The sequence below is a fragment of the Kitasatospora sp. NPDC093806 genome, from assembly GCF_040683335.1.
In the GTDB taxonomy this organism is placed as follows: domain Bacteria; phylum Actinomycetota; class Actinomycetes; order Streptomycetales; family Streptomycetaceae; genus Kitasatospora.
Genome location: NZ_JBFBDO010000067.1, coordinates 1 through 47,253, shown reverse-complemented (window position 1 = coordinate 47,253; position 47,253 = coordinate 1). Strand labels below are relative to the sequence as shown.

Annotated in this window: 42 protein-coding genes and 5 pseudogenes; 31 read left to right on the top strand and 16 right to left on the bottom strand. The window is 75.0% G+C overall.

What is annotated here, in order from left to right; genetic code table 11:
• Nucleotides 1-123: 123 nt before the first annotated feature.
• Together AB0N76_RS26575 and AB0N76_RS26570 are read left to right on the top strand one after the other, a co-directional pair.
• Nucleotides 124-798 carry a PAS domain-containing protein gene (locus AB0N76_RS26575; protein ID WP_363561076.1) on the top strand — a complete coding sequence of 225 codons (675 nt, stop codon included), beginning with the start codon at nucleotides 124-126 and terminating at the stop codon, nucleotides 796-798.
• A gap of 8 nt (nucleotides 799-806) precedes the next feature.
• Nucleotides 807-1,955: a pyridoxal phosphate-dependent aminotransferase gene (locus AB0N76_RS26570; RefSeq protein ID WP_363561074.1), complete on the top strand. Its 1,149-nt coding sequence runs from the start codon at nucleotides 807-809 to the stop codon at nucleotides 1,953-1,955.
• A 148-nt stretch (nucleotides 1,956-2,103) separates the two neighbouring features.
• Here AB0N76_RS26570 and AB0N76_RS26565 read toward each other — a convergent pair whose 3' ends face one another.
• Complete coding sequence (locus AB0N76_RS26565; protein WP_363561072.1) at nucleotides 2,104-2,340, bottom strand: hypothetical protein; 237 nt, start codon at nucleotides 2,338-2,340, stop codon at nucleotides 2,104-2,106.
• A 495-nt stretch (nucleotides 2,341-2,835) separates the two neighbouring features.
• Here AB0N76_RS26565 and AB0N76_RS26560 point away from each other — a divergent pair, with 495 nt between their 5' ends.
• The 3 genes from AB0N76_RS26560 (at nucleotide 2,836) to AB0N76_RS26550 (ending at nucleotide 6,593) form a co-directional block, all read left to right on the top strand.
• Nucleotides 2,836-3,678, top strand: a complete 843-nt coding sequence (locus AB0N76_RS26560) for a serine/threonine protein kinase (RefSeq protein WP_363561070.1) — start codon at nucleotides 2,836-2,838, stop codon at nucleotides 3,676-3,678.
• A 6-nt stretch (nucleotides 3,679-3,684) separates the two neighbouring features.
• Nucleotides 3,685-5,412 (top strand): protein kinase, encoded by a 1,728-nt coding sequence (locus AB0N76_RS26555; protein ID WP_363561068.1) that lies wholly within the window; start codon nucleotides 3,685-3,687, stop codon nucleotides 5,410-5,412.
• Nucleotides 5,413-5,492: 80 nt separating this feature from the next.
• A complete protein-coding gene (locus AB0N76_RS26550; RefSeq protein WP_363561066.1) occupies nucleotides 5,493-6,593 on the top strand; it encodes an ionic transporter y4hA in 1,101 nt (366 codons plus the stop codon).
• 142 nt (nucleotides 6,594-6,735) lie between these two features.
• Here the strand turns inward: AB0N76_RS26550 and AB0N76_RS26545 are convergent, their stop codons facing one another.
• Nucleotides 6,736-7,899, bottom strand: a complete 1,164-nt coding sequence (locus AB0N76_RS26545) for an LPXTG cell wall anchor domain-containing protein (RefSeq protein WP_363561064.1) — start codon at nucleotides 7,897-7,899, stop codon at nucleotides 6,736-6,738.
• 348 nt (nucleotides 7,900-8,247) lie between these two features.
• On the opposite strand from AB0N76_RS26545, the gene AB0N76_RS26540 reads away from it, so the two are divergent.
• Complete coding sequence (locus tag AB0N76_RS26540) at nucleotides 8,248-9,660, top strand: geranylgeranyl reductase family protein (protein ID WP_363561062.1); 1,413 nt, start codon at nucleotides 8,248-8,250, stop codon at nucleotides 9,658-9,660.
• Between the two features lie 46 nt (nucleotides 9,661-9,706).
• Here AB0N76_RS26540 and AB0N76_RS26535 read toward each other — a convergent pair whose 3' ends face one another.
• Nucleotides 9,707-10,129: a hypothetical protein gene (locus AB0N76_RS26535; RefSeq protein WP_363561060.1), complete on the bottom strand. Its 423-nt coding sequence runs from the start codon at nucleotides 10,127-10,129 to the stop codon at nucleotides 9,707-9,709.
• A gap of 394 nt (nucleotides 10,130-10,523) precedes the next feature.
• On the opposite strand from AB0N76_RS26535, the gene AB0N76_RS26530 reads away from it, so the two are divergent.
• Nucleotides 10,524-11,234 carry a TNT domain-containing protein gene (locus AB0N76_RS26530; protein WP_363561058.1) on the top strand — a complete coding sequence of 237 codons (711 nt, stop codon included), beginning with the start codon at nucleotides 10,524-10,526 and terminating at the stop codon, nucleotides 11,232-11,234.
• A 61-nt stretch (nucleotides 11,235-11,295) separates the two neighbouring features.
• On the opposite strand, the gene AB0N76_RS26525 is transcribed toward AB0N76_RS26530, so the two are convergent.
• Complete coding sequence (locus tag AB0N76_RS26525) at nucleotides 11,296-11,826, bottom strand: GNAT family N-acetyltransferase (protein ID WP_363561056.1); 531 nt, start codon at nucleotides 11,824-11,826, stop codon at nucleotides 11,296-11,298.
• A gap of 98 nt (nucleotides 11,827-11,924) precedes the next feature.
• On the opposite strand from AB0N76_RS26525, the gene AB0N76_RS26520 reads away from it, so the two are divergent.
• The 5 genes and pseudogenes from AB0N76_RS26520 to AB0N76_RS26500 form a co-directional block, all read left to right on the top strand.
• A complete protein-coding gene (locus AB0N76_RS26520) occupies nucleotides 11,925-12,581 on the top strand; it encodes a GNAT family protein (RefSeq protein ID WP_363561054.1) in 657 nt (218 codons plus the stop codon).
• Nucleotides 12,582-12,700: 119 nt separating this feature from the next.
• Nucleotides 12,701-13,153, top strand: a complete 453-nt coding sequence (locus tag AB0N76_RS26515; protein WP_363561052.1) for a hypothetical protein — start codon at nucleotides 12,701-12,703, stop codon at nucleotides 13,151-13,153.
• Nucleotides 13,154-13,220: 67 nt separating this feature from the next.
• Nucleotides 13,221-13,778, top strand: coding sequence for a hypothetical protein (locus tag AB0N76_RS26510; RefSeq protein ID WP_363561050.1), 558 nt, complete (start codon nucleotides 13,221-13,223; stop codon nucleotides 13,776-13,778).
• Nucleotides 13,778-14,152: a PRC-barrel domain containing protein gene (locus AB0N76_RS26505; protein WP_363561048.1), complete on the top strand. Its 375-nt coding sequence runs from the start codon at nucleotides 13,778-13,780 to the stop codon at nucleotides 14,150-14,152. The genes AB0N76_RS26510 and AB0N76_RS26505 overlap by 1 nt, the downstream gene beginning before the upstream one ends.
• 5 nt (nucleotides 14,153-14,157) lie before the next feature.
• Nucleotides 14,158-14,715 (top strand): annotated as a pseudogene (locus AB0N76_RS26500) (type 1 glutamine amidotransferase domain-containing protein); the annotation flags it as partial.
• Between the two features lie 177 nt (nucleotides 14,716-14,892).
• Here AB0N76_RS26500 and AB0N76_RS26495 read toward each other — a convergent pair.
• From AB0N76_RS26495 to AB0N76_RS26465, 7 genes and pseudogenes are all read right to left on the bottom strand, one after another.
• Entirely contained in the window at nucleotides 14,893-15,744 is an 852-nt protein-coding gene (locus AB0N76_RS26495) for a DNA ligase (protein ID WP_363561080.1), read from the bottom strand.
• Between the two features lie 126 nt (nucleotides 15,745-15,870).
• Nucleotides 15,871-16,749: pseudogene (gene ligD, locus AB0N76_RS26490) on the bottom strand (non-homologous end-joining DNA ligase); the annotation flags it as partial.
• A 102-nt stretch (nucleotides 16,750-16,851) separates the two neighbouring features.
• Nucleotides 16,852-17,496, bottom strand: coding sequence for a TetR family transcriptional regulator (locus tag AB0N76_RS26485; RefSeq protein WP_363561046.1), 645 nt, complete (start codon nucleotides 17,494-17,496; stop codon nucleotides 16,852-16,854).
• 608 nt (nucleotides 17,497-18,104) lie between these two features.
• A complete protein-coding gene (locus AB0N76_RS26480; RefSeq protein WP_363561044.1) occupies nucleotides 18,105-19,265 on the bottom strand; it encodes a saccharopine dehydrogenase in 1,161 nt (386 codons plus the stop codon).
• Between the two features lie 23 nt (nucleotides 19,266-19,288).
• The gene (locus AB0N76_RS26475) at nucleotides 19,289-19,705 is read right to left on the bottom strand and encodes an MmcQ/YjbR family DNA-binding protein (protein WP_363561042.1); all 417 of its coding nucleotides are present in this window, start codon (nucleotides 19,703-19,705) and stop codon (nucleotides 19,289-19,291) included.
• Nucleotides 19,706-19,708: 3 nt separating this feature from the next.
• Entirely contained in the window at nucleotides 19,709-20,161 is a 453-nt protein-coding gene (locus AB0N76_RS26470) for a VOC family protein (RefSeq protein ID WP_363561040.1), read from the bottom strand.
• 64 nt (nucleotides 20,162-20,225) lie between these two features.
• Complete coding sequence (locus AB0N76_RS26465; protein ID WP_363561038.1) at nucleotides 20,226-21,155, bottom strand: helix-turn-helix domain-containing protein; 930 nt, start codon at nucleotides 21,153-21,155, stop codon at nucleotides 20,226-20,228.
• A gap of 116 nt (nucleotides 21,156-21,271) precedes the next feature.
• On the opposite strand from AB0N76_RS26465, the gene AB0N76_RS26460 reads away from it, so the two are divergent.
• From AB0N76_RS26460 to AB0N76_RS26450, 3 genes are all read left to right on the top strand, one after another.
• The gene (locus tag AB0N76_RS26460) at nucleotides 21,272-21,706 is read left to right on the top strand and encodes a CBS domain-containing protein (protein ID WP_363561036.1); all 435 of its coding nucleotides are present in this window, start codon (nucleotides 21,272-21,274) and stop codon (nucleotides 21,704-21,706) included.
• 282 nt (nucleotides 21,707-21,988) lie between these two features.
• Nucleotides 21,989-23,224: a sensor histidine kinase gene (locus AB0N76_RS26455; protein WP_363561034.1), complete on the top strand. Its 1,236-nt coding sequence runs from the start codon at nucleotides 21,989-21,991 to the stop codon at nucleotides 23,222-23,224.
• A complete protein-coding gene (locus AB0N76_RS26450; protein ID WP_363561032.1) occupies nucleotides 23,221-23,907 on the top strand; it encodes a response regulator transcription factor in 687 nt (228 codons plus the stop codon). The genes AB0N76_RS26455 and AB0N76_RS26450 overlap by 4 nt, the downstream gene beginning before the upstream one ends.
• 96 nt (nucleotides 23,908-24,003) lie before the next feature.
• Here the strand turns inward: AB0N76_RS26450 and AB0N76_RS26445 are convergent.
• The 3 genes and pseudogenes from AB0N76_RS26445 to AB0N76_RS26435 form a co-directional block, all read right to left on the bottom strand.
• Nucleotides 24,004-24,423 (bottom strand): annotated as a pseudogene (locus AB0N76_RS26445) (NPCBM/NEW2 domain-containing protein); the annotation flags it as partial.
• Between the two features lie 33 nt (nucleotides 24,424-24,456).
• Nucleotides 24,457-26,130: pseudogene (locus tag AB0N76_RS26440) on the bottom strand (NPCBM/NEW2 domain-containing protein); the annotation flags it as partial.
• 101 nt (nucleotides 26,131-26,231) lie between these two features.
• A complete protein-coding gene (locus AB0N76_RS26435) occupies nucleotides 26,232-28,352 on the bottom strand; it encodes a hypothetical protein (RefSeq protein ID WP_363561030.1) in 2,121 nt (706 codons plus the stop codon).
• A 276-nt stretch (nucleotides 28,353-28,628) separates the two neighbouring features.
• Here AB0N76_RS26435 and AB0N76_RS26430 point away from each other — a divergent pair, with 276 nt between their 5' ends.
• Genes AB0N76_RS26430 through AB0N76_RS26420 form a run of 3 tightly spaced genes read left to right on the top strand, consistent with a single transcriptional unit; the run spans nucleotide 28,629 to nucleotide 32,348 of the window.
• Nucleotides 28,629-29,672, top strand: a complete 1,044-nt coding sequence (locus AB0N76_RS26430; RefSeq protein WP_363561028.1) for a substrate-binding domain-containing protein — start codon at nucleotides 28,629-28,631, stop codon at nucleotides 29,670-29,672.
• The gene (locus tag AB0N76_RS26425; RefSeq protein ID WP_363561026.1) at nucleotides 29,665-31,269 is read left to right on the top strand and encodes a sugar ABC transporter ATP-binding protein; all 1,605 of its coding nucleotides are present in this window, start codon (nucleotides 29,665-29,667) and stop codon (nucleotides 31,267-31,269) included. The genes AB0N76_RS26430 and AB0N76_RS26425 overlap by 8 nt, the downstream gene beginning before the upstream one ends.
• Nucleotides 31,266-32,348, top strand: coding sequence for an ABC transporter permease (locus tag AB0N76_RS26420; protein ID WP_363561024.1), 1,083 nt, complete (start codon nucleotides 31,266-31,268; stop codon nucleotides 32,346-32,348). The genes AB0N76_RS26425 and AB0N76_RS26420 overlap by 4 nt, the downstream gene beginning before the upstream one ends.
• A 27-nt stretch (nucleotides 32,349-32,375) precedes the next feature.
• On the opposite strand, the gene AB0N76_RS26415 is transcribed toward AB0N76_RS26420, so the two are convergent.
• Nucleotides 32,376-33,146 carry a DeoR/GlpR family DNA-binding transcription regulator gene (locus AB0N76_RS26415; protein WP_363561078.1) on the bottom strand — a complete coding sequence of 257 codons (771 nt, stop codon included), beginning with the start codon at nucleotides 33,144-33,146 and terminating at the stop codon, nucleotides 32,376-32,378.
• A gap of 136 nt (nucleotides 33,147-33,282) precedes the next feature.
• On the opposite strand from AB0N76_RS26415, the gene AB0N76_RS26410 reads away from it, so the two are divergent.
• A complete protein-coding gene (locus AB0N76_RS26410; RefSeq protein WP_363561022.1) occupies nucleotides 33,283-33,882 on the top strand; it encodes a pyridoxamine 5'-phosphate oxidase family protein in 600 nt (199 codons plus the stop codon).
• 27 nt (nucleotides 33,883-33,909) lie between these two features.
• Here the strand turns inward: AB0N76_RS26410 and AB0N76_RS26405 are convergent, their stop codons facing one another.
• Nucleotides 33,910-34,542, bottom strand: coding sequence for a DinB family protein (locus AB0N76_RS26405; RefSeq protein ID WP_363561020.1), 633 nt, complete (start codon nucleotides 34,540-34,542; stop codon nucleotides 33,910-33,912).
• A 263-nt stretch (nucleotides 34,543-34,805) separates the two neighbouring features.
• On the opposite strand from AB0N76_RS26405, the gene AB0N76_RS26400 reads away from it, so the two are divergent.
• The 12 genes and pseudogenes from AB0N76_RS26400 to AB0N76_RS26345 form a co-directional block, all read left to right on the top strand.
• Nucleotides 34,806-35,330, top strand: coding sequence for a universal stress protein (locus AB0N76_RS26400; RefSeq protein WP_363561018.1), 525 nt, complete (start codon nucleotides 34,806-34,808; stop codon nucleotides 35,328-35,330).
• Nucleotides 35,331-35,486: 156 nt separating this feature from the next.
• Nucleotides 35,487-35,774: a hypothetical protein gene (locus AB0N76_RS26395; protein WP_363561016.1), complete on the top strand. Its 288-nt coding sequence runs from the start codon at nucleotides 35,487-35,489 to the stop codon at nucleotides 35,772-35,774.
• Nucleotides 35,775-35,924: 150 nt separating this feature from the next.
• Nucleotides 35,925-37,436, top strand: coding sequence for a PLP-dependent aminotransferase family protein (locus AB0N76_RS26390; RefSeq protein WP_363561014.1), 1,512 nt, complete (start codon nucleotides 35,925-35,927; stop codon nucleotides 37,434-37,436).
• Between the two features lie 218 nt (nucleotides 37,437-37,654).
• The gene (locus AB0N76_RS26385; RefSeq protein WP_363561012.1) at nucleotides 37,655-38,164 is read left to right on the top strand and encodes a hypothetical protein; all 510 of its coding nucleotides are present in this window, start codon (nucleotides 37,655-37,657) and stop codon (nucleotides 38,162-38,164) included.
• A 188-nt stretch (nucleotides 38,165-38,352) separates the two neighbouring features.
• The gene (locus AB0N76_RS26380) at nucleotides 38,353-38,514 is read left to right on the top strand and encodes a hypothetical protein (RefSeq protein WP_363561010.1); all 162 of its coding nucleotides are present in this window, start codon (nucleotides 38,353-38,355) and stop codon (nucleotides 38,512-38,514) included.
• An 80-nt stretch (nucleotides 38,515-38,594) separates the two neighbouring features.
• The gene (locus AB0N76_RS26375; protein ID WP_363561008.1) at nucleotides 38,595-39,860 is read left to right on the top strand and encodes a cytochrome P450; all 1,266 of its coding nucleotides are present in this window, start codon (nucleotides 38,595-38,597) and stop codon (nucleotides 39,858-39,860) included.
• A gap of 54 nt (nucleotides 39,861-39,914) precedes the next feature.
• Complete coding sequence (locus AB0N76_RS26370) at nucleotides 39,915-40,880, top strand: terpene synthase family protein (protein ID WP_363561006.1); 966 nt, start codon at nucleotides 39,915-39,917, stop codon at nucleotides 40,878-40,880.
• A 284-nt stretch (nucleotides 40,881-41,164) separates the two neighbouring features.
• A complete protein-coding gene (locus AB0N76_RS26365; protein ID WP_363561004.1) occupies nucleotides 41,165-41,989 on the top strand; it encodes a DUF1963 domain-containing protein in 825 nt (274 codons plus the stop codon).
• A gap of 265 nt (nucleotides 41,990-42,254) precedes the next feature.
• The gene (locus tag AB0N76_RS26360) at nucleotides 42,255-43,145 is read left to right on the top strand and encodes a hypothetical protein (protein ID WP_363561002.1); all 891 of its coding nucleotides are present in this window, start codon (nucleotides 42,255-42,257) and stop codon (nucleotides 43,143-43,145) included.
• A gap of 72 nt (nucleotides 43,146-43,217) precedes the next feature.
• Complete coding sequence (locus tag AB0N76_RS26355; RefSeq protein WP_363561000.1) at nucleotides 43,218-44,585, top strand: lysine 2,3-aminomutase; 1,368 nt, start codon at nucleotides 43,218-43,220, stop codon at nucleotides 44,583-44,585.
• A 434-nt stretch (nucleotides 44,586-45,019) separates the two neighbouring features.
• Nucleotides 45,020-46,432 (top strand): family 2B encapsulin nanocompartment shell protein, encoded by a 1,413-nt coding sequence (locus AB0N76_RS26350; RefSeq protein WP_363560998.1) that lies wholly within the window; start codon nucleotides 45,020-45,022, stop codon nucleotides 46,430-46,432.
• Between the two features lie 572 nt (nucleotides 46,433-47,004).
• A pseudogene (locus tag AB0N76_RS26345) lies at nucleotides 47,005-47,253 on the top strand (hypothetical protein); the annotation flags it as partial.

Genomic DNA, 47,253 nt, shown 5'->3' with positions numbered 1-47,253 from the left:
CGGGCCCCGCCCAGTCCGCCCCGGCACTGATGGGGCGGGCCCGTCGGCTTGTCGCTGCGGCGGCCGCTTCCCCTCCCGCGCCATCACTGGACGAAACGTCCAGCCTGGACGTACAGTCCAGACATGCCCACCGAGAACCCCGACCCGCGCGTCCGCACCTGGGCCTCCGTCTGCCAGGCGGTCGCCCTGCTGCTCGGGCCCTACGCCGAAGTGGTGCTGCACGACGCCGCCCGCGACCGGGTGCTCGCCATCTGGAACCCGATGGGCGGACGCGGCCCCGGCGACCCGTCCCTGCTCGGCGAACTCGACGGGCTCGACCAGGCCGCCCCCGACGTCTACGGCCCCTACCCGAAGCTGCTGCCCGACGGCCGCCGGCTCTCCTCGGTCAGCGCGGTGCTCCGCGACGAGGACGGCCGACCCGCCGCCGTGCTGTGCGTCAACCTCGACCGGGGCCCGCTCGAACACGCCGCCGCCCTGCTCACCGCCTTCGCCGCCCCCACCGCGCCGCGCCCCGAACCGCTCTTCGAGCAGGACTGGACCGAGCGGATGAACGAGGTCGTCGGCGGCTACGTCCGCGCCCACGGCCGACCGCCGGAACGGCTCGGCCGCGAGGACCGGCTCGCCGTGCTCCGCGAACTCGACCGGGCCGGAGTGCTCGCCGTCCGCCGCGCGATCCCCGCCGTGGCCACCGCGCTCAAGGTGTCGCGGTCCACCGTCTACACCCTGCTCGCCGAACTCCGCGACACCCCCGCGGACCCGCGCGACACCGGCCCCCTGGAACGCAGCACCGAGGAATGAGACCAGACATGACCCGACTCCCCGACTTCCGGCTGGAAACCCACTTCTCCCGCTGGGAGTTCACCGCTCGCCACCACCTCACCGCCTCCGACGCCCAGACCATGCCGATGTCCGAACTCCTCGCCCTGGCGGGCCCCGAGGACCGGCACGCCTGGGACACCCTCGCCCTCGGCTACACCGAGACCTACGGCGACCCGGCCCTGCGCGAGGCGATCGCCGGCATGTACGAGCGGGCCGGCGCCGAGGACGTGATCTGCTTCGGCGGCGCCCAGGAGGCGCTCAACCTCGCCATGCAGGTCCTGCTCGGACCGGCGGACCACGCCGTCGTCCTCACCCCCAACTACCAGTCCGCCGAGACCATCCCGCTCTCCCTCTGCGAGGTCACCGGCGTCGCCCTCGACCCCGACCGGGACTGGGCGCTCGACCTCGACGAACTCACCGCCGCGCTGCGCCCCAACACCCGCGTGGTCTCCGTCAACTTCCCCAACAACCCCACCGGCAAGGTGATCGACGCCGCCGACTTCGTCCGGCTCACCGAACTCTGCGACGAGCGCGGCATCCACCTGTTCAGCGACGAGGTCTACCGCGGCCTGGAGCGCGACCCGGCCCGCGCTCTCCCGCAGGCCGTTGACCTCTCCGAGCGCGCCCTCTCGCTCAACGTCACCTCCAAGTCGCTCGGCCTGCCCGGCCTGCGGATCGGCTGGATCGCCTGCCGCGACCGCGAGTTGCGCACCCGCCTGGAGCGCGCCAAGCACTACACCACGATCTGCAACTCCGCCCCCAGCGAGATCCTCGCCCGGATCGCGATCAACGCCCGCGAGCCGATCCTGGCCCGCAACCGGGCGATCATCGCGGCCAACCTGCCGCTGTTCGAGGACTTCTTCGCCGAGTTCGACGACCTCTTCGACTGGCGCGCCCCGGACGGCGGCTGCGTCGCCTACCCGCGCTACCTCGGCCCGGACGGCGTCGAGGCCCTCTGCGCCGACCTGATCGAGGAGGCCGGCGTCCTCCTGATGCCCGCCTCCGTCTTCCACTCCGACCTGACCCCGACCCCCACCGACCGCTTCCGCATCGGCCTCGGCCGCCACGACCCGGCCCCCGCCCTCGACACCTTCGCCTCCTGGCTGTACACCCGCCGGGGAGACACCGGGCGATAGGGGCCCGGGCACGGGAGGGCCGGCCGCCTGAGGTGGGAGGTGGCGGCCGGCCTGCAGTGTGGGGGGTGGGTGGCCCCGGTGCGTCAATCTGGCGTGGGTGCCGGTGCTGTCGCGTCCGTCGGTGGACGGTGCGTCAGCGGATGGTGCGTCAGAACGGGCCGGTGCAGGTGGTCACGCGCTGGGCGGCGTCCAGGGCGGGGCCGGCGGTCGCGCAGACCATCTTGAGGTCGCCGGTGACCACGCGGGGCGTCACGGCCTTGGCGGACCCGTTGGCGATGGTGGTCGCGGAGGCGGCCGTGATCCACGGGCTGCCCCAGGCACGCTGGGTGCGGACCTCGACCTGGACCACCGTCAACTGCGCGGGGTCGGCCGATACCTGGGCCACGCCCACGACGCCCCCGCCGTCCCTCTCCTGCCACACACACGGGTGGTTCAGCACGGCCGTACACGCGGTACCGCCGACTTCCTGGCCGGTCGTCGCGGCCGAGGCCGGGAGAACCGTAGCCGCCGTGATGCCTGCCGCCGCCAGCATCAGAGCTGCGATCCGAGCGCGCATGATGTCAACCTCCTTGGAATGAAAGGGAATCTCACTCTGTGGGATGAGTCTTGCACAGATCGCACAGATGCCCTATGTGTGCTGCATCACACCCAAGGTGACCGTTCAACTACATGCTGCAATCCTGCCAGTGACCTCACGGTTACCGTCAGGTGGCAGTTCGGCGACGACCGAGTGCCGCGTCCGCCGACCGGTTTCCGGCCGCGCGACCGGCGTCGGTGGCCAACTCGCCGTCACCGAGGCGGCGTTCACTCGTACGAGTGGCGCACCGGCGCCAGACCGTTCGGACGGCTACCATCGAGCCGACCAACGGAGGTGACCTGGATGACCACGGTCATCGTGCAGTTGCCCGACCCCCGCCCGCCGGTCCCGTCCGACCGCCGGTTCGCCCGGCTGTCACGGCCGCCCCGGACCGCCCCGCCGCCCCGTCCGGCGCTCCTGCACCTCGGCCCCGGCGACACCGTCGAGTTCGGGCGCGGCGAGCCCGGCCGGCCGCTCGCCGTGCCGATCGCCGACCCGGGCGTGTCGCGTCGGGCCGGCGAGATCGCCGCCGCCGAGGACTACTGGCGGCTCTCCAACTTCAGTACCACCGCGACCTACGTCGTGGAGAACCTCGAAGGTGCCGGCGAGCACGTCAAGGTGGCGCCCGGGCGGCTCGGCGCGCCGGTCCCGTTCGAGTTCTCCCGGGTGCTGCTGCCGGCCCTCGGCGAACCGGTCGCGTTCAAGGTCTTCGCGCCCCAACACGCCTATCTGACAGGCGAGTCGGACGGGATCGGCGGTGAAACGTCGCGGCCGCAGCCGGGCGGCGAGCGGACGGTCAGCCCGTTCGCCCTCGACCCGACCGCCAAGTACTTCCTGGTGCTGCTCGCGCTATGCGAGCCCCGGCTGCGCTCGCCGTCCGCCGCCGCCGTGCCCGGCGCCACCGAGGTGGTGTCCCGGCTGCGCGCGCTGCCGTCCTGCCGGGACCTCACCCGCTCGGCGGTCAACTACCACATCGACTACCTGGTGGGCAGCAAACTCCGGCTGCGCGAGGGGCCGGAGGCGGACGCGGCCCCGGGGGAGGGCGGCGTCGCGGGCGGCAAGCGGGAGGAACTCGTCGCGCTGGCGCTGCGGTTCGACCTCGTGCGGGAGGAGCACCTGGCGCTGCTCCCGCCCCGGCGCGGCTGACCGGCGGTGGCGGCGCGCGCGGCGGGGCCGACCCGGGGCGAACCGGCGGGCACCGAACAGGTGTTCGAGGTGCCGCCCGGCTACCTGGTGGCCGGCTACCGGATCGGCGCGCCGATCGGCGCCGGCGGCTGGGGCAGTGTCTACGCCGCCCGTCGGGTCGCACCGGAGTCGGTGGAGGGGAGTCCGGAGGGTGGGGGCGGTCCCGAACTCGCCGAGGCCGCGGTCAAGTTCCTCCATCCCGCCCGGCTCAGCCCGGGTCAGCGCCGCACCATGCTGCAGATCGCCCACCGCGAGATGCGGTTCAGCCGCCGCGCCGACCATCCCCACCTGATCCGCACCCTCACCGTCGTCACCCTCGCCGACCCCGCCCACCCCGGATTGGACGGCGCGGTCGCCCTGGTGATGGAACGCGCCGCCCGCAGCCTCCAGGACGTCCTCGCCGCCGCCCGGCCCCCGACCCCCGTCCCGGACGCCGGACGGATCCTCGCCGAGGTCGGCGCCGGGCTGCTCCACATGCACACCGCCGGCTGGGTGCACGGCGACCTCAAGCCTGGCAACGTCCTGCTGATGCCCGACGGCACCGCGAAGCTCGCGGACTTCGGCCTGACCGCCGAACTGGAGGGGACGCACGCGTACGCCCCGCCGCTCGGCTCGCCGGACCACGTCCCGCCCGAGTGGTGGTCGCAGCGGACCGGCGCGCGCGGCGTCGCGCTCCGCCCGAGCGCCGACCTGTGGGCCTTCGGCGTCCTCGCGCACCAGTTGCTCACCGGCGGACTGCACCCCTTCCTCGGCGCCACCGCCCGCGCCCGCTCGCTCGCCGCGCTCGCCTACGCGCGCGGCAGCGCTCCGCTCCGGCTGGACGCCGCGCTGCCGGACCGGTGGCGGCCGCTGGTCACCGCCTGCCTGGCGGCGGAGCGGCGGCGGCGTGCGGAGCTGGATCTCGCGGCGCTGCTGGCGGCGGCGGTCGGTGACGGTGGTGGTGTCGACGATGGTGGTGGTGTCGACGATGGTGGTGTCGCGGATGGTGGTGATGTCGACGGTGGTGGTGACGGCGGGCTCGGCCCGGGCTCCTCGCGGACGCGGGGGAACGCGGTCCGCCGCCGGCGGTCCGCCGTCGTCGCGCTGCTCGCCACCGGCGCGGCGGTGTTCGCCCTGAGCGGCGCTCCCGAACCCGCCGCCCCGGACGCGGGCGGGGCGCACCCGGCCGCGTCCGGCGGACGGCCCGCCGGTGCGGCGCCGCCACGCGGCGCGAACCCGTCCGGCGCGAGCCTGCCCGGTGCCATCCCGTCCGGTGCCGACGTGCCCGCCGCGCTGCGCGGTCCGATCGAGGACGCCGCCCGCCGCTGTCCCGAGCCCGAGATCACCCCGGTGCTGCTGGCGGCGATGCTCAAGGCGGAGTCCGGCTTCGACCCGGCCGCCGCCCGTCCCGAGACCGGGGAGTACGGGGTGGCGATGTGGACGCCCGCCGTCTTCAACGCCTGGGCACAGGACGGCGACCACGACGGCGTCAAGAACTACCTGGACCCGGCGGACGCCATCGCCTCGATGGGCAACTACGTCTGCTGGCTCGCCCAGCGGTTCAAACAACGCGGCCTCACCACCGGCCTGCCCGCCCTGGTGACGGCCGGCTACCGGACCAGCGACAAGACCGTCGCGGACGCCCGCGGTGTCCCCGATCGGGTGAAACCGCACGTCGCACGGGTGCTCGGTTACCTCGCCGAGTACGGCGGCTGAGCCATGAGGTCGGCCACATCCGCCGGCTTCCCGGCGCCGTCGCCGCGGAACCGGACGCTCCGGATGCGATGCTCGGCGACATGTTCCCCAAGCTCCGATCAGCCGCCACGCAGTGGACCACGGTCGTTCCGCTGCTGGCCCTCCTCGTCCTCGCCCTGACCTGGCACCGCGACCTGCCCGGCTGGGTGGTGGGGGTGGTGTCCTGCTTCCTGGCGGGCGCCGTGCTCGCCGCCGTGCACCACGCCGAGGTGGTCGCCCACCGGGTGGGGGAGCCCTTCGGGTCCCTGGTGCTCGCGGTCGCGGTGACCGTCATCGAGGTGGCGCTGATCGTGACCCTGATGGCGGACGGCGGCGACAAGTCGGCGACCCTCGCCCGGGACACCGTGTTCGCCGCGGTGATGATCACCTGCAACGGCATCCTCGGCCTGTCCATCCTGGCGGCGGCGTTCCGGCACCGGGTGGCGGTCTTCAACGCGGAGGGGACCGGTGCGGCGCTGGCCACCATCGGCACCCTCGCCACGCTGAGCCTCGTCCTGCCGACCTTCACCACCAGCTCGCCCGGCCCGCAGTTCGCGCCCGCCCAGCTGGCCTTCGCGGCCGCGGCCTCGATCGTGCTGTACGGACTGTTCGTCGCCACCCTGACGGTCCGGCACCGGGACTACTTCCTGCCGGTCAGCTCCGAGGGCAAGGTGCTCGACGACGAGGACCACGCCGACCCGCCGACCGTCCGGCAGATGGTGACCAGCCTGGTGCTGCTCGGAGTGGCGCTGATCTCGGTGGTCGGCCTGGCGAAGGGCGTCTCGCCGACCATCGAGTCGGCGGTCTACTCGGCCGGGCTGCCCTCCTCGGTGGTCGGCGTGGTGATCGCCCTGCTGGTGCTGCTGCCGGAGACCATCGCCGCCCTGCGCGCGGCCCGCCGCAACCGGGTGCAGACCAGCCTCAACCTGGCGCTCGGTTCGGCGCTCGCGAGCATCGGCCTCACCATCCCGGCGGTCGCGATCGCCTCGCACTGGCTCGCCGGGCCGCTGGTGCTCGGCCTCGACCCCTCGCACCTGGTGCTGCTCGCGCTGACCCTGGTGGTCGGCACCCTGACGGTCATCCCGCGCCGGGCGACGCCGCTGCAGGGCGCGGTGCACCTGGCGATCCTGGCGGCGTACGTGGTGCTCGCGATCAACCCCTGAGCGGCCCCCGGAGGCGGGGACGCCGAGGGGGTGCGGGGGTGAGGGGGGAACGCCGGACGGGCCGGCGACCGGAAGCGGTCGCCGGCCCGTCGCGCGTCCGGGCCCGGGGTGCGGGCCCGGACACGCCGGGTCGGCCCTCGGCTCAGGAGGAGCGGCGGGTGCGGCGGGTGTAGACCACCGCGCCGGCGCCGCCGAGCAGCAGCACCGTACCGGCACCGGCCATCAGCAGGGTGCCGTCGCTACCGGTGGAGGCGAGGTCCTGGCCGGTCTGGGTGGCGCCGGGGATCGGGGTGGGGACGCTGATCTTGGCCGGCAGGATCAGCGGGTTCTCCGGGTTGACGACGGTGCCGGGCGGCGGGGTCTGCACCGGGACGGTCGCCGTCGGCTTGCTGACCGGGCCGGTCGCGGTCGGCTCGGGCTCCTCGGTGCCGGGCGCGACGGTGGCCGACGGGCTCGCCGAGCCGGTGGCGGAGGGGGTGACCGAGGGGCTCGCGGACGGGCTCTTCGACGGGGACACCGACGGCGAGCCCGACGGGGTCACGCTCGGTGACGCGCTGGGCGAGGTGCTCGGCGAGGTGCTGGGCGAGCCGGTGGCGGTCGGGGTGGCGCTCGGCGTCGCGCTGGACGTCGCGGAGGGCGTCGCGCTCGGCGTGCCGGTGGGGCTGCCGGTCGGGCTCGGGGTCGCGGTCTGGGACGGCGTCTGGGACGGCGTCTGCGAGGGAGTGGCCGACGGGGTGACGGTCGGGGTGCCGCTCGGGGTCGTCGACGGAGTGACGGTCGGGGTCGCCGAGGGGGTGCCGGTGGGCGTGGTGGTGGGCGTGGCCGGAACGGACTTGGTCGGCGTGGGCTTGCCGCCGCACTCGACCTTGAACACCTTGTGCTTCGGGTTGTTGAGCTTGGGCTCGGCCGGCAGCTTGCCGTTGTCGAGCTCCACCGAGGCCCAGTACAGCTTGTAGTGGCCGTCCGGCAGGTTGATGTCCGTGGTCCGGACGTGGCCCTTGCCGTCCACCGGGAGGTCCCCGTAGGCGACCGCGTTCTCGCCCTTGTCGTGCACCTCGGAGATCAGCCAGACGATGTCCTGGCCCGGGTCGAAGCCGAAGGAGTCCAGGTAGAAGGTGCAGACCTTGGGCTCGTTGCGCCGGAGCTCCTCGCCCGTCGCCGAGTCGTGGATCTTGACGGTGCCGTTGTTCCCCTTCGGCGGCTGGCCGCCGCCGGCGGTGGCCTCGGCGGTCGGGGCGGCCAGCAGCAGGGCGGCGACGGCGGGGACGGCGACGAGGGATCGTGCCGCGGTGGAGCGGATGCGCATGCGTTGTCCAACGGGAATCGGCGGTCCGGGTGGAACCGCGCGGCAGGTGGGAGAGCCCCCGGTCGGCCGGAGCGGTCGAACGAGAGGGCTCAAACTCCCCCACCGTTTCCGGCCATGCAAGGGGGGTTTGGCCGATTTGCGAGGGTGCACGGCTGATTGTCCGACTAATCCACCGCAACGATCCGGTCACCCGGATGTGAGGGACCCGTGCACCGAACCGTCCGCACACGGCGGCCGGGTCGCCGGGCGTCCGCGTGTCGGGGCGCGGCGCGGTGGCCCCGGTCCCTATCGTCTGAGTCCGCCGAATCCGCTGAGTCCGCCGCCGAACCGACACCGTGGGAGCGCCGCATGCCCGGCCCAGCACAGCAGCCGTCCACCCGCCCCGCCCGCCCGGACGCCACCGCGGCGGGGACGACCGGGCCGACGGAGCCCGGGCAGCCCGCGGAGCCGGGCGAGCTGACGGCCCCGGCGGAGGTCCCGGCGGGCGACGTGGACAGCGCCGACGTCATCGTGGTCGGCGCGGGCCCGGCCGGTTCCACCGCGGCCTGCCACCTGGCCCGCGCCGGGCTGGACGTCCTGCTGCTGGAGAAGTCGGCGTTCCCGCGCGAGAAGGTCTGCGGCGACGGCCTGACCCCGCGCGCCGTCCGGGAGTTGATCGACCTGGGCATCGACGTCTCCGAATCGGCCGGCTGGCTGCACAACCGCGGCCTGCGCCTGGTCGCGGGCGGCCGGCGGGTGGAACTGGACTGGCCGGAACTGTCCGCCTTCCCCGGCTTCGGCCTGGTCCGCCGCCGGGCCGACTTCGACGAGCTGCTCGCCCGCCGGGCCGCCTCGCTCGGCGCCCGGCTGGTCGAACGGGCCAACGTGGCGGGCCCGTTGCTCGACGAGCGGACCGGCCGGATCACCGGCGTCACCGCCCGGCTCGGCGAGGAGCGGCGCCCCGTCAGCTACCACGCGCCGCTGGTGGTCGCCGCCGACGGCAACTCCACCCGGCTCTCCCTCGCGATGAAGCGCTACCGCCGCACCGACCGGGCGATGGGCGTCGCCTACCGCACCTACATCACCACCCCGCGCCACGAGGACCGCTACCTGGAGGCCTGGCTCGACCTGCGCGACCCCGCCGACCCGGCGCGCCGCCTGCTGCCCGGCTACGGCTGGGTCTTCGGGATGGGCGACGGCACCGCCAACGTCGGCCTCGGCGTGCTGGACACCGCCGCCGTCGGCCGCGAGATCGACTGGCGGGAACTGCTCCGCCGCTGGTGCGCCGACCTCCCGCCCGACTACGGCTACACCCCGGCGGCCGTCACCGAACCCGTCCGCGGCTCCGCCCTCCCGATGGGCCTCAACCGCCAACCGCACTACGCCGACGGCCTGTTGCTGATCGGCGACGCGGGTGGCACGGTCAGCCCGGCCACCGGTGAGGGCATCGCCTACGCGATGGAGTCCGGCCGGTACGCCGCCGAGGCGGTGGTCCAGGCGCTGGCCCGGCGGACCGACCGCGGCCGCGAACTCGCCCTGCGCGCCTACCCGCAGGCACTGCGCGCCGCCTATGACGGCTACTTCGCGCTCGGCCGGCTGGCGGCGGCGGCGATGGCCCGCCCCCGGCTGGTCGGCGCGGCCGGGGCGGCCGGAATCGGCAGCCCGGCCCTGCTGCGGGCGACCTTCCGGCTGATGGTCAACCTGACCGAGCCCAACTCCCGGGACGCGCTGGACCGTTTGCTGCACCTGCTCGGCCGGCTGGCGCCGAGCAGCCGGGGCTGAGTGCGGCGGTCCGCCGACAAGGAACGGCAGGCTGAGTGGCCGGGGTTCAGCGGTGCCGGCCGCGATCCCCGGCCGTCTGTTCCTGGCTGAACCACTCGCGCCCGTCCGCGGAGAGGAACACCCAGAGGACGAACGAGGCGAGCGCGATGCCGGGGAGCGGGAAGGCGACGCCGGTGAGCACCAGCCCGGCGCAGGGGAGGGCGAAGAGCGCCTCGATGCTGATCACGGTCGTCCAGGTCCAGCCGGCCCCGCGCGGGGCGAGCCCGGCGCAGGTGCCGAGCAGCAGGCCCACCAGCACGGACGCCATCGAGAGGAAGCGCACGACCGCCCCCGCGTCACCCTGCTGGCGGTTGAACGCCGCGAGCATCATCAGCCCCGACAGCCCGCTGAACACGGCGTGGAGCCAGACGCACCCGACCGCCCACCTGACCGAGGCCGGCATCCGCGGTGCCGCCGACTGGTCCGTCATCGCTGACCACCCCCGGGTCGCCGAGCGGCCGTGACCGGTGGCCGGGCCGTACCGGCGAGGATCGGTGCGGCCCGGCGGACTGTCAAGGGAACGCCTGCGCTGCGGAGCGGCTCGGTCACGGTCCGCCCCTGGTTGTGGTGTCCGGGCGGACCGGAGGTTGGGGGCGTGACCTTCCATTCTGCGCGCCCCCGGCGGCCGGTGGGCGCGGGTTGGCCGAATCCGGGGGATTCGACACTCCGACGGGGTCGAACTGTTGACGCGGGGTCAGTTGATCCGCTTGCCTAGGTCGCGGCCCGGACACGGAGGGTGACGGATCATGCTCCGTTGCCGGGCCGCGGCTTCACGCCGCGTCGCACCCCTTCCCGACTTCACACGACTTCACGACGGAGACATCGTGCGCCCTCGCCTTCGCGTCCGCCTTCGCCTGCTCGTCGCACCGCTCGCCGCGGTCGTCGCCCTGCTCGCCCCGAGCGCCCCGGCGCTCGCCGCCGACACGGCTGCCGCGGGGACGACCGCGGGCACTGCCGCTGCGGGGACGACCGCCACCCCGGCGAACGAGTGCTCCACGGAGGACTACCACAACGACCCGCGCCTCGGCCCCGCCGACCTGCCGCGGACCGGCCCGGTCGGCCGCGAGCTGATCGGCTACCAGCGCACCGGCGGCCTCCCCGAGGACAAGTTCCTCGCGACCTACTACAGCCCCACCGCCAACAACGGCAACCCGGGCTGGATCTACCCGCCTGCCAACGGCTACGTCACCCTGCCCGACGGCACCCCGGTCGAGTTCGAGATCACCCTCTACCCGAACCAGAAGATCGACCGCTACGGCAGCGAGTACGGCTCCTTCCTCGCCCCCGAGGGCCTGCCGTACGCCAACCGCTCCATCCCGCCGCAGAGCCTCGACAGCAACCCGGCCGCCGCCTGCAACTACCACGACTACCAGGTGGTCAAGCCGTTCAAGGTGCACGCCGGCCCGATCGCCCCCTGGTTCGGCCAGCCCGGCTACGGCCTGCAGTACCAGCTCGACGCCGCGCTGGTCCCGAACGGCCCGGCCCGGCTGAACGTGCTCTGGCTCGTCGACAACGGCTACCTGGCCCGGATCTGACCCCTGCCGGGCCCGGCGCTCTCGATGCGACGGCGGCGTCCCCGGTCACCGGTCGTCCCGGTCACCAGACGTCGCCGTCGCGCCAGTCGCAGGCCAGCCGCCCGTCCTGGTCCAGCGGGACCGCCCCGGGCAGCACGAAGACCTCGCCCTCCTCCTCCGGCGTCGGCACCGGACCGCGCGGGCCGAGCGCGACCAGCGGTCCGCGCCACCGCTGCCAGCCGCGCGCCGCGTAGAACTCCGCCGCCTGGTCCGCCGCGCACAGCGCCCCCAGCTCGTACCCGCCCCGGATCACCCGCTCCAGCGCCGCCATCAGGGCCGCGCCGTGGCCGCGCCCGCGCCGGTCCGCCCGTACGACGACGTTCTCGACGTAACCGGTACGCAGCGCCCGCCCGGCGTGCAGCAGCCGCCGCTGGACCACCGAGGCGTGGCCGATCAGTACGCCGTCCTCCCGGAGCAGCGCGTGCACGCCGCCGAGGCCGTGCTCCCAGTCCTCCTCGGTCAGGTCGACGAACTCCTCGACCAGCAGGGCCCGGGCCGCCTCCCGGGTCACGTCGTCCAACTCCGCGGTGTGGGCGGTGAACAGCTCGATCATGCCCCGATCGTGGCACGCCCGGACGGCCGTGCCGAGCGGGTTTCCCCGGGCCGGTAAATCCTTTGACCGGTCCCGGCCGCCGGGGATAGGAAGATCGAATGAGCACCGTGCAGTCCACCGCCCCCACCCTTGCGCCCGCGCCCGCCCCCACCCCGGAGCCCGCCGACCCGCGCACCTTCGTGCCGGCCACGATCGACCTGGGCGACCTCGTGCTGCGGCCCTGGGAGCGTGGGCTGGAGGTCCGCGGCGGCGCCGTGCCGGGCCTGATCGCGGTCGCCGCCGACCCGGACATCGCCCTCTGGAACCCGCTGCGCGCCGCCGACCCGGCCCAGGCCGAGGCGTGCATCGACCGCTGGGCCGCCGGCTGGCAGGCCGGCACCTCCGCCGATTTCGCCATCCTCGGCGCGGCCGAGGCCGAACTGCTCGGCACCGTCGCACTGCTCTGGGTCGACCGGGCCGACGGACTCGCCATGGTCGGCTACCGGTTGCTGCCCGCCGCCCGCGGCCGCGGTGTCGTCACCCGGGCCGTCCACGCGATCACCCGCTGGGGCTTCGCCACCGCCGGCGTCCGCCGGCTCGAACTCGCCCACGCCGTCGGGAACGAGGCCTCCTGCCGGGTCGCCGACCGCTGCGGCTTCCCCGCCGAGGGCACCCTGCGCGAGTCCTACCGCTTCGGCGACGGCCGGTACCACGACGAACACCTGCACGCCCGTCTCGCCGGCGACCCGGAGCCGGGGCCGACACGGACCGGGTGACCGGGTGACCGGGCGCGGGGCGCCTCTGCCCGCCGTCCCGCGCGCCGGGCGGGGGCGGGGGTGCGGGCCTAACCTGGAAGGGCGCGCCGGTGCGTGGGACGGAACGGGAACGGTGGGCCATGACGGTCATCTCGGCGGCACTCTTCGGAACCGATTGGCGCCATGCGTCACCCGGTTCCGCCGACCTGCTGCGCGAGTGCGCCGCCCGCGGCTGGACGGTCGTGCTGGCCGCCCCGGGTCCGGCCGGGACCCCCGCGCTGACGGTGACCGCCCCCGGCCCCGATCCGCTCCGGGCCGCGCTCGACCTGGTCGGCGGAGCACCGTCGCACGCGGTGTTCGTCGCCGGGAGCGTGCCCGAGGTCCGGGCGGCGCGGCGGGCCGGGATGGCCTGCGTCGCCGTCCTGGGCGCCGGAGCCGCACCCTCCGACCTGCGTGCGGCGGGCGCGGCCGAGGTGCACCGCGACGCCGCCGCCCTGTTGCGTGTGCTGGACGACAGCCTGCTCGCCCGCCCCCGGGCGTTCGGCGACCACCGTCCGCCGGCCCTCGCGGCCCCCGCCGGCCGGAGCGATTAGCGCACACCCCACCGGGCAGCCGCCCGGACCAGAGGATGTCGTCACCGGAGTGCCGGAGGTGACCGAGATGGACGGACCCGCGTTGAGCGGACGGGAGCGGCGGCTCCTGGCCGAGATCGAGTGCGATCTGCGCCGGGACACCCGCCTCGACCGGCGGTTGAGCACGATGGGCGCCAGCCGGTCCAGCCGGGTCGGGGACGCGCTGCGCGGCCTCGGCCGACGGGTGCCGACGGCGGTGCTGATGACCGCGCTGGCGATGTCCGCGCTCTGCCTCAGCGTCGCGGTGCGCAGGCCCACCGCGACCGTCCTGGTCGCCGTGACGGCGGTCTGGGTCGGCAGCGTCGGCCTGGCGGCCGGGCTCTCGGCCCTGCTGCACCGCCGCCGCCGGGCCCGGGTGGACGCGGACGGTGCGCCGGACGGTGGGCGGGGCGGTCACCGCGAGCGCCGCCGACACCGCGAGCGTCACGAGCCGCGGGAGCTGCGGGAACAGCGGCAACAGCGGGAACGTCACGAGCCTCGGGACCACCGCGAACACCGCGAGCACCGTCAACCCCGCGACGACCGTGAGGACCGCGGACCGGGCGAGCGCCGGGAGCGCCGCCCGTGGGACCACCCGGAGGCGTGATGACCACCGACCTGTGGGAGTACCGTCCGAGCTCCCACCACACCGCCGACCAGGCGCTGGCCGGCTACGAGGTCGAGGCGACCGACGGGCCGCTCGGCCGCGTCGAGCAGGACGCCGGTGACCACCTGCTGGTCGACACCCGGCCCTGGGTGCCCGGTGCCCCGGTCCTGGTCCCGGTCGGCCTGGTCGCCCGGATCGACCACCTGGAGCGGGTGGTCCACCTCGACTGCCCCCGGGCCCGGGTCGGATCCGCCCCGCCGCCCTCCGTCGTCGACCACGGTCCCTCGGACGCCGCCCGGACGCCGGCTGCCCGGACACCGGCTGCACGGCCACCGGCCGGCCCCGGCCAGGCCGCGCGCGACCGGACGGGGTGAACCGGATGGCGCTGACCGCGCTCACCGGCCGGACGGTCGCCTTCCTGGTCGCGCCCGAGGGCGTCGAACAGGCCGAACTGACCTCCCCCTGGCAGGCCGTCGCCGAGGCGGGCGGCACACCCCGGCTGGTCTCCACCCGGCCGGGCCACGTCCAGGCGTTCCGGCACCTGGACCGGGCGGACACCTTCCCCGTCGACGACGTGGTGGGCGAGGCGGACCCGGCCGCCTACGACGCGCTGGTGCTGCCGGGCGGCGTCGCCAACCCCGACCGCCTGCGGCTGGACCGGGCCGCCGTCGCGTTCGTCCACGAGTTGTCCGCCGCCGGCCGCCCGGTCGCGGTGATCTGCCACGGCGCGTGGACGCTGATCGAGGCGGACGCGGTGCGCGGACGCACGCTCACCTCCTGGCCGAGCCTCCGCACCGACCTGGTCAACGCGGGCGCCTACTGGGTCGACGAGCCGGTGCACGTCTGCCGGGACGGCCCCGGGGTGCTGGTCTCCAGCCGCAAGCCGGCCGACCTCCCGCTGTTCGAGGAGTCCCTGGTGACGGAGTTCGCGCACGCGGGCCCGGCCAGGGCGGCCAAGGGCCGGCACCCGCCGTGGCCGCTCGCCCACGAGCCCGAACCCTCCCGCCACACCTCCACCGGGCACACCGGGCACACTCCCTGAGGCCGCCGCGCCTTCGGAGCGGCGCGCGGTCCCGGGTGCGTGCTCCTGCCCCCGTCGCCGGTCGGTCGCCGCTCAATCGCCGCGCAGCCGGACGAAGGTCGCCGCCGGGGGACGCCCGGTCACCGTCACCTCGGCCCGTAGGACGGCGGTCACCGGCCGGACCGCGCCGTACTGCGGATCGCGCACCGGTGAGCCCAGCCGGCCGGCCGCCGCCTCCGCCACCTGCCGGGACTGCGGCGGCGACAGCGGCGGCGTGGAGAGCAGCACCTGCCCGTCGTCCAGTTCCAGGACCAGCGCCCGGGGCCGGGACGGCGGCCCGGTCACGGCGCGCACCGTCGCGTCCACGGTGTCGCCGAGCCGGTACTTCACCCACACCCGGCCGGCGCCCCGCGCCCGGTAGGCCGAGCCCGCCGCCTTGCAGACCAGCCCCTCCACCCCGGTATCGGCGAGCCGTTCCATCCAGGTCAGCGCCTCCGTCCGGTCGGTGGTCGCCAGCACCGGCTGGATCGGCGGCGGGACGTCGGCGAGCGCGGCCAGCAGCAGCCGCCGCCGGTCGGCCAGCGGCAGCGGCCGGACGTCCCGCCCCGGCAGCGCCAGGACATCGAAGGCGATCAGCCCGAGCACCACGTCCTCGGCGGCCCGCGACTGCCGGGTCCGCAGCAGTTCCTCGAAGGCGAACCGCCCGCCGCGCCAGGCGACCAGCTCCCCGTCCAGCACCAGCCCGGCCGGCAGCCGGGAGACGGCGGCGGCGATCGACGGGAAGTCGGCCGCGAGGTCCCGCCCGGACCGGGACTGGAGGAACGGCGGACGCTCCCCGCGCGCGAAGGCGACGCAGCGGAAGCCGTCCAGCTTCAGCTCGTACTGCACCCCGGCGCCGCCCAGTCCGTCGGGTGGCGGGACGGCCGGCACGGCGGCCGGCCGCATCACCTCCAGCGGGGGTTCCAGGACGACCGGCTGGTCGTCGTGCGCGGAGCCGGGCGGGCCTCGGTGGACGGCTGGCCCCTGGCGGACTGGCGGCCCTTGGCGGACGGCCGGTCCTCGGCCGACGGCGGGCAGGGGGCGGGCGCGTCCCGGGTCGAGGAGCGGCGCGAACAGGTCACCGTGCGCGGCGACCCGGTCCGCCACCTCGGCGATCGTGAACACCAGCTCCGCCGCCGACCCGGCCCGCGCCAACTCCTCCCAGGACAGCGGGGTCGACACCGTCGGCCGCTCCTGCGCCCGCACCGTGTACGGGGCGGCGGTGGTCTTCTTCGCCGCGTTCTGCGACCAGTCCACCAGCACCCGGCCGGTCCGGCGGGCCTTCGCCATGGTGTGCACGACCAGGTCCGGGTGGGCCGCCTCCAGCTCGGCCGCCAGCTCCTTCGCGTAGCCGGAGGCCCGGGCGCTCGGCGTCGGCTCCAGCGGCACCAGCAGGTGCAGGCCCTTGCCGCCGGAGGTCTTCACCCAGGTCTCCAGCCCGTCCGCCGCCAGCCGTTCGCGCAGCAGCCCGGCCACCGTCCGACAGGTGAGGACGGTCGCGCCGGCCCCCGGGTCGAGGTCCAGCACCAGCCGGTCCGCCAGCCCCGGCTCGGCGGCGTGCCACTGCGGCACGTGCAACTCCAGGCAGCCCAGGTTGGCCGCCCAGAGCAGCGCGGCGCCGTCGTCCAGCACCACCTGGCGCAGGTCGCCGCCGGTGCTCGGCACCTCGACCGTGCGGACCCAGTCGGGCGTCCCGGCGGGCGGGTTCTTGGCGATGAACACCTCGCCCGCCACCCCGTCCGGGCAGCGCAGGAACGATACCGGGCGGTCGCGCAGGTGCGGCAGCAGTACGGCGTGGACGGCGGCGTAGTAGCGCAGGACCTCGCCCTTGAGGGTGCCGGTCTGCGGGAAGTACACCTTGTCCAGGTGCGAGAGCGCGAGCGTGCGCCCGTCCACCACCATCTGCGGCATCGCCGCCTCCGGGGCCGGGGAGTGGGGCTGGGGCTCGGGGCCCGTGTGGTCAGTCTGCCCGGACCGGCGGGACGGCGCGAGCGTACCGCCGCCGCGCCGGCCTCACGGGCCCAGCAGAGCCAGCGCCGCCCGGACCAGCTCGGCGTCCGTGCCCGGCTCGCGCTCGCCCGCCACACCGGACCGGAACAGCGAGGCACCCTCGATCAGCATCACGAACACCCCGGCCCGGGCCCGCCGCACCGCCTCCGGCAGCTCGGGCCGGGTCCGCGCCAGGAAGGCGGTGAGCTGGTCGCGGTAGTCGTCGTAGAACCGCCGCACGGCACCCGCCACCGCCGGGTCCCGCGCCGCGAGCGCCCACACCTCGGCGAACAGCCGCATCAGCCGGGCGTCCTCCTGCTCGGCGAGCAGCGCGGTGACCACCTCCGCTGCATTGCCGCCGGAGGCGTCGTTGGGGGCGAGTGGCGCTGCGACCGCGGCGACCGGGCTGCCCTCGGGCGTGTCGCCGGACGCGCGACCGGTCACGGCACCGGTCATGCCACCGGACGTGTCGCCGGGGGCGAGCAGCGGTGCCAGCCGCTCCGCCGACCGCTGCAGCACCCGCTCCAGCACGGCCGCCACCAGGTCGGCGTGGGTGGGGAAGTAGTACTGGAGGTGTCCCAGCCGCACCCCGGCCGCCGCCGCGACGGCCCGCATCGTCAACTCCGCCCCGCCCGGGGTGACCAGCACCTCCTCCGCCGCGTCCAGCAACGCCGCCCGCCGTTCCGCCCCCTTGCGCCCGCGCGGCCCCGGGCCGCCCGGTGAGTCCGTGCCCGCCTGCCGGGTCTTGCTCGTGACGGCTCGCGTCGTCCGCTCCCTTCCGCCCGGGGTGACCGGTACCTCCTCTGCGGCGCTAGCGGCCTCTGCCCGCTGTTCTGCCTCCTTTTGCCCGGGTGGCCCCTGGTCGGCGGCTGCGGGGCCGACCGGTGAGTCCGCGCCCGCCTGCCGGGCCTCGGCCGAGGTGGGGCGGCCGTCGTCGGCCGGTTCGGTGTGTGCGGGGTTCGGTGCCGGTGCCGTGGTTCGGCCGGTCGGCTTTCGCGCGGCCGACCGCCGGGACTCGCCCGCGTGCCGGCCGGTACTGCCGGTCGGCCTGGTCGCGCCGGCGTCCTCCGAGTGCGGCTGCTGCGCGCTGACTGACGGGCTCCCCGTCGGCCGGTCCCGGGTGGTGCCGGGGTCGGTGGTCGCCGCGGTGGGACCGGTCGGGTGACCGAGGTGCCGGTGGGCGCCGGTGCCGTCCGCGCCGTGGGTCGTCCGGTGCGGCTGGCCGGTGGTGTCGGTATTCGGGGACGGCGTGAGGGCGGGGCGCTCCGGTGGGGTGCTCATGCGGCAGCATCCAAGCGGTGGGCGGGGCGGATGTCGACCGTGACGCCGAGGGCGGCCAGGTCGGGGACGACCCGGTCGGGCCGGGGCGTCTGTTCGGGGAAGGCGACGCCGGTCGGCGGCTGCGCGCCGTCGGTGCCGAGGGCGCGGCGGAGGGCGAGCAGACCGCCCACCGCGGTGAGGTGGGCCTGGCCGGCGCGGTCCTCGACCAGGGCGCTGAGGGTGTGGCCGGTGTGCGAGACGTCCACGCGCAGCAGCGCCGTGCCGCCCTCGCCCGGCGAGTAGAGGAGGGCACGCCGGGCCGACTGCCAGCGGTCGCCGCGGCCCCAGCGGAAGAAGCCGGTGTGCTTCGCGGCGAGCAGCGCCCGGGTGCCGAGCGCGGAGCTGAAGCCGATCCGGGTGGTGGCGGTGGTGGCGCCGAGGGTGAGCGGCAGGGTGAACTGCTCGGGCGTGTCGATGCAGGCGGCCCGGGTGGGGTGGTCGCCGACGGGGACGGTGCGCGCGTCGCTGAGCGGGGTGACCGCACGGCGGCGGCCGTCCCGGATCATCTCGTAGTCCAGGCCGAGCCGGTCCATGAACTCGACGGAGTCGGCGCCGGCCCGGTCGGTGAGGTCCCAGCGGATGGCGGTCTCGACCCGGTCCGCCCCGCCGAGCCGGTCGGCCAGGGCGGCGGCGACCAGGCTGACGGTGCCGCCCATCCAGGCGGAGGAGAGCAGCACCGGCGTGCGGGGGCGCAGCAGCGCGGACACGGTGGCCGCCCGCTGGAGCCGGGCGGTCCAGCGGGTGACGTCCACGTACGGGACCGCGCCGTGGACGGCTGCGCGCAGCATCCGGTCGTCGGGGTCGTTGACCACGCTCACGACGGCTCGGACGGCGGCGGCGAAGGGGGTCGGGTCGGCGAGGTCCCAGCGGCGGACGGTGGCGTGCGGGGCGCCGCCGAGCTCCTCGACCAGGGCGGCTCCCCGGTGTTCGGACCGGCCGGTGAGCAGGACGGGGTGGTCGGGCGCGACCAGGCGGGCCAGTTCGGCGCCGACCGTGCCGTAGCCGCCGACCAGCAGGACCGGGCCGTCCGGGTCATGGGTGAGGGCGTCGAGTACGGCCGGGGCGTCGGGTACGGGCGTGTCGAGTGCGGGCGGGTTCTCCGGGGTGCTCAGGCGCATGCGATAAAAATAGGTCAAGTGACCTAAAGATCTTGTGAGGATGGCCGGCCGCCGGTCACCAGGGCGTGCGCGTCGGCGACCAGGTCCTCGATCCGGTCCCAGTCGAGCGGCGGCAGGTCGAGGCGGACGCCGACCCAGCCCCGGTGGCCGACGTACGGGGGCCGGAAGAAACGGTCCGGCTCCCGGTCGACCAGGAACTCCTGGGCACCGGCCGCCGCCGGGCACCAGAACGCCAGGCGGTCGTCGTGGTGGTGGTCGGCGAGCATCACGAAGACCCGCGCCCGGCGGCCGGTGCCCGCGAACCAGGTCGGTTCGCCGTGGCTGACCCGCTCCGCGACCTCCGGCAGTGCCAGGCAGACGGCCCGCAGCCGCTCGACGACCGCCGCCTCGCCGTCCGGCTCGTCCGGCTCGTCCGGCTTGTCCGGCGCACCGGTCCGCACCGCTCAGCCCGCCGTCGGACGGGGCGCGCCCGGGTAGGTGCCGAAGTACCAGTGGTTGCCCTCCGGGTCGGCGGCGGCGAAGTCGCGCGAGCCGTAGTCGGTGTCGAACGGGGCGGTGGTGATCCGGGCCCCGGCGGCGACGGCCCGCGCGTGCAGGGCGTCCGGGTCGGCGGTGACCACGTACGCGGAGAAGGTCCCGGGGCCGCCCGGCCAGGGCTCGCCGCCCTCGGGCGTCGGTCGGTCGGATCCCAGCATCACCCCGCCACCCTCCGGCCAGGCCAGTTCGGCGTGCGCGACGAACTCGCCCTCGCCGTACGCGACGACCTCCTCGAAGCCGAACGCGTCCGCCAGGAAGCGGATCAGCGCCCGGGCGTCGCGGGCCCGCAGGCTGGGCCAGACCTGGGGAGCGGGTGCTGCGGTGGGGGTGCCGGGGGCGGCGGTGGTCTCGGCGTCCATGGTGGGTGCCTCCTCGGAGTCGTGGCGGTGGCGGCCGGCCGGGGACACGGTCACCGGCCGGCCGTCATGCCCTCCACTCTGCTGCCGGCTCGGCGCCCTCGCCTTGGACGTTTCGGAACTTCACCGCCTGTGGCCCCTCCTCCGCCAGCCAGCGACTGGGCGCGCACCCGGCCAGCGCGCGGAACTCGCGGGCCAGGTGGGCCTGGTCGAAGTAGCCGCAGCGCGCCGCGAGCTCCGCCAGCCGGAGCGGCGGGCCGGGCACGGCCAGCAGCCGGCGGGCCCGGTCGAACCGGATCACCCGGGCGGCGGCCTTCGGGGCGAGGCCGGTCTCCCGGCGGAACCGGTCCTGGAGGTAGCGCTCGCTCCACCCCGTCTCCCGGGCGAGCGCCGCCACCGGCAGTGCTCCGCCGCTGCGCCGCAGCAGCCGCCAGGCCTGGACGACCTCCGGCGGCACCGCGCCGGACGGGCGGGCGAGCCGCAGCAGCGCGCCGTCCAGCGCGGCGAAGCGCTCCGGCCAGTCGCGTGCCTCCTGCACCGCCTCCTGGAGCCGGGCGGCCACCGCGCCGAGCACGGCCTCGGCGGGTACGTCCAGCCCGGCCAGTTCCCCGGCCGGCAGCCCGAACAGGGCCCGCGCCGCCAAGGGGTGGACGGCGAGCTGGATGCCGGACTGCCGGCCGTCGTGGCTGATCAGCGCCGGTGCGGTGTGCAGGCCGCCGAGCAGGGTGCCGTACCGGCCGGGCGGTTGCGCCGGGTCGGGGTGGCCGGCCATGGTGAGCGGCTCGTCCAGGGTGAGGATGAAGGTCAGGTAGGGGGACGGCAGGCCGCGGTGCAGGGCGGGCGGCAGACCGCGCTGGCGGTAGCCCGAGTACCAGGCCACGTAGGGGCGCAGGGCCGTCGCGGGCCGGACCCGGACCGCCTCGTCGACCGGATCGAGGGTGGCCGCCGCCGCCCCCGCCGCCGTCGCCGCCGTTCCCGCCGTGAACTCCTCCGTCACGCCCCCAGTATCGGCCCGCCCGTGCCCCGGTGGGCTCGCGGTCCGTCGGTGCGGTGCTTATGGTGATCGCACCGGACTATCCGGTGCTCGGGGGGAGACCCTGAGGAGGAGTCCCCGTGACTACTGCCCGAGACATCATGCACACCGGCGCCCAGTGCATCCGCGCCGACCAGACCCTCGCCGAAGCCGCCAGGATGATGCGGGACATGAACGTCGGCGCCCTCCCGATCTGCGGCGACGACCAGAAGTTGAAGGGCATCATCACCGACCGCGACATCATCGTGCGATGTATCGCGGAGGGGCGGGACCCGGCCACCACGCGGGCGATCGAGCTCGGCGGCCACCTGCACTGCGTCCGCGCCGAGGACGGCATGGACGCCGTGCTGAAGAAGATGGAGCAGCACCAGATCCGCCGCATCCCCGTCATCGACGGCGACCGGCTGGTCGGCATGATCAGCGAGGCCGACCTCGCGACCGGCCACCGCGACGGCCAGCGCCTGACGGACCAGCAGATCATCGACTTCATGGACAGCGTCTACATGAAGCGGTGACGCCGCCCGCCGGCCCGTTCACCGGCGGACAGCCCCCGCGCCGCACCACGAGCGCGCGGGGGCTGTCGGCTTTGCCCGTCCGGTCATGTGCCGATCGTCATGGTTTCGGGGGGCGTCGACCATGGCTCGCCATGACCTTCGACCAGTCTTCCGGCCAGGTGGGAGCGGTGGCGGGGAATCCGGGTATCGTCCCCGGCGGTGATCGGAAATCGGTTCGGTCGCCAGCGCTTCGGCCGGCAGCGGTTCGGTCGGACGTCGGTTCGGTCGGAGGGGGGAGGACGGATGGCGCAGCGCGAAGTGCGGTGGATCCCGCCGGTGCTCTACACGGTGGTGCTGGCCGGCGGTCTCTACCACGCGGCCGTGACCGCGGGCGGGTCGCACCCCGCGCGGCTGGCGGTCTTCACCGTCGGTCTGGTGGTGCTGCTCGCCCTGGAGGTGCCGGGGCGGTTGGTCCGGCTGCCCGCCGCGGCGCTGCTGGCGGCGCGGGTGGTGCTGTTCACGGCGGTGGCGGCGGTGGACGGTTCGGGGGTGTCGCGGGCGCTGTTCGTCCTGGTGCCGTTCACCGCCTACCTGGCCTTCGGCCGGCGGGCCGCGCTCGGCAGCGCCGTCGGCTGCGTCGGGTTGCTGCTGGCGGGCTTCACCGTGCTGGTGCCGCACTGGTGGGTGGAGTCGGCGTACGTGTCGGACCTGCTGATGTTCGGGCTCGGGCTGGCCCTGGCGCTGTCGATGGCCGGGGTGGCGGTCCGCGAGCAGGAGGCGCGGGCCCGGCTGGAGCGGTCGCACGAGCGGCTGGCCCGGTACGCGGAGCGGGTCGCCGAGCTGTCCACGGCGGAGGAGCGCAACCGGGTGGCGCGGGAGATCCACGACAGTCTCGGGCACCACCTCACCGCCGTCGGCGTGCAGTTGGAGAAGGCGGAGGCGTTCCGCGAGCTGGATCCGGCGGCCTCGGCGCGGGCGCTCGGGGACGCGCGCTGGTCGGCGGGGCGGGCGCTGGCGGAGGTGCGTGAGTCGGTGAGCGCGCTGCGCGAGGTCCGGCCGTTCTCACTGGCCCGCTCGCTCGCCGACCTCGTCCGGCACCTCGGCGACGACGGGCTGAGGGTGGAGCTCAGCGTCACCGGAGAGGAATCGGGCCACGACGGCGGCGCGCTCACCACCCTCTACCGGGCCGCCCAGGAGGCGCTCACCAACGCCCGCCGGCACGGTCGGGCGACGCGGGTGGAGATCCGGCTCGCGCTGGACGGTCCGGCCGCCCGGCTGACCGTCACCGACGACGGAAGGGGTTTCGCCCGGGGCGCCGAACCGGGCCACGGCATACGCGGCATGCGGGAGCGGGTGGCCCTGCTCGGCGGCGAGGTGGACATCCGGACCGGCCGTCCCGGTGGGAGCGACGGTAGTGCTGGTAGCGGCGGGAGCGGTGGTGTGACGGTCACCGTGACCGTGCCGCGCCGGGCCCCGGCCGTGGCCGCCACCCCCGCCGCCGCCCCCGCCGCCGTGACCGCCGCGGTGGTGGCCGGATGAGCGGTGGTGCGGACGTCCGGGTGCTGGTGGTGGACGATCAGGACCTCGTCCGGGAGGGCATCGCCTCGCTGCTCGGCATCCAGCCCGGGATCGAGGTCGTCGGTACGGCGGCGGACGGCGCCGCCGCCGTGGAGGCCGCCGCCGGGCACCGGCCGGACGTCGTGCTGCTGGACGTCCGGATGCCGGGGATGGACGGCATCGCGGCGGCCGAGGTGCTCGCGCGGGAGGTGCCGACCTGCCGGGTCGTCATGCTCACCACCTTCGACGACCAGGCCTACGTGGCCCAGGCGTTGCGGGCCGGCGCGGTCGGCTACCTGCTGAAGAACCTGCCTTCGGTCGAACTCGCGCGCGCCGTCCACCTGGTGCACGCGGGCGTGGCGCAGCTGGACGCCGCGATCATCGGTCGGCTGGCCGGCCTGCCCGACCCGACCACCGGGCCCCCACCGGAGCCCCCGCTCCCACCGACCCCACCGTCCCCGACCCCACCCCCGCCGCCGTTGAGCTCCCGGGAGACCGAGGTGCTCCGGCTGGTGGCCACCGGCTCGACCAACCGGGAGATCGCCGGGCGGCTCCACCTGAGCGAGGGCACCGTCAAGAACCACATCTCCCGCATCCTCACCCGGCTCCACTTGCGGGACCGCACCCAGGCCGCGCTCTTCGCCCGCGACCACGGCCTGTTGTGAGCACCGGCACGCAGCAGGGCGGGCGCGGCGGCGAGGAGCCCTCGCCACCACACCCGCCCACCCATCCCTCGGGGACGGTCCCTCAAGGGCGATCCGTCAGCAGGTGAGCACCGGGGCGGCCCAGTCGGCGTGGTCGCTGTTGGTGCCGTCGCCGCCGTCGGTGACGACCAGGCGCAGCTCGTTGGCCCCGGCCAGCGCGGCCGTGAGGTGCTTGACCCCGGTGGCGGCGGTCACCAGGCCGCTGTCGGCGACCTTGGTGCCGTCGGCGTAGATCTGGAAGGAGACGGTGCCGCGGCCCTGCGCCTCGGCGTCCACGCCCACGTCGGTGCTGAGCGCGGAGCAGGAGCCGCCCAGGTAGTAGACGATCTCGCTGAAGGCGTTGACGCCCAGGCCCTTCTGGTACCGGGTGGTGCCGATGGTGATCGGGGCGCCGTCCCGGGCCTGGTTGTCGCCGTTGCTCATGTCCTTCTCGACCGGGCCCCAGCTGTTGCCGGCGGAGGACCAGTTGAGGTCGGAGAGCTGGTACGTCCCGGCGGCCGGGCCGCTGCCGCAGGCGATCCGGACGTTCGCCCAGTCGGCGTGGTCGTAGCCGGTGCCGTCGCCGCCGTCGGTGACCACCAGGTGCAGTTCCTGCGCGCCGGTGAGGTCGGCGGTGAGCCGCTTCGCGGCGTCCCGGCCGGTGACCGGTCCGCTGTCGGCGGCCTTCACCCCGTCCCTGTACACCTGGAACACCACCGAGCCGTTGCCGTAGGCGTCGTCGTCGATGCCCACGTCGGTGACCAGGTTGCGGCAGGTGCCGCCGAGGTGGAAGCCGATGTCGCTGGGCGCGTGCGCCCCCAGGCCGTTGGCGTACTGGGTGCCGCGGATGGTGAGGGTGTTCCCGTCACCGGCCACGTGGTCGCCGTTGCTGCGGTCGCGCTCCACCGGGCCCCAGAAGTTGGAGACGGAGGTGAACGGCAGGTCGCTGAGCCGGGTCACGCCGGTGGGCGGGGAGACCGGCGAGCTCGGGGTGACCCGGAACATCGCCGTGCCGTGGCCGGGGACCACCGCGCTGATGGCGCCGTTGCCGGTGCTGCTCTTCTTCGACCACAGGTCCTTGACCGTGTAGGAGTCGGCGCCGCCGATCCCGACGGCCTGCGCGGTGGTGCTGATGGTGGCGTCGTAGGAGCCCTCGTTGGTGAGGGTGACCGAGCGGCTGCCGTCCGCCAGCGGCTTGCTCATCACCACCAGCCCGTTCTCCCGGGAGACGACCGAGCCCTGCTTGCCCAGCGGGTCCTGGTCCACCGCGATGACGTCGCGGTTGGTGAGGATCTCCAGGGTCTCCGGCTCGGCGCTGCGCAGGTCGGTGCCGATCATCAGCGGGGCGGCCATCTGCGCCCAGAGGCTGAAGTGGGTGCGGTACTCGGTGCCCGTCATGCCGCCGTTGCCGACCTCCAGCATGTCGGGGTCGTTGAAGGCACCGGCCTTGGCGTAGTTCGCCAGGCCCTGGTTGGCCTGGGCGATGGAGATCATGCTCTGCCAGGTGTCGCTGATGTCGCCGGTGGTGCGCCAGGAGTTGCCGACCGGCTGCGCCCAGTTCCACGGCCCGGTGCTGCCCCACTCGCAGATGCTGTAGAGGATCGGCCGGCCGGTCCGCTTCAGCGCCTCGCCCATGGTCTTGTAGCGGGTGCGCGCGTCGACGCCCTTGTTGTTGCAGTTGTCGTACTTGAGGTAGTCGACGCCCCAGGAGGCCCACAGGTCGGCGTCCTGCTGCTCGTGGCCGAGGCCGCCGGGGAAGCCCAGCACGTCGCAGGTGTGGTCGCCGGCGCTGGAGTAGATGCCGAACTTCAGGCCCTTGCCGTGGACGTAGTCGGCGAGCGCCTTGATGCCGTGCGGGAAGCGGACCGGGTCGGCGACGAGGTTGCCGGAGGCGTCGCGCTGGGGCAGCGCCCAGCAGTCGTCGAGGTTGACGTAGCGGTAGCCGGCGTCCTTGAGGCCCTTGTCGACGAAGAGGTCGGCGATGCCCTTGATCATGGCCTCGTTGAACTGGGCGCCGCAGCCGGTGGAGTTCCAGTTGTTGAAGCCCATCTGCGGCGTCAGGTTGAGGCCGTTGTCGAGGGCGGCGGCCGGTGGGGCGGTGGCGAGTTGGAGCCCGACGGTGAGGGCGCCGCCGCCGGCTAACAGGGCGAGTGCGGTGAGCGCCGCCGCGGCACGGCGGGCCGGTCGGGCGTCGGGGATGCGCATGGGTGGTCCTCCAAGGGCGGGAGCCGAAGGGACGGGGTGGGCGGAGGGGGCGCCGGGGCCCGGCGTCGGGCGTCGGGCGTGTCCGGCGCCCCGAGGGCGGCTCAGCTGAGCAGCGTCCAGGCCTGGCCGGGCGCCGCCGGGTTGGCCGGGCTGAGGGTGACCGGGGAGGTCGGGGCGGTCTGCGAGGCGTCCAGCGCCAGACCGGTGGCGACGTTGGTGATGATCAGCGCGCCGGTGGTGGTGTCCTGCAGGACCCGCCACTTCTGGTGCGGGCTGTTGGGGTCGTAGCGGTTGAGCACCCAGGCGGCCGAGCCGGGCCCGTTGCCGCCGGTGAGGGTGCCGTGGACCTGGGTCGGCGTGTCGCAGTTGTCGGTGATGCGGACGGTGCCGTCGGGGTTGGGGGTGAACTTCCACTGCTCCGAGGTGTGCCAGCTCCACCAGGTGTTGATGTCGGTGGGGGAGCCGTCGGGCGCGCTGCAGGTGTCGCGCACCTCCAGGGCCTGGCCGCCGGTGCCGCCGGCGCTGATGCCGTGGTAGCGGCCGTCGCCGACGACGGCGGCCGGCACCGTCCGGGGCAGCGCCTTGAGGCGGAACATCGCGACGCCGTGCGGGGCGACGTTGGCGCTGACGGTGTTGGTGAAGGTGCCGGTGGCGCCGGTCCAGAGTTCCTTCACCGTGTAGCCGGGGCCGGTCAGGCCGAGCTCGGTGAGGGTGGTGGAGACGGTCCTGGCGTAGTTCGGGTCCTGGTTGACCAGCAGGACGGCGGTGTCGCCGCCGGCCAGCGGGCGCTTGAGGACGAGCGGCGCGGTGGGGCTGTTCGGCGGGTTGCCGACCAGGGTGGCCGGCTTGGCCAGGCGGTCCTGGTCGACGGCGATGACGTCGGTGTTCTTGTAGATCGCGAGCGCGGAGTCGGTGATGCCGGTGGTCCAGCTGACGCCCTTGTCGCTGTGCCGGGAGTCGGCCGCGGTGCGCAGGTCGGCGCCGGTGATCAGCGGGGCGGCCATCATGGCGAGGATCGACATCTCGGCGCGTGACTCGTCGTCGGACATCGGCTTGTGGCAGACACAGTCGTCGGTGGTGGGGTAGACGCCGTAGGGGTTGATCCAGCCCGCGAACATCATGTCCATGTCGTTCCAGCTGCCCGGCCGGACGTTGTCGGGGTAGCGGAGCGCGGTCTGCAGCTGCCCGTTGTACAGCACGCCCTCCAGGTCCGGGCCCCGGTCGCCGCCGACCCGGCACAGGTTGGCGACCTGGCCGCACCACACGCCGGTCGGCGCGTAGCCGGGCGCCTGGCGGGCGGGGGTGCCGGCGGCCACCACGACCGGGTCGGTGCGGGCCGGGTCGTCGGCGGCCAGCAGGTAGGGGACGCCGGTGTGCACGGGCTGGGCGGAGACGCTGAGCGTGACCCGGGGCCGGTTCTGCGCGGCGGAGGCGGCGTCCAGCGCCCGGCGGAAGTCCAGCGCCCGGGCGTAGATGGAGCGGGTGAGCTCCCGGCCCTCGCCCTGGGTGTAGTAGTCGTGGCCGTCCGGGCCGATGATCTTCGGTCCGTAGGGGCAGTCGTCGTACTTGACGAAGTCGACGCCCCAGGTTACGAAGTCGGTGGCGTCCACGCTCTCGTGGCCCAGGCTGCCGGGCCGGCCCTGGCAGGTGGTGTAGGTGGTGGTGGCGTAGAGGCCGAACTTCATGCCCTTGCCGTGGGCGTACCAGGACAGGTACTCGATGCCGTTGAGGGTCCGGCCGTTGACGGTGCGGGAGGGGAACCGGCTCGGGTCGGGGACCAGGTGGCCGCTGGTCAGGTCGAAGCCGGTGCCGTCGGTGCCGCTGACCGGGTTGCGCTTGGCGTCGTAGAGCTGCATCGCGCCGTCGGCGTTCTTGGCGAAGTCGGCGCTCTGGCCGTCGCGGTGGCCCAACGACCAGCCGTCGTCGACGGTGACGGTGTCGTAGCCGGCCGCGACCAGGCCGCGGGAGACCATGAAGTCGATGGTCTGGATCACCTGGTCCTGGGTGATGTTGGTGGAGAAGGTGTTCCAGGAGTTCCAGCCCATCGGCGGGGTGAGGGCCTGTCCGTTGTCGACGGCCGCGGCCGGTGCCGCCGCCGGGCCGACCGCCAGCGCGGTCAGACCGGAGGACGCGAGGGCCAGCGCCAGCAGGGTGCGGGGCAACGCGCGGGGCAGGGCACGGGACAGCGTGCGGGACAGGAAGCGGGGCGCAGATCTGCGCATGGGCGCTCCAAGGGGCGCGAGTGGGGGAGGGAGGGAGCCTCGATGGTGCTTTCTGTCTCTTTTTCAAACAGAAAGCAACGCAGCATAGGCATGGCGTGGGCCGTCACTCAAGAGGCGTGCATGCTCATGGCGACCGTTGTCAGCACTTGTCCCATATGGCGTGTCACAGCTTGATCTCGTCCTGCGGCGGGGCTTGACGGTCCGTCGCGGCGTGGTGGGATATTTCACGTCGCGTTGGAATGCGTTTGGTTCTGCTTGATTAGGAGCGTTTCGTCCATGACCCGAAGCACCACCCGTCACCGCGCCGCGGCAGGCTCCCTCCTGCTGGCCCTGGGCCTCACCACCGCGTGTTCCACCGGACAGGAGACGACCACCGGCAACGCCTCGGTGGCCCCGGTCAGCGGGAAGATCTCGATCACCTACCTGCAGAAGCAGGGCGACCAGGAGTACTTCATCGGCGAGGCCGCCGGGGCCAAGGCGAAGGCCGCCGAACTCGGCGTCGACCTCAAGGTGGTGAACCTCGGCAACGACGCCAACAAGACGGTCAGCGAGGTCCAGGCGGCCATCGCGCAGAAGACCAACGGCGTCATCATCGTGGTCCCGGACCCGGCCGTCGGACCGCAGGTCGTCCAGACCGCCCGGGACGCCAAGATCGCCCTGCTCACCTCCGACGACCAGGTCTGCGCCACCGGCCCCGCCCCCGCCTCCTGCGCCAAGTCCGACCTGGTGCCGCGGATCGGCTTCAGCGGCGCCCAGATGGGGGCCGAGGTCGGCAAGCGCGCCGCCGAGGAGTACGCCAAGGCCGGCTGGAGCGCCGCCGACACCCGGGTGATCTCGGCCTGGAAGCAGGACGTCACCGTCTGCGGAGACCGCGTCAAGGCGGCCAAGGAGGCGTTCAACGCGGCCGTGCCCGGGGTGCAGAACATCGACGTCGCCACCGACAACACGCCCACCGGCGCCCAGGACAAGGTCGCCGCGACCGTCACCGCCAACGCGGGCGTCAAGCACTGGGTGGTGTGGGGCTGCAACGACGAGAACGTGCACGGCGGCGTCACCGCGCTGCAGAACGCCGGCGTCGGCGCGGACCAGGTCATCGGCATCGGCCTCGGCGCCTACCTGGCCTGCAAGGACTGGAGCGGCGGCAAGCCCACCGGCATGCGGGCCGCGCTGTTCATCAACGGCAAGGAGGTCGGCGCGCTCGCCGTCCAGACCATGTACGACAAGCTCAAGAACGGTAAGGACCTGCCCGCCGAACTGTTCGCCCGTACCACCATGGTCGACGCCGCCAGTTGGCAGAGCGCGGGCGTCACCTGTGGGTGACCCGACCGCGGCACCGCCCGCCGCCCCCGGCCCGCCCGCCGCCCCCGGCCCGACCTCCGGCCCCGGCCCGGCCCCCGCCGGAGCCACCGGCGTTGCGGCCGTCGGCAAGACCTTCGGCACCGTCCGGGCCCTGAGCGGTGTCACCCTCGACTTCCCCCGCGGCACGGTCACCGCGCTGATGGGCGAGAACGGCGCCGGCAAGTCCACCCTGCTGAAGATCCTCACCGGCGACCAACCGCCCACCGAGGGCCGCGTCCTGCTCGACGGCCGCCCCGTCGACCTGCGCTCCCCGGCCCAGGCCCGCGCCCTCGGGATCCGGATCGTCCCGCAGGAACCCGAGATCATCCCGCACGTCTCGGTCGCCGAGAACATCTACGTGGGCGCCCTGCCCACCGGCCGCGGCCGCCGGCTGGACCGCGCCGCGCTGCGCCGCCGGGTCACCGCCGACCTCGACCGGCTCGGCTTCACCGGAGTCCTCGACCCCGACCTCCCCGGCGCCCGACTGACCGCCGCCCAGCGCCAACTGGTCGAGATCATGCGCGCGTTGACCGGCGAGGCCAAGCTGATCGCGTTCGACGAGCCGACCTCCTCGCTGTCCGAACAGGAGGTCGACGCCCTGTTCGCGCTGATCGGCCGGCTGCGCGAGCGGGGCATCGCCGTCGTCTACGTCTCGCACCGGATGCGGGAGATCTTCCGGCTCGCCGACCGGATCGCCGTCCTGCGCGACGGCGCCCTCGTCGGCGTCCAGGACGCGCGGGACACCAGCGAGGGCGAGCTCGTCCGGCAGATGGTCGGCCGCGACCTGTCCTCGGTGTTCGTCCGCGGCAACGTCGCCACCGACCGCGTCGTGCTGCGGGTCAGCGGCCTGACCACCGACCACGTCCGGGACGTCGACCTGACCGTGCGGGCCGGCGAGGTCGTCGGCCTGGCCGGGCTGATCGGCGCCGGGCGCTCCGAACTCGCGCTCGCCCTGGCCGGCGACCTGCCCGTGCGCTCCGGCACCGTCACCCTCGACGGCGAGCCGCTGCCGTTCGGCGACCCGGGCAAGGTGATCCGGGCCGGCCTCGGCCTCGCCCCCGAGGAACGCAAGGCCCAAGCGCTCTTCCTGCACCGCTCGATCCGCGACAACACCTCGATCGCCGTCCTGGAGCGGCTGCGCCGCTGGCGCTTCGTCAGGCGCGGGGCCGAACGCGAACTGGCCCGGGAATACGCGGGCCGGCTGCGGGTGCGCACCCCGTCGATCGAGCACGAGGTCCGCAAGCTCTCCGGCGGCAACCAGCAGAAGGTCGTGCTGGCCCGCTGGCTGGCCCGCCGGCCCAAGCTGCTGATCCTCGACGAACCGACCCGCGGCATCGACATCGGGGCCAAGGCCGAGATCTACCGGATCATCGCCGACCTCGCAGAGGAGGGCGTCGCGCTGCTGGTGATCTCCTCCGAACTGCCCGAGGTCCTGGGCCTGGCCGACCGGATCGTGGTCATGCAGGGCGGGCGGGTCACCGGCGAGCTGGACCGCGCCGACGCCACCGAGGAGGCCGTCCTGCAGCTCGCCATGGCCGACGACATCACCCGTACGACCTCCCCGGGAGCCCCCTCGTGACCAGTGCCGCCACTCCGCCCGCCGAGACCCCGCCCGCCACCGGGCTCGCCGCCACCGCGCCCGCCGCTACCCCGCCCGCCCCCGACCGGCCGGTCCACCGGGCCGGCCGGCGCGGGCTGCCCGCCGGTGTCGACGGCCAGAACCTCAGCCTGGTCGGCGCCCTCGCCCTGGTCCTCACCGTCTTCGGCGTCCTCAACGACAACTACCTCAGCTGGACCAACGTCCAGGTGATCGCCGAGGCGGCGACCATCACCGGCCTGCTCGCCGTGGTCCAGACCGTCGTGATCATCTGCGGCGGCCTGGACATCTCGGTCGGCTCGCAGGCCGGCCTGGCCTCCGTGGTCAGCGCCATGGCCTACACCTCGGCCGGGTCGAACGCCTTCGCGGGCATGGCCGTCGCCGTCGCCGTCGGCCTCCTGGTGGGCGTGCTGAACGGCGTGGTCATCGTGTACGGCCGGGTCAACCCGACCATCGCCACCCTGGCGGGCCTGGCCGCCTACAAGGGCGTCGCCCAACTCGTCTCGGACGGCCGGGCACAGGGCTATGTGCTCGCCGACCCGGTGTTCGTCTTCCTCGGCCGCGGCAAGGTCGCCGGCCTGCCGGTGATGGTCTGGATCCTGATCCTCGTCGCGCTGGCGGTGCACGTGCTGCTCAAGTACACCGACCTCGGCCGCAACCTCTACGCGATCGGCGGCAACGACACCGCCGCCCGGCTGGCCGGCATCCCGATCAACAAGTACCTGGTCGCCGTGTACGCCCTGATCGGCGCGGTGGCCGCGCTCGCCGGCATCCTGCTCACCGCCCGGACCGGGTCCGGGCAGCCGGTCTCCGGCAGCGAGGGGCTGGAGCTCAAGGCGATCACCGCCGCCGCGCTCGGCGGCTGCGCGCTCAAGGGCGGCAAGGGCGGCATCGGCGGGACGCTGCTGGCCGTCGCCCTGCTCGGCGCGCTGGAGAACGGCCTCACCGTGCAGGGCATCAACTCGTTCTGGCAGAACGTCGCCCAGGGCTCGCTGCTCGTGGTCGCGGTGGTCATCCAGCAGTCCCGCAGCGGCGAACGCGCGGTCGGCCTGCCCGGGTAGCCGCGCCGGGCCCGGCCGAGGGCGCGGTCAGGCCTCCGGCACCTGCGCGACGACCAGCTCCCCGACCGTCTCCGCCAGCGCGCCGCGGGCCTGGGCGTTCAGCGCCGAGTCGGTGACGAACACGTCGATCTCGTCGAGCGCGGCGAACCCGCTGAGCGCGACGACGCCCCACTTGGTGTGGTCGGCCACCACGACGACCCGGCGCGCGGAGGCGATCAGCGCGCGGTTGGTCTGCGCCTCGGCGAGGTTCGGCGTCGTCAGACCGGCCTTCTCGGAGACCCCGTGGGCGCCCAGGATCAGCAGGTCCACGTGCAGGGACTGGACCGCCTGGTCGGCCAGCGGACCGACCAGCGCGGCCGAGGGGGTGGGCGAGCCGCCGGTCAGCAGCAGCGCCGGCGCGGTGGCCTCCTGCTCCTCGCCGGCCGCCCGGATCAGCTCCGCGACCGGCAGCGAGTTGGTGACCACGGTGAGCCGCGGCACGTGCAGCAGCCGCGCGGCGACCGCGAAGGCGGTGGTGCCCGCGGCGACCGCGATCACGCTCCCCGGCTCCACCAGGGTCGCCGCGGCCTCCGCCACGGCGGCCTTCGCGGCCGACTCCAGGCCCGACTTCGCCTCGAAGCCGGGCTCGTCGATGGCCGTCCCCGAGGCCGCGACGGCGCCGCCGTGCACCTTCTTCACCACGCCCGAGCGCTCCAGCGCGTCGAGGTCGCGACGCACGGTCATGTCCGAGACGCCCAGCTGGTCGACCAGCTCGGCGACCCGCACGGCCCCGCTGCGGCGCACCATCTCGGCGATCATCGCCTGTCGTTGGTGGGCCAACAGTCCGGTGTCCGCCACGGCTCCACTCCCTCACGCTGGTACGTCCTCAGGACCGAACAGTCAGCAAAGGATACTGGCCGATCTTGGAACCCGCTGCTGGAGGCAGAATGGCGGCATGGGACAGACATACGAAAATATCAACGCCAAGCTGCGCTCCTTCATCGAGAGACAGCCCGTCTTCTTCGTCGCGACCGCGCCGCTCGCCGCCGACGGCCACGTCAACCTCTCGCCCAAGGGGCGCTCCGGGACCCTCGTCGTGCTCGACGAACTCACCCTCGCCTACCTGGACTTCGGCGGGTCCGCGGCGGAGACGGTGGCCCATGTCCGGGAGAACGGGCGGATCACCCTGATGTGGTGCGCCTTCGACGGGCCGCCGAAGATCCTGCGGGTGCACGGCCAGGGCGAGGCGGTCTTCCGGGACGACCCGCGGTTCACCGAGCTGCTCGGGCGGTTCGACCCGGCCGTCGACGGCGCCTCGCTGCGGGCGATCGTCCTGGTGCGGGCCGAGCGGGTCAGCGACTCCTGCGGCTTCGCCGTCCCGATGATGGACTACCAGGGCGACCGCGACCTGCACGACCAGTACTTCAGCCGCAAGACCGACGAGGAGTTCGGCGCCTACTGCGAGTCGAAGCAGTACATCGGCACCAGCCTCGACGGCCTGCCCGCGATCCCGCTGCCGCTGCCCGCCCGCCCGGACGCGGTCCAGCCGGTCTAGGCCCGGGCCTGAGCCCGGGCCCGGGGTCTACGCCTGGGCCGTGCGGTGGCGGTAGTGGTGGAGGTCGCGGAGCAGGGCGATCTCCGCGCCGTGGTGCAGCAGCTCCTGGTTGACCCACCAGACGATCTCCCAGAACGGGTTCTCCGGGTCGCTGCCGTAGGGGTAGGCGCAGAAGCCGACGGTGTCCAGCGCGGCGTCGTCGACGGTCAGCAGCGTCGTCCGCCAGGCGTCGGCGGCGGCGTCGAAGGCCTGGACGGCGGAGGCCGCGTCACCGCTCACCGGGAAGTCCTCCCGGGTCAGCGAGCGGGTGCCGGTGGCGTGATCGGCGCGCAGCGTGAGCATCTCGGTGAGGTGGCTCAGCCGCCAGGCCAGGGTGGTGAACGGCGGCGGCACCGGGTGCGGGTACGCGGCGGCGTCGCGGCCCCACGCGCCGGCGCCGTCCAGCCGGGTGGCGCGCTCGCCGGGGCCGTCCGCGTGCCGGCGGACCGACCAGCAGCCGGGCACCGGCTCCCAGCGGTACTCCTCGTCGGTGAGCGGGCCGACCGGGACGTCGTTGCCGTTGCCGCTGTCCACCACCGGGCCCGCCAGCCGGTCGGCGAGGCGCTTGCGCGCGAAGTCGAACTCCTCCAGCAGGGGGGCCAGGCGGGCGGGCAGGGTCATCGGACGCTCCTCGGGTGGCCGGTGGTGGCGGGTGGCCGGTGGCCGGTGGTGGACGTGCGCTGGCGCGGCACCGGGAGGCTCCCGGCGCACTCGGCCGCACCCTGCCACAACCGCGGCGGCCCCGGCCACGCCTTTTCGGGGCACCCCCCGGGGGGCACATGGACCTCCTCCGCCTTGCGGCGCACGCCCCCTGACGCCGTGGCGTCGTCCGACCCGATCCACCGGACCCGCCCGCACCGGCGGGTCCGGCATAGCCTCGGGGCATGAGCAACGAGAGCGATGCGCAGTGGGACGCGGAGGCGTTCGAGGGCGACCAGGAGCCGGGCGCGGCGGTCGCCCCGGCCGGCTTCGAGCTGGGGACCGACGGGCCGAAGGTGATCCTGGCCGGCCTGGACGGCTCCGAGTCGGCCTGGCGGGCCACCGCCTACGCGGCCGGACTGGCCCGGCGGCAGAACGCCAACCTGGCGATCGCCTACATCCAGCCGGTCCTGGGCGCGGCCACCGCCCTGGCCGGCGCGGCCGTGGAGGAGACCACCCGGGAGATCGCCGAGGAGCTGCTCGCCGCGCTGCGCGAGGCCGAGCACCGGCTGCGCGACGTCTGGCGGCTGGACTGGCGGTTCCTCACCGTCCGGGGCGACCCGTTCACCGGCCTGGCCCGGCTGGCGGACGAGCTGCGGGCGGACGCGGTGGTGGTCGGCGCCTCCGAGCAGGCCGGGCACCGGGTGATCGGCTCGGTCGCGGTGCGGCTGGTCAAGGCGGGCCGCTGGCCGGTCACGGTGGTCCCGTAGCCGGGTCGGCGCGGGGGCGGTCCCGGGCCGGCGGTCGGGCCGGAACGGGACCCCGGCCCCGTGCGCCCGGGACGGCGGCTCCCCGACGCTCTCGGTACGGGCCGGAGCAGACGGCCCGGCCGACCGCCGTCGGCACGGCACGAACGGGAGACCCGCATGTACGCACACTGGGGCACCTTCACCAAGAACGACACCCTCGGCGACTGCCTCGGCCTGGCGCAGACGGCGCTCGAACGGCAGGGCCTCCAGGTCTGGGACCTCGCCGGTGACGGCGACTACCAGGTGATCGGGGGCAACGCGGACGTGATCGCGACCGTCGTCTGCGTCCCGCAGTCCGGCAACATCTGGCTGACCGTCAGCGCCTACTCGACGGACTCGACGCTCGCCGAGCGCACCCGCAACGACGTGCGCTCGTACATCGTCAACTCGATCCGGATCGACTGAGGTCCGACGGTGCCCGGCCGGACGGCGCAGCGGTGACGCCCGGGGCGGCGGTGGCACCCGGGGCGGCGGTGCAGCCCGGCGGAGCACCGGCCCCGGGGCGGCGGGCCCGGCCCCGGGGCCGACCCGGGCCCGGCGATAGGGTTCGGGACCATGACGGAGACTCCGGCCGAACCGCCCCGGACACCCCGCCGCGCGGCCGGCCCACCGGGCGCCGAGAGCGCCACCGGCACCGATACCCCCGGCGACGCGGGCCCGTCCGGTACCGACCTGCACCTCGACCTGCCCGCCACCGGCAGCCGGCGGGCCGCCCTGATGGCCGCCCTGCGCGAGGCGATCCGCAGCGGCCGGCTCGCCCCCGGCACCCGGCTGCCGCCCTACCGGACCCTCGCCACCGACCTCGGCATCGCCCGGAACACCGCCGCCGACGCCTACGCCGAGCTGGTCGCCGAGGGCTGGCTCACCGCCCGTCAGGGCTCGGGCACCACCGTCGCCGAACGGGCCGAACCCGCCCCGGCGACCCGGGCCCGCCGCTCCGCCCGGGCGCCGCGCCCCGCCCACGACCTGCGCCAGGGCCAGCCGGACGCCGCCGCCTTCCCGCGCGGCGGCTGGCTCGCCGCCGGGCGCCGGGCCCTCACCGCCGCGCCCAACGAGGCCTTCGGGCCCGGTGACCCGCAGGGCCGCCGCGAGCTGCGCGGCGTCCTCGCCGACTACCTGGCCCGGGCCCGCGGCGTGCGCACCGACCCGGACCGGATCGTGATCTGCTCCGGCTTCGCGCACGCGCTGCGGCTGCTGTTCGACGGCCCGCGCGCCGTCCTCCCCGCCGCGACCACCGGCCCGCTCGCCGTCGAGGGCTACGGACTGGCCTTCCACCGCGGGCTGCTGGCGGCCGCCGGGGTGGGCTCCGTACCGCTGCCGCTCGACGAGGACGGAGCCCGGGTCGGCGACCTGGCCCGCCACCCGGACGTGCGGACCGTGCTGCTCACCCCCGCCCACCAGTTCCCGACCGGGGGACCGCTGCACGCGGCCCGGCGGGCGGCCGTGGTCGACTGGGCGCGGGGGAGCGGCGGGCTGGTCCTGGAGGACGACTACGACGGGGAGTTCCGCTACGACCGGCAGCCGGTCGGCGCGCTCCAGGGCCTGGACCCGGAGCGGGTGGTCTACCTCGGCACGGCGAGCAAGAGCCTGAGCCCGGCGCTGCGGCTCGGCTGGCTGGTGCTGCCGGACGACCTGGTCGACCGGGTGCTCGCGGCCAAGGGGGAGCGGGAGGCCTGGGCCAGCGCGCTGGACCAGCTGACGCTCGCGGAGTTCGTCGACTCGGGCGGCTACGACCGGCACGTCCGGCGGATGCGGCGCCGCTACCGGGACCGCCGGGACCGGCTGGTCGCCGCGCTGGCCGAGCGCGCCCCGCACGTCGGGGTCACCGGGATCGCGGCCGGTCTGCACGCGGTGCTGCGGCTCGCCCCGGGCACCGAGCGGCCGGCGCTCGCGGCCGCCGACCGCCGGGGGCTGGCCGTGGACGGGCTGGCCGCCTTCCGGCACCCGCTGCTCGCGCCGGAGGCGATGGCGGCCCCGGACGGCCTGGTCGTCGGCTACGCCACGCCGCCCGACCACGCCTACCCGGCGGCGCTGGACGCGCTCTGCGACGCCCTGCCGCCGCCCTGACGCCGCCGCCCTGACCGGCCCGGAGACCCGGCCGGGAAGCCGCAGGCGGGTGCGGAGGGTAGATCGCCCGCGGGTGCGGAGGGTAGATCGCCGACGGCGCGGCGAAGGGCGGAACCGGAGGGTAATGGCCTCCGGCGTCCGCTCCGCTGTCATATGCCGGTACGGGCCGGGGCGGAGGCGCCCACCGGGGTCCGCACCGCCGCCTACGCTCCATGGTCATGCGCACCTCATTCCTGAGCCGTATCGGCCTGCCCGCGATCCTCGCCCTCCTCCTCGGCCTGCTGCTGACGGCCACCCCGGCGAACGCCGCCACCCCGCTGCTCTCGGTCTCCTCCGACAAGGCGACGGCGACCCCGGGTTCCGCCGTCACCCTGACCCTCACCCTGACCAACCCGCACGACACCCCCGTGCAGTTCGTCTACGAGTCCATCCAGCCGACCTACGGCACCACCCTGAACACCGGCCTGAAGTACGGCTTCTCCTCCTGCGGCGGCAACGTCTCCTCCTGCGACACCGGCGCCACCAACGGCCTGGTCCACCACAGCGTCCCGGTCGCGGCCGGCGCCACCACGACGGTCACCCTGACCTACACCATCGCCACCGACTCGGCCTGCGGCAACGGCGCGCGGATCGACTTCTACACGTACCTCTACTACGAGTACGCGGCAGGCACGGCCACCGACTCCGGCATCTTCGACGTCCCCGGCAACGAGGTCACCTGCTCCTGACCCCGCCCCCCGTTTCCCGTCCACCGCAGCCGGCCGGCCGGTTCCGCAGGACCGCGGACCCGCGTCCTGCGGAACCCGCCGGCCCGTCGCGCCTCGCTCGGACGGGTGACGCGCGGAGTGGCGGCACCGGACGGCGGCGGTGGCGCGGGAGGCTTGCCGCCCACGCACTTCGTGAGCGGAGCACCGCCATGTCCGAAGCGGAGACCCGGGCACCCGAGGCCGCCGAACCCACCGGCGCGCAGCACCCGGAGCGCCCCTGCGCCCCGACCACCGAGGCCGCCCGGCACGGCCCCCGCCGGTTCCGCGCACGCCGCGGGCGCGGCCGCGCCCCCTCGGTGGCGGCGCTGTGACGGCGTCCGGCGCCGGCTCCGGGCTCGCCTCGATCCGGCCGGCGCCCCGGGCCCGACCGGTGCTGGGGCACGGACCGGCCATGCTGCGGGATCCACTGGCCTTCCTGGACGGACTGCCCGGTGACCGGCCGATGCTGCGGCTGCGGCTGGGGCCGAGCACGCTGGTCCTGGTCTGCGACCCCGGGCTGGTCCGTCAGGTCTTCCTGGACGACCGGACCTTCGACAAGGGCGGTCCGCTGTACGAGCGGGTCCGCGAGGTCCTCGGCAACGGGCTCGTCACCTGCGCGCACCGCGACCACCGGCGCCAGCGCCGGCTGTGCCAGCCGTCCTTCCGCGCCGACCGGCTGCCCAACGTCGTCGCCGCCGCGACCGCCGCCGCGCGGCAGACCACCGGCGCCTGGCGCGATGGGCAGGTCCTCGACGTGATCGCGGAGTCCATGGCCTTCGCCACCCGCGGCCTCCTGGGCAGCCTGTTCAGCACCTCGCTGCCCGACGCCACCGGCGAGCGGATCCGCCGGATGCTCGCCGTCCTCGACGACGGGATCTTCCGCCGCGCCTTCAGCCCCGCGCTGGTCAACCGGCTGCCGCTGCCCGCCAACCGGCGCTACCGGGAGGCCGCGGCCGGGCTGCGCCGCGAGGTCGCCGCGATCATCCGCGCCCGCCGAGCGGAGCGGCGCGACCACGGGGACCTGCTCTCCACCCTCCTCGGTGTCGCCGGCTCCGACCTCGGCGGCCTCGGCGGGCCGGCCCTGTCCGAGACGGAGATCATCGACCAGGTGCAGGTCTTCCTCCACGCGGGCGTGGAGGCCAGTGCCGTCGCCCTGGCCTGGTCGCTGCACCTGCTGGCCGAGCATCCGGCGGTCGCCGAGGCCGTACGGGCGGAACGCGACGCCGTCCTGGGCGACGCCGCCTGCGCGCCGGAGCACCTGCCCCGCCTCGTCCTGACCCGGGCCGTGGTGACCGAGGCGCTGCGGCTCCATCCGCCGGCCTGGCTGCTGACCCGCTCGGTGGAGCAGAACACGGACCTCGGCGGCGTCCGGCTGCCCGCGGGCACCGCCGTCGCCCTCAGCCCCTACCTGCTGCACCGCCGCCCCGAGCTCCACCCCCGGCCCGAGCTCTTCGACCCGGACCGCTGGCGCGACGGCCCGCCCGACCGCGCCACCTTCCTCCCCTTCGGGGCCGGGGCCCGCAAGTGCATCGGCGAACGCCAGGGCGTGGAGAGCGTCGTGACCGGGCTCGCCGTCATCACCGGGAACTGGCGGCCGGCCCCCGTCGTCGCGCCGTCGCCGCGGCCCCGCGCCCTGCTGATGCCGCGCGGCCTGCGGCTGCGGGTGAGCGCCCGGTGAGCGCCCGGTGAGCGGCGCCGCCCCGGTCAGCCGGGACCGGCGGGGAGCCGGGCCGTGACCGAGGAACTCCCCGTCCTCCCGGACATCCCCGGCCCGTTCCCCTCCACCTTCGGCGCCCACCCGCACCCGCACGCCGAACCGGCCGCGAACGACGTCCTGGCACTCCTGGCCGGCATCGACGCCCCCGCCGGCCTGCGCCGCAGGCTCGCCGACATCGGCCTCGGCCCCCTCACCGGCCGGCTCTATCCCGGCACCTCCCGGCAGGGCCTGCGCCTGGCCATGCTCTACTACGCCCAGTTCTGCCTGCACGAGGACTGGATCACCCGCCAGGCCCCCGCCGCCCTCACCCGCGCCTACGACCGCGTGCTGGCCGCCTTCGACGGGGCGCCCACCACCCCGGACGACCTGCCGCTCACCCGGCTGACCGCCCACCTCGGCCGGCACCTGCGCGCCTTCCGGCGGCCCGAGCACACCGGGCGCTTCCGCACGGCGCTGGGCGACTACCTGGGCGCCCACCTGTGGGAGGCGGACCTCCGACTGCACCGCCGCACCCCCACGCCGGCCGAGTACCGGCACCTGCGACCCGTCGTCCTGGGCGTGCGCCCGCTGCACGAGCTGTACCCGGTGATCCACGAGCGGCCGGTGCCCGCCCACCTGCTGGGCCACCCCGTGGTCGAGGCCCTGGGCGCGATGATGGTCGACTTCCACGTCCTGGCCAACGACGTGCACTCGCTGGCCAAGGAGCTGCGCGAGGAGCGGCACCCCCTCAACATCGTGCTCGTCCTGCGCGCCGAGCAGGGCCTGACCCTGCAACAGGGCGTCGACGCCGCCGCCCGCGCCGCCGCGGAGGAACTGGACGCCTACCGGCGGCTCAAGGCGACCCTGCCGCGCCTGGGCCTCGGCCACCCGGCGCTCGCCGCCCACCTGGCCGACGTGGAGCGCCTCGCCGCGGACACCGTCGCCTGGCACCTCGCCACCCCCCGCTACCGGACCCCCGCCGACGGACGGCCCGGCACGTGAGCCCCCACCCTCCGGGCCCGCCCGGGACCGGGCCCCGAGCCGGCTGCGGGCCGTAGACGACGACCTCGGCACGGGCGACGGGGCCGTCACCCCCGCCGCGGCGCTGCCGCCCGAGCGCCCCCTCCGGCCTCACCGTCGCGGTGCGGCGGCGGCTGTGACCAACCCTCCGGGCCGACCGGCCGTACGCGCGTACCCGTTCGACTCGGTGCGGCGGGCGGCACCGCTGCGGCCCGGGACCGAGCGGGCGCCGGGAATTGTCGGACCCGGGTGGCAGGCTGGGCGCCATGGCCGAATCCGTGACCACCTACGCCCGCGCGACCGCCCCGGACGAGGGCGCGCCGCCGATCCCCGACGCCGTCGCGGCGGTGATCCGCGCACGGGCCGGCGAGCTGCTGGCGCCCCGGGTCCACCGGCTGTTCCGCTCCTCCCTCGTGCTCGACGCGCTCGACCCGGCGGAGGCGGCCGGACCGGACGCACCCGGTGCGGACGGCGGGCGGCTCGGCGGGCTGCCAGGGCTGCCGGACGGGACGGACTGGCCCGCCTTCGCCGGCCGGCCGATGCAGCTGCTCGCCCAGCTCGACTGCGCCGGGCTCGCGGCGGCCTTCCGGGCCGGCGGGCCGGCCGGCGGCGACTGGCCGCTTCCCGCCGACGGGCTGCTGCTGTTCTTCCACGACGAGTGGCTCACCGACTTCAGCGGCCGCGGCTGCCGCGTCCTGCACGTGCCCGTCGGCGCCCCGCCGCGGTCGGCGCCGGCCGACGACCGCGGCACGCCCGCCGTCCCGGCCGTCCCGGTCCGCGCCGCCTGGGCGCTGTCCGCGCCGTCCTACCAGGACCGCGAGCTGGAGAACGTCTTCCCCGACGACTTCCTGATCGCCCTCGACCTCGCCCAGGACGTCGCCGAGCAGCTGCCCCGCCCCGCGGTCCGGGTGCTCGGCTGGTGCGACACCGACACCGGCCGCCCCGAGGGGCACCGCCCGCTGCTCCAGATCGAGAGCGCCGCACTGGACGTGGACTGGGGCGAGTGCGTCAACGTCTCCTTCTGGATCACCGACGAGGACCTCGCGGCGGGCCGCTTCGACCGGGTCCGGCACGGCTTCGAGGTCGCCTGACCGGGCCGGGCGCGGCCGGGCGGCCCCGCCCGGCCGCCGCTAGGCTGGGAGAAGGCCCGGCCGAGGCCGGCCGGACCGCACGGCGGAGCGGTGGACGGACGTGGCCCCAGAAACAGACCCGGCCCCGGAATCAGACTCGGCCCCGGATAGAGACCCGGCCCCGGCGGCGGACCCGGCCCAGGCGGCGGGGAGCACCGGGCGGGACGCCGACGAGGCCGCCCCCGTCGCCGAACTGCTGCGTTCGCTGCGCGCCCACCCGGCCCGGATGCCGGAGCTGCTCGCCGTGTTCGGCGTCCGCCACCGCGGGCCGCGCGCCGCCCGTCGGGTCGCGGCGCTGCGGGCGGCCCACCCCGACGCGCCGCCGGGCGAGCTGGTGCGGCGGACCGTCGACCACGCCCGCCGGGTCAGCCAGAGCGAGGGGGCGTTCGTCGGCGGGCCCTTCGTCTGGCTGATCCCGTTCGCCTTCTGCACCGCGCTGCTCGCCCAGGGCCAGCTGCTGCTGGAGCTCGCCGCGCTCGCCGGCAAGGACCCGACGGCCCCCGCCCGCACCGCCGAGCTGCTCGTCCTCCAGGGCGCCCACCCCGACCTCGCCACCGCCGAGCGGGCGCTCGCGGCCGGGCCCGCCCGCGAGACCGCCGGGGGCCGCCGGTCCGGCCGGCTCCGCGGGTTCGGCTCGCTGCTCTGGCGGATGGCCCGGCTGCTCGGGCTGACCAGCGAGGACACCGACCCGCCGCCGTCCCGCTGGCGGTCGGCCGCGGAGTGGGTCCTGCTGGTCCTGGTGATCCTGCTCGGGACGCTGGCCCCGCTGGTCTGGCTCCCGTACATGGCGGTCAACTACGCCTGGGCCACCGACCGGCTGGCCACCCGCGCGGTCGCCTTCCACTTCGGCGGCGATCCGGCCGGCTGGCCGGGCCCGCACCGAACCAGGGCCGCCCCCGGGATCGCGGCCGCCGCCGGTCGGGCGCTGCTCTCGCTGCTGCTCCCGGCCGGGGCGGTGGCACTGCTGCTGCTCGCGGACGTCCGGCTCGCCGGCAGCCGCTGGCCCGCGCTCGCCGTGGTGCTGATCGGCCTCTCCGTGGTGGTGAGCGCGCTCTGGTGGACCGCCCGCCGCAGGGCCTCCCGCCGGGCCAACTCAACTCCCTCCCAAGCCCCCTGACGGGTGGTCATGACAACCGAGGTTAGGCTTCCCGAAGGGCCGCGGGGAGCGGCCGGGAGAAGGGTGACACGGGTGCGAACCGTACGAGACCAGCACGTGAACGACGACTCCACCGGCGGCCCGCGGCCGAGGCTGCGCGCGGTTCCGGGCCACCGGCTGGCCGGGCTGCCACAGCTCGCCGGGGCGGACGAACGGCTGCGGCACGAGATCGCGGTGGTCGCGGCCGTCCTGCCGTTCAAGGTGAACAACCACGTCCTGGAGGAACTGATCGACTGGCGGCGCGTCCCCGACGACCCGATGTACCGGCTGACCTTCCCGCACCGGGACATGCTCCCGCCGGAGCTCTTCGACCGGATCTCCGGGCTGATCGCCGCGGGTGCGCCGCGGGCGCGGCTGGCGGAGGCCGTCGCCGCCGCCCGGCGGGCCCTCAACCCGCACCCGGGCGGGCAGTTGGAGGAGAACATCCCCGAACTGGACGGCCGCCCGGTGCCGGGCCTCCAGCACAAGTACCGGGAGACGGTGCTGCTCTTCCCCGCCCAGGGCCAGAGCTGCCACGCCTACTGCGGCTACTGCTTCCGCTGGGCCCAGTTCGTCGGCGAGCCGGACCTGCGGCAGAGCCTGCCCGGCCCGGCGACCGCGCTGGCCTACCTGCGGGCCCACCGGGAGGTCTCCGACGTGCTGATCACCGGGGGCGATCCGCTGATCATGTCCACCGACCGGCTGGCCGGCTACGTCGAACCGCTGCTCGGCCCGGGGACCGAGCACCTGCGCACGATCCGGCTGGGCACCAAGGCGCTGGCCTGGTGGCCGCACCGCTTCACCACCGACCCGGACGCCGACGGGCTGCTCCGGCTGTTCGAACGGGTGGTCGCCGCCGGGCGGCAGGTGGCGGTGATGGCGCACGTCAGCCACCCGCGCGAGCTGGCCGGCGAGGCGGTCCGGGCGGCCGTCGCGCGGATCCGTTCGACCGGCGCGGTGATCCGGGCCCAGGCGCCGCTGATCCGGCACGTCAACGACGATCCGGCGGTCTGGGCCGCGCTCTGGCGGGACGCGGTGGCGCTCGGCATCGTGCCGTACTACCTGTTCGTCGAGCGCGACACCGGGGCGAGCTCCTACTTCGAGGTGCCGCTGGCGCGCGCGGTGACCGTCTACCAGGAGGCCTTCCGGCAGGTCTCGGGGCTGGAGCGGACGGCGCGCGGGCCGGTGATGTCGGCCGGGCCGGGGAAGGTCTGCGTGGACGGGGTCGCCGAGATCGCCGGCGAGCGGGTCTTCGTCTGCCGCTTCCTGCAGGCCCGCGAACCGGACCGGGTGGGCCTGCCGTTCTTCGCCCGCTACGACGAACGGGCCACCTGGTTCGACCAGTTGAGGCCGGCCTCGTTCGAGCGGCGGCCGTGGTTCGCGGCCGAGCCGAGCTTCGTCGAGGAGCCCGCGCTGGTCTGAACCGCGCCCCCGGTCACCCCCTGTTCGATGATCGAACAGGCATTCGCAGCGCCCGCGCCCCAGCCGCTGGGGGGCGGGCGTTCGCGCTCCTCCGTTCGGGTGGAGTGAATCGTTCCTACGTCTGGGCGATTCGCATGCGCAGAAACGCGTCGGCGCAACGGTGCACGGTCGCCGGATTCAAACCTTCCGATCGGAGAGATTCACCCTATCGGGGGGCACTCGGCTGCCGTACCGGGTCGGCCGGGCCTTGGTGATCTAGGGTTCCGATGGATCGCCCGAGCGGGCGCACCGCATCGCGAGAACCGCCAACACCCCCGCCGATACGCGTATCTGATGATCCGTCGAGCCATTGTTTTGCCGGCCGCCGCCGGTCGCGCGACGGGCCGCCGTGAACTGACCAGACGAGCCTGACCAGACTAAGGAGAACCCTGCCGATGCCCGTGGAGACGAGCCCGGAAGAGACACCGCAGGTGACGGCGCAGTCCAGCCTGACGACGGCCGCTGCCCGCAATCTGGCCACGACCACCAAGTCCGCGCCGCAGATGCAGGAGATCACCTCCCGCTGGCTGCTCAAGGTGCTGCCCTGGGTGCAGGCCGCCGGTGGCGCCTACCGGGTCAACCGCCGCCTCACCTACACCGTCGGCGACGGCCGGGTCGAGTTCATCAAGACCGGTTCCCAGGTCCGGGTCATCCCGCAGGAGCTGGGCGAGCTCGCCCTGCTGCGCGGTTTCGAGGACGACGAGGTGCTGACCGCGCTGGCCGACCGCTGCGAGCAGCGCGACTTCGGTCCCGGTGAGGTGCTGGCCGAGCGCGGCGAGGCCGCCGACCGCATCTACCTGATCGCCCACGGCAAGATCAACCAGATCGGCATCGGCAAGTACGGTGACGAGACGGTGGTCGGCGTGCTCGGCGACGGCGACCGCTTCGGCGAGCAGTCGGTGCTCGACCCGGCCGCCGTCTGGGAGTTCACCGCCAAGACGGTGACCGCCGGTACCGTGCTGTCGCTGCCGCGCCGTGACTTCGAGCAGATCCGCGACAACTCGGCCGCGCTGCAGGAGCACATCCAGGCCTTCCTGGCCCTGCCGCTCCAGCGCCAGAACGAGCGCGGCGAGGCCGAGATCGCCATGTCGGCCGGCCACCACGGCGAGTACCAGCTCCCCGGCGCCTTCGTGGACTACGAGCTCAAGCCGCGCGAGTACGAGCTGAGCGTCGCCCAGACGATCCTCAAGGTGCACACCCGGGTCGCCGACCTCTACAACCAGCCGATGAACCAGATCGAGCACCAGCTCCGGCTGACCATCGAGGCGCTGCGCGAGCGCCAGGAGTTCGAGCTGGTCAACAACCCGGAGTTCGGCCTGCTCAACAACGCCGACTTCGCCCAGCGGATCCAGACCCACTCCGGTCCGCCCACCCCGGACGACCTGGACGAGCTGCTCAACCGCCGCCGCGACCCCGACTACCTGCTCGCCCACCCGCGGGCCATCGCCGCGATCGGCCGCGAGCTCAACGCGCGCGGGATCTACCCGCACCACGTCGACCTCGGCGGGCAGCAGGTGCCGGCGTGGCGCGGTGTGCCGATCCTGCCCTGCAACAAGATCCCGATCAGCAAGGAGAACACCAGCTCGATCCTGGTGATCCGGACCGGCGAGGACAACCAGGGCGTCATCGGCCTGCACCAGACCGGCCTCCCGGACGAGTACCAGCCGGGCCTCTCGGTCCGCTTCATGGGCATCGACGAGAAGGCGCTCATCTCCTACCTGGTCAGCGCCTACTACTCGGCCGCGATCCTGGTCCCGGACGCGGTCGGCGTCCTGGAGAACGTCGAGATCGCGCACGGCCGCCACTGAGGCGCACGGGCGGGCCGTCCCCGACGGCCCGCCCCGGGCCGTAACCGGCCCACCGCATGATCGTTTCACCAGACGTCGGACGGCCCGCCCCCGAGGCGGGCCGTCCGGTGTCGGCCCCCTTCTCCGGCGCGGCCGACCCTCCTGACGACACGAGAGGTGCATGGAGCCCATGCCGCAGCCCCAGCCGCCCCGGCGGATACCGACGGACGGATCGTCGTGACCGCCGACCGGAGCCCGTCCGGGCCCACGGAGAGCAAGGACCGGGCCGCCGCCGCCACCGGTGCGGCCGCCCGCGCGCGGCGGGTCCGGCTGGCCGGCGCGGCCGCCGGGGTGGCGGCGCTCTGCGCGCTGCTCAGCGGCTCGGCCGCCGCCCGACCCCAGGCCCAGCACGGCAGGGGGTGGCCGCACGGGCCGATCATCGAAACCTGCGTCCACACCGGGACGGGCGTCTCGGTCGGGGTGGGACAGGGGGGCGTGGACGTCGAGGTCGACGTGGACGTGGAAGTGGGCGTGGGGGTCGACCTCTCCGGGACCCACCACCACCCGCACCCGACGCCGGAGCCGCCCAAGCCGTGGCCGCCGAAGCCGTGGCCCACCAAGCCCTGGCCGCCGCACCACCACCCGTGCCCGTCGCCGAGCCCCACGCCTTCGCGGACGCCGACCTCCAGCCCCACGCCGACGCCGACTCCCACGCCGACGCCGACCCCGCGGCCCACCCCGACGCCGACGCCGAGCCCCACCGCCACGCCGACACCCACCCCGGAGCCGGCACCGCCGCCGGCGCCCGCGCCGGTGCCACCGCCACCGGTCGTCCCGACGCC

Coding starts and splice junctions, on each gene's coding strand:
- AB0N76_RS26450 (WP_363561032.1), top strand. CDS start 23,221: ATGAGCGGTGGTGCGGACGTCCGGGTGCTGGTGGTGGACGATCAGGAC.
- AB0N76_RS26365 (WP_363561004.1), top strand. CDS start 41,165: ATGGCCGAATCCGTGACCACCTACGCCCGCGCGACCGCCCCGGACGAG.
- AB0N76_RS26395 (WP_363561016.1), top strand. CDS start 35,487: ATGTACGCACACTGGGGCACCTTCACCAAGAACGACACCCTCGGCGAC.
- AB0N76_RS26400 (WP_363561018.1), top strand. CDS start 34,806: ATGAGCAACGAGAGCGATGCGCAGTGGGACGCGGAGGCGTTCGAGGGC.
- AB0N76_RS26550 (WP_363561066.1), top strand. CDS start 5,493: ATGTTCCCCAAGCTCCGATCAGCCGCCACGCAGTGGACCACGGTCGTT.
- AB0N76_RS26560 (WP_363561070.1), top strand. CDS start 2,836: ATGACCACGGTCATCGTGCAGTTGCCCGACCCCCGCCCGCCGGTCCCG.
- AB0N76_RS26535 (WP_363561060.1), bottom strand. CDS start 10,129: ATGACGGACCAGTCGGCGGCACCGCGGATGCCGGCCTCGGTCAGGTGG.
- AB0N76_RS26495 (WP_363561080.1), bottom strand. CDS start 15,744: ATGCGGCCGGCCGCCGTGCCGGCCGTCCCGCCACCCGACGGACTGGGC.
- AB0N76_RS26430 (WP_363561028.1), top strand. CDS start 28,629: ATGACCCGAAGCACCACCCGTCACCGCGCCGCGGCAGGCTCCCTCCTG.
- AB0N76_RS26545 (WP_363561064.1), bottom strand. CDS start 7,899: ATGCGCATCCGCTCCACCGCGGCACGATCCCTCGTCGCCGTCCCCGCC.
- AB0N76_RS26405 (WP_363561020.1), bottom strand. CDS start 34,542: ATGACCCTGCCCGCCCGCCTGGCCCCCCTGCTGGAGGAGTTCGACTTC.
- AB0N76_RS26415 (WP_363561078.1), bottom strand. CDS start 33,146: ATGATCGCCGAGATGGTGCGCCGCAGCGGGGCCGTGCGGGTCGCCGAG.
- AB0N76_RS26510 (WP_363561050.1), top strand. CDS start 13,221: ATGGACGGACCCGCGTTGAGCGGACGGGAGCGGCGGCTCCTGGCCGAG.
- AB0N76_RS26570 (WP_363561074.1), top strand. CDS start 807: ATGACCCGACTCCCCGACTTCCGGCTGGAAACCCACTTCTCCCGCTGG.
- AB0N76_RS26455 (WP_363561034.1), top strand. CDS start 21,989: ATGGCGCAGCGCGAAGTGCGGTGGATCCCGCCGGTGCTCTACACGGTG.
- AB0N76_RS26575 (WP_363561076.1), top strand. CDS start 124: ATGCCCACCGAGAACCCCGACCCGCGCGTCCGCACCTGGGCCTCCGTC.
- AB0N76_RS26505 (WP_363561048.1), top strand. CDS start 13,778: ATGACCACCGACCTGTGGGAGTACCGTCCGAGCTCCCACCACACCGCC.
- AB0N76_RS26480 (WP_363561044.1), bottom strand. CDS start 19,265: ATGCGCCTGAGCACCCCGGAGAACCCGCCCGCACTCGACACGCCCGTA.
- AB0N76_RS26515 (WP_363561052.1), top strand. CDS start 12,701: ATGACGGTCATCTCGGCGGCACTCTTCGGAACCGATTGGCGCCATGCG.
- AB0N76_RS26390 (WP_363561014.1), top strand. CDS start 35,925: ATGACGGAGACTCCGGCCGAACCGCCCCGGACACCCCGCCGCGCGGCC.
- AB0N76_RS26410 (WP_363561022.1), top strand. CDS start 33,283: ATGGGACAGACATACGAAAATATCAACGCCAAGCTGCGCTCCTTCATC.
- AB0N76_RS26375 (WP_363561008.1), top strand. CDS start 38,595: ATGCTGCGGGATCCACTGGCCTTCCTGGACGGACTGCCCGGTGACCGG.
- AB0N76_RS26385 (WP_363561012.1), top strand. CDS start 37,655: ATGCGCACCTCATTCCTGAGCCGTATCGGCCTGCCCGCGATCCTCGCC.
- AB0N76_RS26360 (WP_363561002.1), top strand. CDS start 42,255: ATGCCGGAGCTGCTCGCCGTGTTCGGCGTCCGCCACCGCGGGCCGCGC.
- AB0N76_RS26350 (WP_363560998.1), top strand. CDS start 45,020: ATGCCCGTGGAGACGAGCCCGGAAGAGACACCGCAGGTGACGGCGCAG.
- AB0N76_RS26435 (WP_363561030.1), bottom strand. CDS start 28,352: ATGCGCAGATCTGCGCCCCGCTTCCTGTCCCGCACGCTGTCCCGTGCC.
- AB0N76_RS26540 (WP_363561062.1), top strand. CDS start 8,248: ATGCCCGGCCCAGCACAGCAGCCGTCCACCCGCCCCGCCCGCCCGGAC.
- AB0N76_RS26470 (WP_363561040.1), bottom strand. CDS start 20,161: ATGGACGCCGAGACCACCGCCGCCCCCGGCACCCCCACCGCAGCACCC.
- AB0N76_RS26520 (WP_363561054.1), top strand. CDS start 11,925: ATGAGCACCGTGCAGTCCACCGCCCCCACCCTTGCGCCCGCGCCCGCC.
- AB0N76_RS26525 (WP_363561056.1), bottom strand. CDS start 11,826: ATGATCGAGCTGTTCACCGCCCACACCGCGGAGTTGGACGACGTGACC.
- AB0N76_RS26380 (WP_363561010.1), top strand. CDS start 38,353: ATGTCCGAAGCGGAGACCCGGGCACCCGAGGCCGCCGAACCCACCGGC.